The sequence below is a fragment of the Segatella copri genome (genome assembly GCF_024330485.1).
Lineage (GTDB): Bacteria > Bacteroidota > Bacteroidia > Bacteroidales > Bacteroidaceae > Prevotella > Prevotella copri_L.
Window position 1 is genome coordinate 57,672 of the sequence record NZ_JANDWX010000003.1, and the last position, 57,671, is coordinate 115,342.

A 57,671-nucleotide genomic window follows, 5' to 3' on the forward strand; every position below is an offset into this window, starting at 1 on the left:
TAGCATTTCTATAAATTCAGGCTTAAAGTCTTCGGCCTTAAACACTGAGTTCTTTGGATTGTCCTCCGCTTTGGCATTGAGTTTCTCTTCTATCTCCTCATCTGTGTATCCAGACTCCAGTAGGTTATTGATGTCAAGGTCTGGAGCAATAAACACCTTGTCTCGATTGAACATATCAAGCATATTCTGGTTGGCTTGACGGAAATTGCTAAGTGAGACTTGGAACGCATAAAAACTGCTTTCCAGTCGCTTGACAAGACCATTTTTGCGGATGCCTGCCAGACTACGGCTTATAAGCTCTGCATTGTCATACAACCCATTAGATACTTCGGGCTTCAGGTAAGCAATGGCTTGATAGCGAGCATAAGTCAACTCCTTGTCGAGTGTCTGCATGGCACTTTCAAACAAGTCGGCAAGGTGCTCGTTTAGTTCATAACTGCTCGCATTTGGACGTTCAACCTTTGGAAATCCGTTCACGTCCTTGTTGTAACGTGCCACACTTTCGATGTCAGTTCTTGTACGGCGTACGGTTAATGGCTTTATAACACGATCTCGTACATGTTCTGCCAGTTTCTTAAATTGAGTAACGTCAAAATTCGAATCTTTTCTCAACTGCTGAAATTCCTTAATCAATGGAGAGAAAAATGCCGTCAAGTTTGCCACACCATCAATAGTACAACGGCGTGGGTCTTGGAAAAGCTGTATCTCGTTATAAATGTCAGCAGGTGTATTATTCATTGGTGTTGCTGAAATAAGCATCACCTTTTTCTTGTAGCCTGGTATGTTGCCTTGCTCAATGCGTGGCATCTTGCATATTTCCTGCAATTGCTCAAAAGCAGATGTGGTGTGTGAACGAAACTTGTGCGCCTCGTCCACTAATATCAAGTCGTATTCATCTGCATTCCAGTAGTTATAGTTCTCTTCATCAAGCACCTTTGACAAGCTACCGTTGGTAACGAATTTTGCATATTTGTCAATTCCAAAATCTTTAAATGTAGCCTTCCAGTTTTGTTCTACTGCTGGAGGATATACAACGAGTATCTTTGTCTTGTCTCGTCCATTCTCTATCAAGAACTTTTTAGCAATCATTGTCGCAATAACAGTCTTTCCCAAACCCACAACATCGGCAAGGAAGAAACCATCATATCTAATCAACTTTTGATAGCCTTCAGCTACCGCATCCATCTGATAGTCATACTTAGTATAACCCTCAGGCATGTCAAAAGGATTATTGTCGTCAGTTGCTAAAACACGGTCAGAAAAATATTCCATGAGCATCTTGATGTAAAGGTCATACGGCTTTACATCTCCTTTCAAATATGTTCTGTCAACAGAGGTCTTAACATCTTCTGCTGTTATGGCGCATCCTTCAGCTTCTTTCCACAATAGCTCGAATTCATCTTTTGCAAACTTAACATCATCATATCTATCAAGTTTTACATTAAACTCATACTGTTTATCCTCAGATATGCCAAGTCCATTACCAGACAAGTTGCTTGAGCCTGTGATGGCAACTCCCTGCGAATATTGGTTAAATTCGTCAGGATAAAGAATGTACAATTTGGCATGAATCTTTTTAGATGGATGTGCACGAAGTTCAAGTTTGCCATCAATTAAGTCTTGAATCATTTGGAACATTCCATCTTCTACTTCTTTCTTGTAATTGGAAGATTCAATGTCTCTACGGATTTTTCGCAAACACTCTTCTCTTACTTCTTCTTCCGCACCGAAGAAAATTCTTCCTTGGTTTGCTGCTTGCGCAATGTATTTGTCCACATCAATTCCGATGAGGATTCTAACTCGATTTATGTTGTCCAAAAACGGACGCAAAGAGAAATAACCTGATGCTCTCAAAAATCCCACTACCGCATCAAGATTCTTGATATTTTGGTTATGTTGCAATATGCCCTCAAACTCTTTCATAAGGGTATTTCCATTCTTGTTCGTGAAGAAATTAGAATGTATTATTGATGTGTTGCTTTCTGTTGTCATAGTTGAAACATTACTTAATTTGCTGCTTTACGCAACAATTGTTATTCATTGATTTTCGCCACCAATTCCGTTGGTGTTAATACTTCCATCTTGGCAAAGGCAAACCATTTCTTGCCCAAGTCCTTAATGGATGCACCGATATGGTACACAACATCATCAATACACAAGAATCTGTCGTGTGACCTGCGGAACACACTTACATTGATAGGTGGATATTGGCTATTATGCCTGTTGATATCAAGATGTAACTGTTGATTGATTTGTTGAGTATAAATGTCAGCTGTTACGCCACTGACTCTTTTGTCCAGCAAGGTGAGAACAGTTTCATCGACATAATTGTCTATCAGTACTATGCTTCTTTTGGCGCTCTTTACCAAATCTGAAACAAACGTGTAGGCATCATATACTTGCCCATCATAGAATATTCCTTGTTTTGGCTGAACGCTTCTTTCGTCAAGTCTTTGGAATACTTCATCAATGCGCTTGTCTGATTCTTGTTGGTGTTGCATTATTTCAAGCTGATGATATTCGATAGTTGACAATCTTCTGAACACATCTGCATTGTTTATCAAGAAATGGCGCATGGACACAAAAGCATCCATGATACGGATGCTGACACGAATGGCAGTTTCGCTTCTTAGTACAGAGGCTAACATGGCAACTCCTTGTTCCGTAAATGCAAATGGACAGACAGTAGAATGCTTGAGATTTTTGAACCGGTCACAATTTGTGACCAGTTCGTCCATTTCATATTTACTCAACTGAAATCTGAAATGCTCTGGGAAGCGTTCTATATTACGCTTGACACTTTGATTTAAGACCTTTGTTTCCACACCATATAAGTCAGCAAGGTCTCTATCCAAGATTACTTGGACACCACGGATTGTCAATATTCTATTTTCAACAGAAGATAACTGGTCGCAATTTGCGACCAGTTCACCACCACCTGTCATTATGTTCTTTTCCTCTGCCATTATATTTTTACTTCGGGGTTATCTACTATTATAATATCCGAAAGCTCAACCTGTAATAATCGAGATATTTTTATCAAGCTCTCAACATCAGGCTGATTGCAATTGGTACACCACTTTGATATAGTGGTTTGGTCCTTACCAAGTTGTTCGGCAAGCCATTTGCCTGTTTTCTTCTTTTCTACAAGTAATAACTTAAGCCGATTTAAATCTTTGTTTGCCATATTGTCATCTGTATTTTTTCGGTCTATCATCTATTAATCTACAAAAATAGTACTTTTTTGTTAAAAACTTATTGAAAACGTCTAAGATTTAAGGATATTTCGCAATTGTATGATTAAAAATCATATGTCGTCCACCTTCACACGCAGCTGCTTGATGGTTCTGCCTATCGAGAAGCTGAGGCTTATGCCAAGACATATGCAGGTTGGCAGCTCGTTACCTTGGCTTTTACCAAGAAGATGTAAGTTTTCCGTTAAATATTCTATTTTCTGATAGGTATTTCGGAAAAAATGCCTATTTTTGCAATGTGAATTCAAAACGAAGCAATTATGGCATTGAAATTATATCCTGTAGGAATCCAAACATTTGAGCGTATTCGGAAGGAAAACAAGCTCTATATCGACAAGACGGAATATATCTATCGAATGACACATTCTGGTGGATGTTATTTCTTCTTAAGTCGTCCACGCCGTTTCGGTAAGTCACTTTTGGTGTCAACCTTTGAGAGTTATTTCTCTGGAAAGAAAGAACTGTTTGAGGGGCTTGCCATCGAAAAGTTAGAGCAGGAATGGATGGAATATCCTGTGCTGCACTTTGACATGAGTGGAGGTAAGCACATGGAGAAGGAGCAATTGGAGGATTATCTCTCAAATCGTTTGGAGGCAGAAGAGAGAAAATGGGGGATTACCCATACTAAAAGAGGTGCAAATGATCGATTGACGGAATTAATTACCACCGCTTATGAAATTAGTGGCAAGCAGGTGGTCGTGCTCATCGACGAGTATGATGCGCCTATGCTCGATGTTGCTCACGATAAAGAAACTTTGGATGTGCTTCGCAATGTGATGCGCAATTTCTTTAGCCCACTCAAGATGTGTGAGCCTATGCTTCGTTTTGTCTTCCTGACTGGTATCACCAAGTTCTCGCAAGTGAGCATTTTTAGCGAGTTGAATAACATCAAAAATGTTTCGTTAGGTGATGAATATGCTGGAGTTTGCGGAATCACCAAGGAAGAATTGCTTACCCAGATGAGCGAGGATATAGATATGTTGGCAGAGGCACAGGGGATGACAAGAGAGGAAACTATTGCTAAACTCAAGGAGAATTATGATGGCTATCACTTCTCGCCAGCATCCCCTGATGTGTTTAATCCTTATAGTTTGCTCAACTGTTTTGATGATAAGAACTTCGGTGCTTATTGGTTCAGCTCGGGCACACCTACCTATCTTATCAACATGCTTCGCAAGTTTAAGGTCTTGCCAGCCAAGATAGGCAGGTCATTGGCTCGTTCCTCAGCATTCGATGCACCTACGGAGAACTTGAAGACCATCACGCCTTTGCTCTATCAGAGCGGCTACATCACCATCAAGGGCTATGACAAGATGAGCCAACTCTTCACGCTCGACTTGCCTAACAAGGAAATCAAGGTGGGCTTATTTGAGAGCCTTCTGCCTTATTATTTGGAAGGTATGTATGCTGAGGAGGGAGATGTGGCAATTGCTCAGATGTCTGTCTTGATTCGCCAAGGCGACATGGATGGTGCCTTGCGCTTGTTCCAGGAGTTCTTGGGCACGGTGCCTTATTGTAACAATACTAATTACGAGGGGCATTACCAACAGGTGCTTTTCATCATCTTCACCCTCTTGACTCACTTTGTGGTGGATGTGGAGGTTCACACACCGAATGGAAGGGTGGATGTGGTGATGGAGACTGAGGATACTCTCTATCTCATCGAACTGAAACTTAACAAGAGTGCCCAGTCCGCCATGCAGCAAATCAACCTCAAGCAATACGGCCAGCGTTTTGCGAGATGTGGCAAGCCGATTGTAAAAGTTGGTGTAAACTTTGATGCTAAGAAAGGGAATATTGAGGATTGGATCATAGAACCATAAATAAGAGTTCACCTTTAAAAGAACCATAAATAAGAGTCCACTTTTAAAAGTGGCGGCAACCCATAACAAAAAAAAGACCGAGTAACTTTTCTATTGGAAGTTGCTCGGTCTTTTTGGGTTGAAGTAGAATTAAATCTGCTTTATTCTGCCAATCGGATGCTCATAGGGCTTACGGTGATGAGGCGCTTCTTGTAGAGGTCGCCTATGGCACGCTTGTAAACCTTCTTGCTCACGTGGAAACGCTCGTAGATGTCATCGGCCTCGCTCTTGTCGCCAAGGTTACACTCGCCGTCGTTGTCCAAGAGATACTGGTAGAGGGTTTCGGCGAAATCGGCAGTCTGCTGAATACCGGTCTTCTGTAGGGTGACATCTATCTTTCCGTCAGGACGAACTCTTCCGATGTAGCCCTTCATCTTGTCACCGGTATGGATGTACTGGAAAATCTGGTCCTGATAGAGGAGACCCGGATACTGGTTGTCGATGATAACCTTGAAGCCGAGGTCGGTCTTCTGCCAGATGAGGAGATCCACCTCGTCACCATGCTTGTAGTGAGGATGGTCTTCGTTGAGATAACGCTCAATCTTGGCAGAGGCAACGATGCGGTAGCTCTCCTCATCGATGTGGATATGCACGATGTAGGAGTTGCCGAGCACCATACGTTTCTTCTGCTCGCGGAATGGGCAGAAGATGTCCTTCATCAGCCCCCAGCCCAGAAAGGCTCCGTATTCGTTGACCCATTTCACTTCGAGATAGGCGAAATCGCCCACCTTTGCCAAAGGGGTTTCGGTGGTTGCTATGAGGCGCTCTTCCTGGTCGAGATAGATGAAGACATCCAGCTCGTCGCCGATGCCTGCGTCTTCAGGTACGTAGCGGGATGGAAGGAGGATTTCTCCCTCGTCACCACCATCGAGATACAGACCGAAATCAACTTTTTTTACGATGCGAAGGCGATTGTAATCGCCGAGTTTTATCTTTTTTGCCATATCATATTATTTTCGAGAATATAAAATGCTTTTGCCCTTACAGGGCGACAGGTTTTTGCGTCCGTAATTACCCAGGGTGTTGCCCTGGGCTAGGAGCTTCTGCCCTTTCAGGGCGTTTAGATGCAATCTATGGATGAGTCTGGTTCTTCTGCAGAAACTTCTTTATTGTTATCTGCAGTTTCTTCCTGGCTATCAGCAGCTCCTGCTTCCACCGTCTTCTCAATCATTCCATCCTTGAGATGGATGGTGCGGTCGGTGATGGAAGCAAGGCCCTCATCATGAGTTACGATGACGAAAGTCTGACCGAACTTGTCTCTGAGGTCGAAGAAGAGCTGGTGAAGTTCAGCTTTGTTCTTGGTGTCGAGACTTCCTGATGGCTCATCGGCAAGGATGACGGCAGGATTATTGACCAAAGCTCTCGCCACGGCTACACGCTGTTTCTCACCACCGGATAACTCGGCAGGCTTGTGACTGGCTCTATCGCTCAAGCCCATGAATTCCAATAACTCCTCGGCACGCTCCTTGGCTTCTTTTCGGCTCTTGCCTGCAATGAAGGCAGGAATCATGATATTCTCCAGAGCGGTGAACTCTGGTAGAAGCTGATGGAACTGGAAGACGAAACCGAGATGCTGGTTGCGGAAATCGCTCAGTTTCTTGGTGCTGAGGCTGCTTACATCGATGCCATCAACCATGATGCTGCCACTATCAGGCTTGTCGAGGGTACCGATAATCTGGAGGAGTGTAGTCTTGCCGGCACCACTAGGACCGACGATACTTACCACCTCGCCCTTGTCAATATGCAGGTCGATGCCCTTAAGCACCTGCAGGGAGCCGAAGCTCTTGGTTATACCTTTTATATCTATCATTTTCTTACTCAAAATTATTTTGCAGGCAAAATTAAGCAAAATATTTGGAAATGCCTAATTTTAAGAGATAAAAAGAAATAAGGAGGGATATAAAAAAACAAAACGAGCCTTATTCTTGCAAATAAAGCTCGTTTCAGTACTCAATTCTGTATTACTTTCTATAAAATGTATGTGTTATTTCAACCCATCGGCATCACCGGTGGTCTTCAATCCGTTGCTCTTTTCCCTAGGGGTGATGTTCACCTTCTTTGCCACGGTATTCTCAATAAGGTTGGCATCAAAAGCCATCTTCTTGTCGGTACAGTTGATGTTCTCGAAGGTGAAATCTACCAGGCGGTATTTCTCGCTCTTGCCCACATCGAAGAAGTTGTCGCAATCCATCTGGATATTCTTCATCGTGATGTTGTTGCACTGGCTCAGCGGCATGTCCTTGCGATCGCCTAGTTTGAAGAACTGCTTCCATGGGCGGATGACGAGGAAGCTGCCTGTGGTGCCCTGGATGTTATCCACCGTTACGTACTCGTAATGCTGAGGAGTATCAGGGCGCATCTTCAGCCAGAGTACGCGCTGTGCATTGCCCACCTTGATGTTGCGCAATACGATGTTGCGGTCTTTCACGCTCTCGCTGCCGAGGGTTAAGCATCCGTGCACTCTACCATAGGTGCAGTTTTGGATGAGTACGTTATATACAGGACCATTCTCTGGTGCCTGGTCTGCCCAGGTGCCCTTACCGCCCTTGATGGCGATGGCATCATCGTTTACGCTCATGTAGCAGCCATCCACCAGCACATCGTGACAAACGTCAATGTCGATGGCATCGCTGCTTGGTGCCTTCATGCCGGAAGTAGGGGCGAAGATGGTACAACCCAGGAAGCGGACGTGGTGGCAAAGGTAGATGTGGTTGGTCCAGAATGGACTGTTCTGAATATGCACATCCTGTAAGGTTACGTTGCTGGAGTTGCTGATATAAACGAGACGAGGGCGCTGTGCATCCTTGTTGGTGCATTCACGGTTCCAGGTGCGGCGAATCCAGAACTCCTCCCAATAGTGATAACCGTTGCCATCGATGGTACCAGGACCGGCGATGGTAAAGCCGTCACATTTGTCGGCATTGATGAAGGCAGAGAAGTATTTGCAGGTTTCTCCCTCGATGCGGGTCTGCACCACAGGAAAGTTGGCGATGCGGTCACTGCCTTTCAGTTTTCCACCTTCTGAAACATAGAGATGGGTCTTTGGCTTGAAGAAGAGGGCACCGCTCTGATAGGTTCCGGCAGGTACCACAATAACGCCACCGCCATCCTTGGCTGCACGGTCGATGACCGCCTGGATGGCCTGGGTCTGAATCAGGGTACTATCCGTCTTTACGCCATAGTCGGTGAGAACGTATTTCTTGCCCAGGGTATCTACGTTCACCTTCTGGGCGTTGCTGAACCAGGCATCCATCTTTGTGCCATCAGGCCAAAGTTCGGTTTGTGCCTTCTTTGCTTTCTTCTGTTTCTTTGCGGCGTTGGCGCTTAGTGGCGAAAACGCCACCAGGCAAGCCATCAGCCAGATATATTTCTTCATGATTTGTTTTTTTTACTTTTTACCTTTAAAAGCTTGTAATACTCTGCGGCGCCAAGTAGGAGGCAACCTGTGCCGTAGTCCTCGAAGTCAGGAACTGAGGTGAAGGTGGCAGGCTGACCGGCTGCAGGATCCTTTCCGGTGCCTTGGTTATAGCCGATGAAACCATCCTCGTGAACCGATGCGGCAAGAGCCTTCCATGCCTTGTCCATCGCCTTCTGGTAGGTGGCTCTAGGAAGAATGCCCTGCTGAACACCCCATGCCATACCATAGAGGAAGAGACCTGTACCGGTCATCTCAGGCCCACCATAGTTGGCTGGACAAACGAGGCTTACGTTCCAGTAACCATCTTCGCGCTGGCATTTCAGGATAGCCTGACTCATAGAGATGAAATCCTTCTTCAGATACTGATAGTATTTGTCTGTCTTTGGCAAAGTCTCCATTACGCGGACCAGGGCTGCATACACCCAACCATTGCCACGGCTCCAGTAGCAGTTGCTACCATCCTTTTCCTTGTAAGGTGGCACGTAGTCCTTGTCTCTCCACCAGAGACCTTCTTTTTTATTGAAGAGACCGTTAGCCAGGGTATCACGGCTCCATTTATAGGAATTCATCGCATAATCCAGATACTTGCGTTCGCTGGTAATCTTGGCATACTTGGCGTAGGCAGGCATCGCCATCTGGATGGCATCAATCCAAGTCCAGTAGTTTACCCGGTTGGTACCCATCTGATGGTCTAGGTTCTCCTTTACCTTGCTCAAGTCCTTCTTGCCGCCTGTCTGTACGTAGCGGTCCATGTAGGTTTGCTGGCAGCACTGGTTGTCGGCATCGGTATCGTTCACGCTGCCACGGGCAGTCCACTTGTGATAATCCGCCCACTTGTCGGTATAGTTGAGATAGCGCTGCTGAGGGTCAATCTCATAGAGTGCCATCAATCCTTCGTAATACACGGCACGGGTCCAGAGGTTGCTGGTGCGGATTTTCTTCACGAATGTGTTGAGAGTAGGGTCGCTGTACTTCGTCATGAAGTAGTTGTTGGTGCGATGAGCTACCTCCAGAATTTCATTTTGCAATGCGGTCTGGGCAGACATAGAGGTCAAGCCCATGAGCATGCAGAGCGATGACAAGATTAGTTTCTTCATTTGTCTTGTTATTAATGTTAGTTTATCAATTGTTTCTTGTTTTATTTCATCTGCAAAATTACGCTGAATAATTCTAACTTCCAAATTTTTATGTTGTTTTTTCAGCAATCCTGCATTTCGTTGTTACTTCTGATTGACGTTGCAAAGATACAACATTTCCGTTTCCTACCTATGCGATTTGTGCGATTTGCGTGGATTCGGGAAATAAAGTACAGAAAATACCATGAAATCATTCTGAAAATATCTCCGAAGGATAAAAAGATAACTCCGATAGATAAGAAATTATCTCCGATAGATAGCAAAATATCTCCGAAGGATAAGAAAATATCTCCGATAAAGAAGATATGGAAACCGTGTTGGGGTGACGAGGTGAAGGGTGAAGGGTATATTTTAAATCTTTATATTATATTCTTTTTTAGGGCTTTTTCGATTTTTGACCCTAGGGTCTTTTTTTGAATTACCCACTTTTTTCTTTACCCACGCGTACATATATAAATAGAGTTTTCAAACCTTCACCCTTCACCTTTTTATTTAACATTCTGTAAATCAATTTATTACAGGTGAAGGGTGTGAAGGCTGTTTTTCCGCTTTTCTTAAACATATTTTAAGGAATGAAGCTGCCTTTACATTTTTTTTAAGTTGAACTTCTTTTTAAACCATTGCAGGAATGATTCGTAAGCACTGATCTCTTCCTGATGCTGAGGCTCAGCGAAGGTAAGCTGGTCGCCGTAGGAATCACCATGCTGGTCGGGGAAGATAATCATCAGGTTGGTACCTGAGAAGTATTTCGTTATTTCCTCCGGCAGACGCTCCAGTGCTGTCTTGTAAGATACGGTTCCCTTACGGGCGGTTACTACCACGAACAGGTGGTCTGGAGATATCTGCGAAGCCAGCTGCGGCAACTCGTTCCAGTGAATCATCTGGGTATAATCAGCACGCACTTCCGGATGCCGGTTCTTGATATATTCATTGATGAGCGCCAGACTCTCTTCTCTGCCATGAAACTGGATGCGGCAGTCTAGGTTGCCGGCAAGTCGGGCTAGTCGTTCCAGCCAGCGGTAGAAACCCGGCTCAAACTCTGCTCTCGAAGGTACGGCTACCTGTATTCTTCTCAATGTATTCAACGGCTGTCTGATGCGTGCCATGATAATCTGTCGGCTCAATCCGTTGAAGAGACTCTGGTGGAATTCTCCCCAGAACTTCGGCGAAACCTCAGGATGCATGTGCATTCCGATGATAATCTCAGAACATTGGAACTCGTTGAAGGCATGCTTGATGCCGTTGGCGATGTTGGCGGCAATACGAACCTGGGTCTGCGTCATCACATCGGTGGCAGCAGCCAGCTGACTGCAATGTTCCAGAATCCGTCTTCCCTGTTCCTGGTTGTATCGCATGTCCTTGTCTTCATATACCACATTCAGGCAGATGAGTCCCCTGTTCAGCTTCTGGTTTCTCACCAGAAACGCCAGACTCATCAGGTTGTCGGCATATTCAGGATATTTCACCGGAACCAGAATCTTCTCATCGCTCACCTTCTTGTCGTCTTCCGCATCAGGCAGTTCCTTGTCTCTCAGGATAATCTTCTGCGAAGACCGGTCGGTAAGGATGGATGAGATGATGCAGGTAATCAGAATCATCATAACCACACCATTGAGCATATCATCGTTGACGAGGTAAGTGCCCGGTGCTACGAGCAGATGCATACCCACCATCACCATGGCTATACTTCCGGCAGCATGAGCCGAAGTGAGTCCAAACATCATGTGACCCGAAGAAAGTGGCAACCTGAAACCCAGACAGGCGATATAGGCTGCGATGGCTTTGCCCAGGGTTCCGAAGAAGGCGATGCAGAACACCACCCATAGAATATGACTGCCCTGAAACAGCAGATTGATATTGATCAGCATGCCCACACCTATCAGGAAATAAGGAATGAAGAGGGCATTGCCGATAAACTCGAGGCGGTTCATCAGTGGCGAAACATGCGGAATATATCTGTTTAATATCAGACCTGCGAAGAAAGCACCGAAAACACCCTCGATGCCCACTATCTGCGAAAGTGCCGCACTCATAAAGAGCATTGAAAGTACGAAGATAAACTGCATCACCGCATCGCTGTATCTTCGCAAAAACCATCTTGTAAGTCGGGGAATCAGCAAGATCATCACGCCACAATAGGCGGCAAACTTGAGGGTGAAGAATACCCAGAACAGTACACCGTCATGCTTGCTGAACGATGCTACCAGTCCGGCAAGCATTATCAGGGCTATGAGCAGCGAAATCATGCTCGACCCCACACTCAGCGTAACGCTCGGTTTCTGTTGCAGTCCGTATCTCGAAACGATAGGATAGGCAATCAGCGTATTGGATGCCATGATGCAGCTCAGCAGGAAGGAAGCCTTGGCAGAGTAGTGGAGCAGCCAGATACTCATGCCGTATGTGAGGAAGAATGGTATAAAACAGGTGAGCAGGCCATAGATAAGCAGTCGCGACTTGTTCTTTTTCATGCCTTCCATATCCATCTCCAGTGCAGCGAGGAACATGATGTAATAGAGTCCCACCTTTCCGAAGAGCTCAAACGAAGAGTCTCTCTCCAGGATATTCAGTCCGTATTTGCCTATGAGCACACCTGCCAGCACCATACCGATGATGTGCGGGATACGGAGTTTACCCATGATGATAGGGGCAAAGAGGATGATGAGGAGCACTACGAAGAATATCAACGTAGGGTCTGTGATAGGGAAGTATTGAGCGATATGGAACATAGGCTTTCTTCTTTTTTGTTATACTTAAAGAGGGATTTCTGCATCAGCATTCATCCCTCCCTTTCTGTTTTTGACTGCAAAAGTACGAATAAATCTTGAAAGCACAAAGTTTTTCTGCCCTTATCCTACAATCATGGTGATATTTTTGCATGCTCACTATTGTTTCTATCTTTTCAAATCCCTATCCACCATGGCACAGACACAGGAATCAGACCATACATTCTCTGCCGTTTCAATCATGTCGATGATGGTATAGATTGGCAGGATGATGCCCATGATGCCGATAGGAGCATTGATACCGGACATCAGAGATAGGGTAAGAAAATAACATCCCATCGGCACTCCTGCATTACCCACTGCTGAGATAACTGAAATGAAGAGCCAGAGAATCATCGTAGTCCAAGGTAAAGGCATTCCTCCATTCTGCATCAGGAATAAGGAGGTTACGAGGATAAACGCAGCGCAACCATTCATGTTGATGGTAGTACAGATAGGCAATACAAAGCGGGAAACCAGATTGGAAACTCCCAGTCTGTCTTCTGCAGTCTGCATCGTCACCGGCAACGTAGCAGCAGAACTCTTTGTAAACAGAGCCATTAATACTGCCGGCATCATCTTACCCAAAGTGCGCACTGGATTCAAGCCTCTTGCCAAGAGGAAGAGCGGAAGGATGATGAAGAATTGAATGACATTACCTCCCAGTATAACAGCTACGTACTTTCCTAGAGAAGCCATCACGATACCCGCAGAGAACTGGGCTGAGAGTTGTGCTGCAAAGGCGACGATACCCAGAGGCAGAGCCCAAATTAATCCATGAATCAGCATGAAGAGCAGATCCTGTAATCCAAACAATCCCTTCATCACGACTTCTTTCTTATCGCTTGATGGCATCTTGGCTAAAGCAATACCTGCTGCTGCCGCCAAAATCAGGATAGAGAGTACATTTCCTTCGGCAAACGGCTTGATGATATTGTTGGGTATTACCCCAAGAATATGGTCATAATAGCTGGTTTCTCCCAGCTTTTGGGGAACATCTGCCATACCGCTCTGCACCAAGGCTGTAGGTAAATTGCCTGGAGATACGATGTTGTAGAGCACCAGTCCCACTGCTGCAGCTGCTATCGTTGTGAGCAGGGTGTAGGTGATGGCGTGGCGGAATATCTTACCGGTATCTGCCTGGTTGCCCAATGATGCCAGGGTTGTGATAACTGCCAAGGCTATGGTTGGTACTGCTAGAAGCTGGAATAAGCGGGTATAGACCGTGGCTATGAAGTTCATCAGACCATCCAGCCAGCTGATGCCGAATATCCCCAAGACGGCGCCTACTATCAAAGCGCCAATCCATAGTACCAGCTGCCGGGTTTGCTTATTCTTCACTCCTTTTTGCTTACTGCAGCCAGCATTGCTATCCGGCTGTCTATTTCCAATATTATTCATTGTTTCTACCATGATTTTAAACTATTATTTTCAAAAGGCAAAGGTATTATTTTTTTTCCTTGTCAACAATCCCACAAATATGGTATTTTGCAATCTCGTTATTTTTTTCGGGCTATTCTTTTGCTTGTATCATTATTTTTTGTAACTTTGCCGAAAGAAATTAAAAAGGCAGCAATATGAAATATCCTATAGGAATACAAGACTTCGAACAAATCATAGAAGGTGATTATGTTTATCTTGATAAGACGGCATTGGTCTATGACTTAGTGACTAATGGTAAAATATACTTTCTGTGTCGTCCTAGACGATTCGGAAAGTCATTGCTCGTATCTACCTTGAAATGCTATTTTGAGGGAAAAAAGGAGTTGTTCAAGGGGCTTGCCATCGACAAGCTGGAGAAGGAATGGAAGCAATATCCTGTGTTCCATTTAGACTTCAATGGCATTAATTTTACTGATGCAGGAATGTTGGATAAAACCCTGTTAGGTTTTGTTGAACGACAGGAAAAAATATATGGGAGGGATGAGTTTGCTGAAGGATTGGGAAGCCGATTTGTATCTGTCCTCAAAGCTGCCCATGAGAAAACTGGTCTTCGTGCTGTTGTCTTGATTGATGAATACGACAAGCCTTTGCTAGATGTCTTGGACCAAGATTTGAATATTACAATCAATGGTCAGAAGAGAAAGTTGGAGGAATGGAATAGAGAAGTTTTGAAAGGTTTTTATTCAGTTTTCAAGGCAGCCGATGCCGATTTGCAGTTCGTTTTGTTGACTGGCGTTACCAAGTTCTCTCAGGTGAGTGTGTTCAGTGGTTTTAACCAACCTGATGACATCAGTATGGATGAGCATTACGAGGCACTTTGCGGTATTACGGAAGAGGAGTTGTATTCCACATTCGAGGAACAGATTAAAGTGATGGCTGTGAGATATAAGACTACAGAGGAGGGGATGAAATACAAGTTGAAACGTAAGTTCGACGGTTATCATTTTAGCTCAGACATGCTCGATATCTATAATCCGTTTAGTATCTTGAATTCTTTGAGCAAGAAGAGACTAAGTGACTTTTGGTTTCGTACTGGTACACCAACTTATTTGGTTCGCTTGCTTTCCCATTTTAAGGAGAATTTGAATGAATTGACAGGCAAGTATTATCCAACAAGTAGTTTCGTGGATTATCGAGCAGATGTAGAAGCGCCATTGCCTATGATTTATCAGAGTGGCTATCTTACGATAAAGGATTGGAACATGAATATGGATTCCTATCTTTTGGATTTTCCGAATGATGAGGTGAAAAATGGATTCCTTACTTTGGTGGCTACTAGCTATTTGCAGCCAAAAGAATCGACAGATGCTTTTGTTTTACAAGTGGTGAGTGCTATGGACGTGGGCGATTGCCATCAGTTGGAGAATCTGATGACTTCCTTCTTTGCCAGCATTCCTTATAACCAGCGTCGCAAGGACGATGAGCGAGAGAAGGAACGTTACTTCCAATACACCTTCTATCTCGTATTGAGAATGATCAGCTGTTTCACGGTGTTCATCGAAAAGCAGCAAAGCGAAGGTAGGGTAGATTGTGTGGTTGAGACTCCGAACTATATCTACATCTTCGAGTTCAAGCGTGATGGTTCGGCAGAGGAAGCTCTGAAGCAGATAGAGGATATGGGCTATGCCAGGGAATATGCAGCAGATGGCAGAAAGATTTATCAGATAGGCTGCAACTTCTCATCGAAGACGGGAACCATTGATGGGTGGAAAATGAAGTAAGTAATCCGTAAGAATATCCCGAAGATGTAGTGATGCGGCGTTATAAAGAATAAGTTTTCTTTACATTAGCTTGCCTGAGATTCTCGTATTTTCAGATGCTTATAGTTTCTTTGAGAATGTCGCAAATATGAATAGGGATAGGAACTTGTTGATAATCAGGTGTTTGTGATTTCTTGACAAGGTGATGCCGTTGAGGAAAATCTATAGTTGTACGACTATAACCCCTATAGTTGTACAACCATAGCTCTACAGTTGTACAACTATAGCATGTATAGTCGTACAACTGTAACTTTATAGTCGTACAACTATAGGGCTTGTTCTTAATATAGAGCAGAAAACAGAGAATCCCAGCCTCTCAATCCTCTTATTTTTATCGCTAGATTCCAAACTTGTAGGTATATGAATTTTGGTTATAAATATTGACGGGAGGTATTTTTGCAATTGTAATTTGAACTAAAAAAGGAGGAATAAGGCCTTATGGAAAATGGGGAAGATGTTCCCGAATGGCTGAAGAATGGGGATTATGAGTTTGAGTATAATATTATAAGATAAGATCAGTTGTGTGTCTGATTTTGCAAAGAGTGTGTCATAAGTAAATGATTCACCCTTTTTTGTTTGTTGGAATGTTGCTGATATGTTGTTGGAAAACATAGTATAAGTTGTTAGAAAAGATAGTATATGTTTTTGAGTTAGTTAGTATCTCCGGTCGCACAACAGCTGTTGTGCGCTTGCATATCAGCTGATATGCGCTTGCACAACAGGTGATGTGCATGCGTAGGCCAACTGTTATGCGCCAACTGTAATTTAGACTTATGACGCCTCCTCTTTGTCATTTGGTACATATAGAATGGCATTTCATACAAGGTAGGCTTAGATATTTGGCTGATAGAAATAATCTTTTTACTTTTGCACTCGTAATCGGGAAGCGATGGAAAAGAAAGAATCGTGGAACGTGGAAAATGAAGTATAACCCTTTTAATATATAATAAGGTATGAAGAAGATTATGATTTCGTTGATGATGGTAGTAGCTGCCACCACAACCAGTTTTGCAAAGAGTAACAACACCGATGTGGCAAATGCCGTAAAGAGTGTTGCCGAGCAGGTAAAGCAGGCTCCATCCGGTACTGTGTATGGTGTAGTTGAGAACACCAAGCACCATATCATCGTAGCTACTCCTTTCGGAAAGTACACCATTGAGAAGAAGAACGGCGGCGTCAGCTTTATGGGAATATCGGCAAAGCTGGTATCATCGAAGAATGGCGTTTATAAAGTCAAGACATCCCTTGGTAATTTTACGGTGAATGCCAGAAAGGGGATGGTGGTGAAGAGATAATCGTGACAGGTTGTTTACCTTTTCGTAAGGGATGGTATATAGGTATAGGGCATTGAATTGTTGCCATGGAATAGAAATGTGGAAGTATTTTTCTCTCGGCAATGGCAGCGTTCAATGCCTTTTTTGTCCTTCGGGATAAAAAACATCGCAAAAAGTTTGGCGGTATCAAGAATATTGCTTACTTTTGCGGTCAGAGTTGGAGCAGACGGAAAAGAACGGCTGCGATGAAGACTCAAATGAATGAGCGTATTGAACGTTATCCTAGAATAGAAATGTGGAAGTTTCGAAATCTGCTTGGATAGTGAACAGTATTCTCACGCCTTTAGGATTATTGTATCCTTTTCAAAATGGAAAAGGAATGATATACCCTTTTGGCGTGGGCTATTGTCCTATGCTAGCAGATAGGTCCTTCCACAACCTCTATTCTGGCGAAAAGGCAATAGTCCCACGCCAATTCATAAAAACTTTAATAACTAATGCAACTTCTGGGAACAAGTTGACGCAAACAGAAAAGAATGAGGCGGATTCTTATGATAATAATGATGTTGTCTTCTTTGGCGATTCATTCTCAAATATTGAAAGAGAGACGAGTGTATTATCTCGATTGCTCATATTCTATGAAGCAACCTAATGGAATATGGGATGAGGTAAAGGAAAATTTGAAGAATGCGATAGAAAAGGTAACGGATGAAACCACAGAATTAGTGGTTGTTCCATTTGCCTTTGACAAAAATCATCATGCTAGTTTACCAGCTTTTTCTAGTCTTGCAACATCAAAAGGAAAAGATTTTTTAAAGAATAAAATCAATTCTCTTTCTGTCAACAAAAACTCTATGACCTATCATAGTGATCCATTAATGGATTTCTATAAGAATAGAGTAAATTCTTCAAGAGTAACTTATATGTTTTTCATGACGGATGGGCAGAATGAAGAGAAAACTCGTCAATTTCAAATATTGTTGAGGCAATGGGGAGCCAGATATGCGAACAAAAATGTATATGGTTTCTATGTGATGCTAAATAAGGCTGCTTATAATCTGGAAATAGATCGAATAATCGATTCTCAATCTCATCTTTGGAAGGTTAAAACTGCAGATGTCAATATCAATATGATTCGATTGCAGTCTTATGCGATCTTCAATGCTCGTAATGATAAGTATTTAGAATTACCGATTTGGGGAGATGTTAAGGAAAGGCATTTTGTTGTGAGTTTCCCTACTAACTCACCTTATTATGTGAAAGAATCAAAGTTTGTAAATGGAAAGTTAAGGGTATATATATCTTTTAGAGGAAATGTGCATTCGCTGCCATATTCTAAGTGTTTTTCTTTAGCAGTTAAACTAAAGGGAGGTAGAACTTTTGATTTCTTGGTGACAGAGTCTATACCAGTTAAGTGTGAGAGTAAACCAGAACGTTCATTAAAAGTAAGTGTGAAATGAGGCATATCTATCAATTTATATTCTTCTTTGTTCTTGTTCTGTTTTGTTCCTGTTCTGAACAAAGTACAAAGTTTGGTACGGTAACGTACTATCCTAAGTTCTTATGGGTAGATGCAAAAACTGTGCCTGCAGAGAAAGTGTTTGAGTTTGAATTCAGTCAAGATGCAAAGAATGACAAGAAATGCTTTGCTGAATTCTTGTTTGTGGATAATGATGATAAGCCTATTGATACTAATGAGATGCAGGTTTATGCAGATGGTAAGCCTCTTTTTAAAAATAAGTTGAGAGTGAATTCTTCTGTTTGCTCTCAAAAGGTATCTTTTGTCTTTAATCCAGAAGCAAAAGGAGGAAAACATCAAGGGTATCTAAGGTTGATTAATTACAAGTTGGACAGATTAGATTCAGAGACATTGAAACCTGGACAAAAACTGGATGTTTTTCAGTGGACGCTTGATTATGACAAGCAAATGAATCCATTGGCGAAAGTAGTCATCTGGATATTGATAGTTTTTTGTTCTGTGCTTCTTGTATGGTTTGTCATATTGAAACCGTTGAAGTATCCTCGATTCGGGAAATTCACTAAGTCTGTGCTCTTGGAAAAGGATGGAAAGCTGGTCGGACAAATGAATGTTGTCTTTAAAGGGGCAAAACGAGTGGTGTTTTCGGATAAAAAAGTAAAACAATCTTTTTGGAATCGTTTGTTTACAGGCGAAGTTAAAAGTGTAGTTAATCCTTTGTTTGTCTGCAAACTAACATTTATACCTAAAAAGAAAAATGCAATGTGTTTCGGAGAGGGATATACCATAAATCCTAATCCTGTACCAAAAAATGGAATTGCAAATATTGACAACAGGCAACAAAAAATAAAAATAACAATTCGTTGAACTTAATACTTTTAGATTATGGCTATAAAATTGAAGAAAACCCTTTATGTAGGATTGGGTGGAACTGGAGTTTCTGCACTTCTTAAAATTAAGAAATGCTTTGTTGACAGTTATGGAGAAATACCTCCAATGATAGGCTTCATTGCAATTGATACTGATGGTGCTGCTATGAGCAAGTCTGTGACGGGAAATCAAGGTCAACTGATCAGACTTGATTCTTCCGAGTTGTTAGTGTGTACAGTAAAAGAGGCACTGAGTGTCTATCATGCAAATCCCAAATCGTATGACTGGGTTCCACTGAAGAATGTGGATAAACTCTCTTCTATTCAAGGTGGAGGTGCTGGACAAGTGCGATCAAATGGTCGTTTTATAGCTTATTATAATAATCAGAGGATTAAAAATAATATACAGGCAGCAGTGACAAAGGTTCATAAATTGGTTCCGCAAGATTCCCCTTATGTAGTAGATACAAACATGAATGGTATGGAGTATCCTACAAGTATCAATGTCTTTGCGTCAATTGCCGGAGGAACTGGTAGTGGTATGTTGATAGATGTACTGAATATCGTTAGAGATGCTTTGAAGGAGAATGCTCAAGCGTATAACCTTTATCCATGGATTGTTCTTCCTGAGGTCTTTAGGGCGATGAATTCAGGTCCGTCTATGGCTAATGTATTGTATAATTCTTATGGCGCATTGTCTACATTAGATTACATTATGCACCATAATCCGAAAGATCCTGCGATTAATTTTGGTTATGCTAAGATTAGTGAACCATTGTTTGATTATGCTTATGTCGTCAATAATATGAATCAGGCTGGGGTATCTTTTGATAGCTTAGATGATTTAATAGATGTTGTAGCTAAGAGTGCTTTTTTGCCTGCTAATAAGATGGGAGATGATTTAGCTTCTCCATTTGATAATATCAAGGCACAGAAGATGGGAGGCGCATATGATATCTTGAATAAAAAAGCTTGGGCAGCTTCGGCAAGTAGTGCAGAATTGATATATGATAGTCAGGCTGTAGGAAGAGCGATTGCTTATACTACAATTTCTCAATTGTGTGAATCAATGTTACAATCTCCTTCAGATGGCTCTGGTGATGCAAACAAGTTTTTTGATGATCAGAATGTTATGATTCGTGAGAATAATGGTCGTGATGATATTATCAATACTTTGCTTTCTCCAGCACCAGTTTATTCTTTGCAGATAGATGAGAATACCACGGAGTTTGATGTCAATACATATATCGAGAATAATTGTGGTCAAAAACTATTGGAAAAAGACTTGAAGACAGCGTTGAATAATAAACTTGCCAATACAAAACGCTATTTTGAGCTATATATAGCAGAGATTATGTCTCGTAGTCAAGGTAAAGTTGATTCTGCTTCTAAGTTTATTTCTTCCTTGTTGGATATTGTAAATATTTGTAAGTCAGAGATGACTTTGGAAGGATCAGAGTATCACGAAATTAATTCTGAGCCTCAGCAGTGGAATGCCTTGTTGAATGGTGTCAAAAACAAGGGGATAGCTTCTATATTCGGAAAGAAAGTCAATGAGGATGGCGTGGAAATTTTACAAAATAAACTGACAGAGGTTGTTCGTAATCTGCGTGAGGAGATTCGGCGAGAGTGGGCTTTGAAGTTTTATTCTGAATTTGAATCCATTTTAAAAAACAAATTGAAAACTATTGATGAGTTAAAATCGGTTCTGCGTGATGTAGCTAAGGAGCAGTCTCGTAAGTTGCTTAACGAACAGCATAATTCTCAGTCAAAGTCTAAATTTCAGATTTTTTTACACCAAGCCGAGGTAATGAAAGCGTCTGAATTGAAGATTGATGATAGTATAAAAGCTAACTTTGGAGCGTATCTTAATGAGGGTGTTTCTACTTGGTTGGGACAGTCTAAGGATTATGTTGAGAGAAAAATGTGGAGCTTTGCCAAGGAAACGCCAAATGTGAAAGAAGCTGTTAATACTTCTATAGACTCGGTATTGGCATCTATGCCAAAAGTGCAGGGGGAGTCTTATCTCGAACGTCTGAGAGTTTTGGCTTCTCCTTTGTGGACATACAACACTCAAGGCTATAATGAGGCCAATCTCCAACTTGATAGATTTGTTATTGTTGGTGTTGGTAATAGAGATACTAGTTTGCTCAGTAAGGATGAGGAGTATAAGCATTTCTTTGATACCAATGGTAACAAAACATCGTTTGCTTCGACCAATCAAGATGATCGTGTTTATGTATTGGTGGTAGAAGATTTGTTGCCAATCTACGCAGTCAATAATTTTTCAACTTATAAGCATGATACAGAAATCAAGGTTGCACGTGGCAATATGATGGCAAATTACTTGGATGAGAAGTTGAACAATCGTATGAATGCGGAAAACTTCAATGTGATGCCTACGGTTGAAACTGACAATGTTTTGCAATATTGGGTTTGGGGCTTTGTCTTTGGATATATTCATTTTGATGTTGAGCAGAACCGTTATTGGATTCGTTCAAAGAGTCATGGTGATGCCATAGATAAGTATCGTTATAACTTGAGCCATCAGCGTGATGTCGCTTATGACTTGTTTAAGAGTGAAAGACTTTATAAAGAGGTGGAGGCTGCTTTGAATCGAGAGATTGCTCGTTCAGGAAGACAGCCAATTGAGGACAAGATAAATACTATTAAGACTGAAGAGTCTTATATGGAAGGGTATGCGCAGTTGAGTCCTTTGGAGGCAAGTAATATCAATGAGTCTAAATTCAAGGCGGTAAAAGACCTTATTTCACAGGAAATCGGATTGATGACAGAATAAAAAAATGGCTTATGGCTGCATTTATCGTAATAAGTACAGACAATAAATTACATGATTTAGTGGACGACATAGAAAAATGTCGTCCACGGAATCCTCATGTGGAAACTTATATTTCTACAGGTAAGATTATACGCACGGAATCTGGGAAATATACATATAGATATACCATAGCAGGAGAAGTGGAGAAAAATGAGGTAAAAGTAAGTTTAGCTGATTTATTATCCAATCAACTTGCAAGATTTCGTAAGGTTTGTTGTATTTCCAAAGCAGAACCTGTCAATGTGTTTTTGTTGGAAAATCCTTTGAATGAAGGAGAACTTAAACAGGAATTTCATTGGCTTTCCGAGTTCGAGTCTATCTATGAAGAAGGACAGGGCAAGGATACTGGTTTTCGTTTGTTTCGTATCTTGTTCACTTATGATGTGGCTAATCCAACAAATGTTTGTACTCAAATGAGGGCAAGCTTATTGAAAGAAATCTTGGACACCCATCGATCTTCTGTAAATGATGTGAATCAAGGTGTAAAAAAGATGTTCAATCAATTCATCTTCTATATAGACAATCAGAATAGTGATGCTGCTGCTTTGTGTTTGAGCAAGGAAGATCATAATCTTATGTTACCACGTTATTTCGTTGATATTATGATGCTGATATCTAATCCGAATGATTCATATGGCGTGATAAATTCCATAACGAATGCTTCTTGCTCAACTCGTTGCTTTTCCGTTGGCAATGCGGAGTGTATGTACTACTATCCAGATGTAGAACGCTATTTAGTTAATGCTGATCAAAAAGCTCTTTTATATGAGTGCCTTTTTGGTGAGGATGAGGTCTTTGATGAAGGAGGAAAGAAAGTGATGGATGTTGATAAATTTCCATTTGGTCTACTAAAGCGTAAAAAGCGTTTGGAGAAAATTTATGGAGATGTGCCTTTTTCTGAAGACATCAGGAATTATCCTTTGAGTGTTGATAAGGCTATTGATGATAAATTGATTTTGTTGAAAGAATATCTTGAAGCAAAAAGACAAGAAGATCTTGAAGAGTTTGAACTCTCTGATGAAATTGTTGAAAAGGAGAAAGAACTTGCTCTGTATGAAGAACAGCGAGATGCGCTTATAAATGATAAGGCACTAACGGAAGAAGAGTTTAGAAAAAAAAGTAATGAGATCTCTGAGAAAATAAAACAGATTAAGCGCAGTCTAAAAGAGAAGCGTATGGCTTTTCGACAGCAGTGCTGTTTTTGTATCGACCGTAAGCTAATATATCAGAATTTGTGTGTCGTTAATAATGGCTCTAATAATGAAGGTGCCCAAAAAGATTCCGCTGATTATAAGAAAACATTGGATTACGTTTGTTCCAAAGAGTTTTTTGATTATGTTAATAAGTATGAAGTGGATTCTGTAGATGAACAGAACGAGCATAAAGGGGATACATTTGAGTCTGCGGGTAGTATAACAAGTCATAATAGAAAAGGTTGTCTTGGATGGTTGTTCTTTTGGGTAAAAGATAAAGAAAACTTTAGTGAAATCCCTGTAGAGAATGAGAAAGCCAATCAAGAGAATAGACCAAGTCGTATTAACGCTTCTAAGGTGATTGTTGAAATCAAGGAGATGCTAGACTTGAAACGTTGTTTTGCAAAATTTGCAGATGATGTAGCAAGAGTAAATGCTTCATATTCGGATAAAAAGAGAGATTGTGATGAGTTTAAACTGACAACTCACTCTAATAGTGATAGTCCTTTAATAGATTTGGAGAAATTGCAAAAGCTGCAACGGGAAACATATAAGAAGCGGTTTGAAGAGTGTCAAAAAGAATGGAATGAAACCGAAGAGAAGACTTTGGAATCGTTGAAGTCAATAGTGAAAGAGAAATCATTGGCATATGCTAATAGATATTCTTTTATAGATTGGAGTCAACCATTCCCTTTTGTAAAGACACTGTCGGTAATGGAAGACTTGCCTAAGGTTTGTAACAAGTTGCAGGCGAAGGCTGCTCCATTTGTAAACTATAATTTGACATCGGCAGAAAAGGAAAACAAGGTTGTTCTGGCTCTTTATACTGATATGCCAACAATAGATGAGGATTTCAAGAAAATGAAAGGGCTCTTGAATAATGGAACGGCAATAAGTGTGTATCGTTCTTCTCATATAGAGTCAAAATTCTGTATGATGCAGTTTTTGCCAATGGATGATGAAGTATTGGAAAATCTTGTGGATTTACAGGATTCGAATCTTTCAACTCTGGAACTTGATGAGGAAAAAAGTCATCTCTCTCAGTTTGTTGATTCAGAACAATCTGCATTGTCGAAGGCTGATGAAACGGCAGATTCTTTAGATACTATAGATTGGGGAAACCATTAAGCAATGTTGATATGAATTGTTTCTATTGTGGCAGATCGATAATCGGAAGATACTATTATGATTGGGCTGGTCATGCAGTTTGCGAAAAACATTTTGCTAATATTGTGATTTGTGCGAGCTGTGGACAATATTGTGATAGTCATGCAAGGGATATTGGCATGGGAATGAAAGTTTGTTCTCATTGCCAAAAATATAGGATAGAGCAAACGGATTGTGACAAAATCATAAACTTCATAAAACGTATCTATGCTCAGACGGAAATTGGATTAATAACCAATTGGCATCTGATAATGGTGTCTGCAGAAAAAATGTATCAACTCACGCATGACAAGAATACTCGGGGCTTAGCACAAGCTGTGGGTAGCAACTATACGATATTTGTTTATCGGGAGTTGTCACGCGTGGCTTTTGCCCAAGTTTTAGCACATGAGATGCTTCATATCTATCAGTACAATAGAAATTTTTATCCGAAAAAACAACTATGTGAAGGTTTCTGTAATTTAGGAAGTTATGTTGTATTGAAGGCAATTCGTGCTAAAGAGGCTGATGCGGCGATTGAGAATATGAAGAAATGTACAGACCCAATTTACGGGGATGGCTTTCGTCATCTTCTTGCAATTTATAAAAAAGGAGGATGGCATGACGCAATTCAAGAAATTGGTAAATGATTAATTTTAATATATGATTAGCTTATGTCAAAGTTTAAAATTCCTGGAGTATCATTCTCTTTAAATCGGGCACTCGGTATCACGCAGGCTAAACAGAAGTTTGCACGTGAGACGGGGATTCCAACCTCTAAGGCTGGATTAGAAAGAAAAGTGGGTAAGATGGTGTTGAATGCCATTTTCAGAAAGAAGCGATGACTGGGCATCGCTTCATCTGAGGTTATATACAAATGAAATAGTAATCAATAATGAATAAAATTATGGAAAAAGAATGGTTTAATGGTTTTGTAGCCAATGGCTTGCAATTTAGATTGGATGGTTCTATGATAAACGACTTTGGCGTTACATATCATATTGGCGTAAAAAATATCTCTGGGCACCTTGTAGAGATAGAGGATCGTGTATATTTTCGATTTGATTATAAGAAAGTGCGTAAGAGAAATGAGTTCGGTCAATATTATCTCGAAATGGGAAATGTTATTCCTTATGCAGAAGTATGGGATTATGTACATTTGCTAGATATGCAAACCCAGAAACTTGTATTTGGAAGTAAAGCTCAATTGATGCCGGGCGAGGAGTATCTTGTCAAGATTCATTGGAATGGAGCCAAAGAGTTAAAGCAAGATGAATCGTATTTTACCGAATGTGCTAACGATATATTGTCGGCACATGATTTCAAGTATCTACAATTGAGAATTAGCAATTTCGTAAATATGACTATCTGCCCTTCGGATAAGGAGAAAGATTATTCTTGGTATATTTCCAGTAAAGAAGTTTGTGAGAATTATGGGGTGTATGTTCCCGTATCTTCTACTTCTAAATAAGGTGAAGGTTATTGCTCCCAATCCATTTGCGAACGGAACTGCTGTAGAATTTAATAAAACGTTAAAAAGAGGATGATTTTTTTGAAATTAAGTATCACTTTTGTGAAGTCTTTGAGAGCTTTATTCGTTCCCAGTAAATGCCCAAAACGAATTGATCATGAGAAAATTGTCGCTGGTGAAAGCTTGGCGTCCGATTCTACACCTTCCGACATTATCGGATATCTAAAGGCTCAGCAGCCACACTATGATCTCTTGCGTTTTCTGGATGCACAGGAGGTTGCCTATACCCAGGCTTTAAGTGAACTGAAAGGAGGTAGAAAACAAAGCCATTGGATATGGTATATCTTCCCACAACAGAAGGGACTCGGACATAGTTACAATTCAAAATACTATGGCTTGGATGGCGAGGGTGAAGCCAGAGCCTATGTTGAACATGAAATTCTGGGTGATAGACTCCGTGAATGCTGCAAGGCGCTCTTGCTCCACAAGGATAAGGACATCAAATATATCATGGGAAGCGGAATTGACGTGCTGAAACTCAAAACTTCTATGCGTCTCTTCAATAAAGTGAGTCCTAATGATGTGTTTGAGGAAGTATTGGATGTTTTCTAACAAAATTACGCTAAAATCTGCTGAATAGCTTAAAATGAGCGATTTATGAGTGTTTCACCTCAATGGAGGTAATGATTTAGCAACGGTTCTAATTTCTGCAATATGCATACGTTTGCTTGTCAAACAACTCTTGTCGGTTGCAAAAGTACAACAAAAACTTCGGCTCGCAAAAATATAGTTTATCTTTTATGATTTATTTTCAGTTATGATTAGATAATTTCAACTGAGTTTACAAATGTACTTCGCAACTTGCCTGTTAGTTCTTGATGCGCAATTATATGTAGCTAAAATGTTAAAAATGTAGCATAAGATGGCTTTTTATCGCAAATGTTTCTTTTTTATGAAACAATATGAGTATCTTTGTCAACCAAAAAGAATAATATGGCACAAAATATCTTCCGACTTGTCTTGACAGACGAGGCACAGGACTTCATTGAGAGTTTACCCGAAGCGGTATCTTACAAGATATACTACAACATCAAGCGTGTTGCAGGAGGAGAACGCAACAAGGAACTTTTCAAGAAGTTGGAGAATTCGGAGATATGGGAATTTCGTACATTGTACAACAAAACTGCTTATCGCTTGTTTGCTTTCTGGGACAAGGACAAGGAAACTTTGGTGATTGCCACTCATGGCATCATCAAGAAAACTCAAAAGACACCAAGCAAGGAAATAACAAAAGCAGAAGCAATAAGAAAAGAATATTTCAAAAACAAATAATTATGGCACAGATGAATCTTACCCCATTGGACGACGTGCTTGACAAGCACTTTGGAAAAGTTGGTACTCCGAAACGTGACGCTTTTGAGAGTGATGTGGATGAAGCGTTGCATGCTTACCGTTTGGGAGAAGCCATCAAGAAGGCTCGCATAGAGCAGAATTTGACCCAAGAACAACTTGGTGAGCGTATCGGTGTGAAAAGAGCGCAGATTTCCCGATTAGAGAGAGGTTATAGTATAACAATACCTACTATGCGAAGAGTATTTAAGGCTCTTGGTGTGGTAACTGCAACTATCGATTTGGGGATTGCAGGTAAAGTAGCACTATGGTAAAGATTCACAATTAAAGAAATAAGTAATGGCAACGATAGATTTTGAAAACATAGATTCTGATAGCACAGATAACAAGTATTTGGACCTCTGTAAAAAAGGAAGATATATAGAAGCAGTGAAAGTTTATAAAGATGATACTGGTTGCGGATTGGCTGAAGCAAAAACTTATATTGACAATCTTCGTTCTGAGTATGGGATAAAACCTCAATCGTCAGGACAAGGCTGTATGGTTGCAATAAGTATCTTGATTATAGTATCATTTCTAATATTTTTGTAATATGGCACGACGATATAGAGACCCATGGGCTAAAAAATCCAAAAAGGGAATGAAGTCATTGGGAACGATGGCTAAAGTCGGTGGTGCTTTAGGTTATGCTGCATATAACAGCATAAAGAGCACAAACGCCCAAACACGCCACTTAAACCAAGCTACAAAAACCAAAAATATATCTCCAAAAGGTTGTGGCATTATTGCGATTGGTTTTATATTGGGAGCTATAATTGGCATTTGCGCTGGAAGTTTTATGGCTTTTGGAATAATCTTTTTGGGTACGGCTTTCGTAGTATCAATTATGACTATTGTATCATCTGATGATAACACAGAACAAACATCATCTTCAACTGACACAAAAGAAAAAGTCCTAATAAATTCTAATCCAAAATTTAAAGAGACTACAGATGCAATTAAAAAATCCATCATGGCAAAAGTTTGTTACGAACCAATAAATACACAATTAAATGCGTTGCCTGTGAATTTGAGAAAAGAATGCTTCTTGCAAGCATTACTGTCTGCTTTGAATGAATACAATTTGATGTCGGAAATTCCAAATGAAACAGAAAAATATATAGATGCTCTTACTGCAAAAATGAATATTTCAGAAGATATACTTGCAAGCAAGAGCCAATATGTTGATTTTACAAAATCACTTATTGTTCAAGATATTTTGCATGGAATTACTCCACATAGAGCAACTTTGACACGAAACCCTATAAACTTTCAAAAGGATGAGATTTTGATTTGGCCTTTTGTCGGAGTTGTTTTGTATGAAGAAGTCGTTAGACGTCAATCTGTCGGGGCATCAAGAGGCATCAGTGTCCGTGTAGCAAGTGGTATATACTATCGTGTCGGAGCATTTAAAGGAGAGCCTTTAGTTACTTCAAGCCTTCAGCCAAAATATTCTGGCTCACTGATAATTACAAACAAGAATGTTTATTTTTATTCTGTTCAAAAATCAATTCGTTTACCTTATGGGAAAATATTGTCTTTTGTCCCATTTGAAGATGGTATCGGCATACAGCCAGATAGAATGAATGCAAAAACAATCTACATCAAAGGGCTTGATGGTAGATTTGCATTTAATGTTGTGTCAAATATACAAAACATAAACAATTAATAAATCCAATGAAGGGTGTCCTTATTGGCACCCTTCATTGGATTTATAGTCTAACGCCTTTACGTTGTGAAGATAAACGTAACTTTAGGTTATCCCATTGCTCCTTGAACCAGTCACCAATAGGTTGTCTATTGATATACAAAAACAGTTGGTTCGGCTTGGTAGAATCAGAAAACACCTTGATTTCCGCATTCTCCACATTGAACTTTCTTCTGTGCTCCTCGGAATAGAGTGAACCGCTAAAGTTTAACGCCTTACCTGTAAGGAGTACTCCGATTTGCTCGATGGTGAAGCCTATCTTCCTGCACAGGTCTTCCATTTGCAAGCGTGCCTCCAACATCGGAAACCAACGATTGGCTTTGCGGATGAGGTCGTTGAGCATCGTTACCTCCGTGCAGTGCTTGCTCTCTAAATTCGCAACCTCCGATTGGTGCTTCCGCTGCATCTCGTCAAGCTGTTTGCTGTGGCTGTCTTCCATTCGCTGCACCTTCTCATGGAGTTCATCTATGTATTGCTCTCGGTCTGCCACAAGCTCGCACAACTTTCGGTTGTGTTGCTCCACCTCCTTCAATTTTCCACTGCCCAAAAGAGAACCAATCTTCGACACAAAGGCAGCTTTTGCTTCCGTCTTGGCAGCCTGTAGCTTCTCCGTGTTGATTTCACTCTTGGTCTGTTTGAGCAGTCGCTCCGCTTCCTCCACATCGGATTGCAACAGTTTCATGCAGTTTTGAAGTCTCTCCGTCTCTCGCTTGATGTTACGATAATACTGTGCCGTGGTGGTATGCCTCGCATCCGATCCACGGACACCTCGCTTCAAGCCATACTTGTCCATGGCTTCCGCATAGCTGTCGTGATAGCCAACCATTTTGTCACGGTTGAGCACATCATCGGCACACAACCTCACGGCATTGGCTTTCTTGCGGTATGTCCGCTTGCCTTCTTCCGCTGTCTTGTTCTTCGCCTTTCTCCGCTCGCCTGTCACTATCGGAACGATGGAGGCGTGTAGGTGCGGCGTGTGCTCGTCCATGTGGAGAACCACCGAAACGACATTCTCCTTGCCGAATGTGTCCTGCAACCACTTCAAGCTGTCGTTGCACCAATCGTCAAGCTGACCATTGGCTGCGATGTTCATCATGTCCTCGTGCGTTCCAGACAGCACGGTTCTAATCACCCTCACCTGGTCGTTGGTTATCTTGCGCTTGATGCCTGCCGTCTTGATGCGGTGGGCGATGGCTTCGTCACGACCATACACACCGCTCGGCATCTTGACAAGCTCACGGTTGAGGTGAGTTCTTGTTGGGTCGGCATTGTCTGGTATCACCTTGCGCTCTATGTGGTCTGACTCCCTTGCGTCAGAGCTGCCCTTTGCCTTCTTGAAATCCAAACTGAAATGTCCCATAATAAACTTGTTTTTGAGTTGTACAAATCCGCTTGCCGCATTGCGCCCTGCGCATGGCTCACGGGGTTTCAAAAGGGGATACCCCTTTGCTCAATGGGCGTTTTTAGCGGTGGCGTGCCACTGCGTCAAGAAAACGCCCTATTGAGCTATGGCTTTTCCGTTCAGAATAGCCATTGGAGCAGGAACCGCCTACATGCCCAAGGCTGCGCCTTTCCTGCGAGGTGGAACAGTCTGCTTAACAGGCTGTACTTGGTGTACTGACTGTTTGGATTTCACTCCGCACAGATAGTCGTTCAAGTCGTTGTATTCACTGTACAAGTGGGATGCGTCCCTCACACGGTAGCCGAGAGCAGTCTCGATGGCAAGTGTAGCCTTACGCCCTGCGTCATCGTTGTCGAGCAGACAACTGATGCGCTCGTAGCCATGGAGTGCATCAATAGCCTTGTCCACGTTGCTTGTGGAGTTGAGTATCACATAGTCCTGTGCGTCCAATGACGGACAAGCAGGAAACTTCTCCAAGCGTAACGAGAGAAAAGAAAGATAATCCATCATGCCCTCGAAAACATAGCAAGCGTATCTTGGCTCGCCTTGATGTCGGATATGGGTGATATCCTTGGGTGACATGCACCCCTTGAAGAATCGGTTACGCACCTCATAGCCACCCGACTTGTTCTTGAAGCCGATGGCAAAGTAGTTTTTATAGTTATGCGAGAAGTGGAGTTCCACACATTCCTTTCTGGCAATATGCAGGTTAATCTTACGCTCGCTCAGATAGCGCAGGAGTGCAGGATGGTTAAGTTCCCTCACTTCCAATCGCTCAAAACTCGGCTCGGTAGCTTGCTGAGTAAAAGAAAAGTTGGTCGGACGAACATGGGGTGTTTGCTTCTCCATCTTGTCCAAAAGATAAGGCAGGTTGTCGGATGCGTAAAGATAGGACACAAGGGTGATGATGTTGCCGCCCTTGCCCATGCCGAAATCGAACCAACTGTTCATCGTGGTGTTTACCTTGAAAGATGCCTCGCTCTCGTTTCTCAGCGGTGACTTGTACCAAAGGTTTGCGCCCTGCTGCTTGACAGGGCGGTGTCCCAAACTTTGCAGATAGTCTGCAATCTTGATTTGCTTTGCTTCTTGAATGTTCATGTCTTACTGTGGATTAAGTGGTGTATGTATTTCTGATGAATTGTTGAGAATCGTATGTATTGGTATGATAGTCAAATACTTATCTTCTCAACAAACTCTCAACAAATGGTTCTTTTCAACAAAATCACTGGGCAAAAGAGGAAGAAAGGCATGAGCCGTCATGTTTTCTCTTTTCAACAGTCTCTTTCTTTTGTTGAGAGATTTGTTGAGAAAATGTTGAGCCTTAAATACTTGATATTCAATACTTCTTTCATCATATTCAACAATTCAACAAAATTATATGCTATTTAGCTTGTCCCTCGTTACAGTGTAGAACCTGCCCACACGTTTTGTTGGCGAGTAGTGACCGCTGCTATTGTAGTTGTACTCGTATGAGGTGTAGGTGAGGGCGTTCTCTGAAGGTTGCAGCTTCCAACAGTCCTGCACTATCTTTCGCACAAGGTGCTTCTCCGCTTTCACGTGGTTGCATTGCAACAAGGCGATTGCGTCATTGAGGCAGAATTGCAAACTGTCGGTTTGGATGTTCTCCATGACCTCAAGGAACAGCTCCGACATTTCCACCTCAAGTCTGTTACGGTTGCAGCGTATGATTCTCCTCAGAGCATCGGTCGCTATCTGTTCGGGTGCGAACCACATTCGGCTCTTGTGCTCTGTGGATAGCGTTCTGTCTTGCAGATGGAACAGAAAAGCGGGTATCTCCGACTTCAGTTTCTCCAAGAAGTCGGTATCGTCAGATTGCAACGATGAAATCTTCCTCACCCAATATCGGGTCTCGCCCTCGTCAATTATGACAGGGAGTGATTCGTTGTTGGAGCACAGCACGAACTTGGCAAAGAAGGAAATCTCGTTTCTGTCCTTGCCCTTGGCTTCCACCTTGTACGAGAGGGTGGTGCTGAGGTTCTTCAACCGCTCGGAATCCTCCCTGCGACTGAGCAACACCTCGTCCACGACAATCAGCAGCTTGCCAGCCCAATCGGAATTGAACTGACTGCGGAAGTCCTCGTTGGTGTTGAATGTCACGTTGTCTTGGTACAACGCTTTCAGAAAGTTCAAGAACGTGGTCTTGCCTGTGTTCCTCTCCTCTGATACGAGCAGCAGAATGGGCAACTTCTGCACAGGTCTGAGATAGAGCAGTTGCAGGTAGTCCATGCCAAGCTCATATTGCTCACCGAAGATGTGACTAACCAACTTCTTGATATTTGGGAAGTCCCCTTGCATCGGCTTATGTCCTATCGGCTCGTATAGGTTGAGGAAACCGTCTATCACCGTGCGGTGGTTCACATGTTCGGGAACAGTGCAGAAGCCGTCATACTTGTGAACGTACTTTATGAACTCCTTGCCGTAGTCCTGACGCAAGGTCTCCATGTTCCATGGGATGCGCTTTCTTACCTTTCCTCCTGTGATGGTAGGTTGGTCAACCACCTTGTACAAAGTAGTGCCAACACGGATGAACACCTCGTTTGTCGGAGGTGCTGCCTGTGGCTGTTTGCTTCCCACAGCTACAGGTTGTTTGTTGTCGTTTGTCTTGCTCATAATCTAACCTTTGTGAGTTGATGAAATTAAAGTTGCAAAGGTAAGGGCGGAAAATCAAAACGCAAAACACAAACTTGCGCAGAATGGAGAAGTTTGCACCGACAGTGTTAAAAGATTGGAAATCAAAGTGCTTGATGTAGCCAATCGGGATAAGATGAAACAAAAAATCCCGAAGAGAGGTTTCCTTGCGAACCTTTCCTCGGGATGAACAAAAATGTATTCCTGCATGTCATACGTTTTATATGTCATACGATAAACATGTAAAACGTTTGACATCGGCAGCTCTGCATTCTTCACAGAAATGCTTGATACGACAGTGAATCAGTAAGTCAACAAGTCAATACGACAGTGAATGATCGAAGCGTCAAAAATGCGACCATTCTTAGCTGAAGGCATTTGTCCCTCCGTAGATTTGCAGGACAATGGCTGTTTTCTCTTTTGCTCCGTACAACCTCTTGAAGATAGCATCACGAAGTTGCGCTGCACTATTGGAGGTTAGACGGAAGCAAATGGCAACAACCATAGGGAATCCATACAGCGTTTGCCAAACATCTTTGGAAAGTTTTTGCCTCTTTTGGACTTCCGACACCAACAACATACCTTCTTTATATATGGCTCTTATCACGGCTTTGAGCTTCGGGGTTGTGACATAAAGCATATCTACCAACTCATTTTCACTCATCCACAAGTCCTCCAGGTTGGACGGAATGGAAAGCCTTTCATTTCCGTCCACGGTGATTACAGTTCTTTTCATGCCATCCCTCCCATTGCAGGCAAATGCCCCTTGATTCGACTTTCAAAGACAGATATGTCATGGTCAAGCTTGGTGCTTGTCACCTTGGCATATATCTGTGTCGTGGTGATATTCGTGTGACCAAGAATCTTGCTCACGCTCTCTATCGGCATTCCGTACTCCAAGGCTAAAACAGCCCAACTATGACGTGAGACATGAAACGAGACACGCTTCTTGATGCCACACATTGCAGCAACTTTCTTTATGCGCTTGTTGATGCTGTCAAGGTTGCCGATATTGAACAAGTGACTTCCTTTTCTGAAAGCCTTGTATCTCCCAATAATCTGCATGGGAATATCCATCAACTTGATTTGGAACGGAACGCCTGTCTTCTGACGCTTGGAAACAATCCAAGGAGCACCGTTTATCATGCTGATGTTATCTTCCGTCAAGTTCTTGATGTCGATGAAAGATATACCTGTCCAACAACCAAAGATAAAAAGGTCTCTCGCAAATGCCATGTTCGGGTCTTCCAACTTTATCTCTGTCATGGCGGTAAGCTCGTCCAATGTCAAGAACTCACGTTCCTTGTGGTCTGGGTCAACGTGGTACATGGCAAATGGATTTCTCGGTATCTTGCCGTTGTAGTGAGCTGCCGTTACGATATGCTTCAGTGGTATGGAGTAAATCCAAATGGAGGACTGCGCAAGTCCGACGACATTCTTCAGATACAGGCAATAGTCACGGATGAACTCCTCTGTAAGCTCGTTCATGGACATATCGCTGCGCTTGTACTGATACTTGATGAAATCGGCAACATACTTTCTTACCGTCAGATACTTGCGGTAGGTGTTCTTGGCTCTATCCTTGCCCACACGCTTGGCAAAAGCTGCGTTCTCCTTGTCAAAGGCTCTGAGCAATGTCTCGTATTCCGTGCCTATGCCTTGGTAGGCGTTTCTCACCATTTCAGCGGTAACGAACGCCTCACGGTCGGAAAGTCTCTGGTAATGCTTGGTAATTTGAGCCTTGATGTTGTCAAGCGCAAAGTTCACCTCCTTGGCTTCCTTACTCTTGCCTGTGGCTCTGTTGCCCTTGGCATCCCAAATAGCCTTGGTAACGCTCTGCTTGCAACTGAACTGTGCGATAGTTCCGTTGATTGTCACTCGCCCCATGATAGGGACAATTCCGTTTCTCTCCTTGCTTCCATTTACATAGAAGACTGTCTTGAAAGTGCATCTCATAATCCTTACTTTTTTGTTCGGTGCAAAATTAAACTATGAGAGTTGCATGGCAAAACCAAAACTTACGCAGAATGGGGAAATATGAACCGCCACCGTTAAAAATGCTTATTAGGGCGTTTCTGCGAGGTAATGATTTGAAAGCGTTTCTATTTCTCCAATCTGCGTTTTTCGCTTTTCCTCGTATATGCCACTTAAAGCCAACGACTGCCACAACCACTTGAAACTCAAAATAAAAGCATCATTCTGCTATTTCTTGCTTTTTTAGGCGTTATTTTCTTTTAAAAACGTTCAGAAAAGTCTTTATCAGGGAATAATAATGTAAAGTAATATATGCAACTATATTTTCCCCATCGATGATAAGGATTATGGTGGTGGTGAAATGGTAGAAGATAAAAAAATAGCGAGCAAAAGGGAGTAATCCTTCAGCTCGCCAAGTTTTTATAGTTTCCTTTTGAATTGTCTCAATAATGCTTGTTGAGAACGTTTGGTGTACCAAATGTCAGCAATGACGATTTCGTCACGCTCTTTGTCGTAGCGATAAATGAGCTTGAAGTTGTCCATAAGCAGTGCGCTACGATAATCTCTATGAAAATCTTTCAGAATAGGCTCTGGAGAATATGACAAAGGGAACATAATGAGACGAGCGTATATGGCCTCAAGTTCCTTTTTCCATCTCAAAACGCATATCCTTCCAAACTCATCCCTAGCATATTCGATACAATAGCGTATGTCTTCTTGGGTTGGTGGTAATACACGTATCTTTACCATTCGAATTCATTTTTGAAATCGGCCATCATTTCTAGAAAGTCAACGGCGGTGCCTGTTCTAGCATATTCTTCTTCACGAGCTAAGACATGATTCGCCAACTCGTCATTATTGCATGATGTCATAAAAGGATATTCTTCGAATTCGTTATGAGCCTCTGTTGCATAATCGTGACGATAGGCAACCATTGGTTCTTGAACGGTACTGCTATCCTCGAAAAAGTGTTGGGCTTTATCGTTTAGTCGTTCTTTTGAGTTTGACATTATTTTAGTCATATAATAATCCTCCTTAATTTTTGATACTCTAATTTGTTGCAAAATTACGATTAATATTTGAAAGTACCAAAGTTTTTTTCGCTTTTCTTATGAATAATCCTAAAGAACTTGAGTTTCGTACTTCCAGCCCCCTATTTCATACATTTATCCCCTTACTTTCTATGCCGTTTCAAATAAATTCATTACCTTTGTCCCCTGAAAACAACTAAAAGATAAAATGTAATGAAGAAAGGATTGAAATATACTTCGGTTTCCTTAGGCAGCCTGGTCGTTTTGGCTGGTATTGGTCTGGGAATCATGTATGTGGTGTCGCCATATAAGGTGAAGCGATGGTTAGGCATCGCTTCATCTTATTCTGATGTGTTCGTTGATAGATTGAAAGGGCAACCTTATACTCGTGGCGGATATGACGGCATTGATGTATCGAAACACAATGGAGTTATCAAGTGGAAGGAAATAGCGAAGAACAAGCGAATCAAGTTCGTTTATATCAGAGCTACACATGGTAAGGGATATGTGGATCGACATTATCGCCGAAATATCAGACTGGCTCGTAAATATGGGTTGAAGGTGGGATCTTATCATCTGATGTCTGCCGGCTCTTCAGTAACTGCTCAGTTCCGGGATTTCCAAAAGTTGGTGAAGAAGGGCGAGCAGGACTTGATTCCTGTATTGGATGTGGAGGAGAAAGGCATCCAGGGAAGATGGAAGGGACGACAGCTGCAGGATAGCATACAGGTGTTTGCTGACTTGGTGAAGAAACACTATGGCAAGTATCCTGTCATCTATAGCAACGAGAGCTTCTATAATAAGGAGATGGGGGCGAAGTTCAATCGTTATTATCTCTTCATCGCCAATTATAACTCCCGACAACCCTCTATCGACGGCAGAGGAAAGTGCAATATCTGGCAGTATTCTGAAACCGGACATTTGCATGGTATTGGAGAAAGGGTAGATTTAAGCAGATTCATGAATGGTACAACCATCAAGGATTTGATGCTATAGGCATTGATGATTTCATACACATAAGCGAGTATTTGATACAATCCACGTATGGATAGCATCATTACTTGCTTATTTTTTCTACTTTTGCATTATTATGAAGAAGTTATTGATTATATTGGGAATAATGGTTCTGCTTGTCATCGGTATCCTTTTCGTTCCACCTATTTATAATAGGTTCACAAAACTGTTTTTTAAGAATACGGTGGATGCTAAAGAGTGGTATCATAACACTACTGTCCAATAAAAAAGGGCAATTCGATCTTTGAAACAGTTGAATTATAGTCTTTTATGCAGTATTTTGCAATGAAACGGACTTGATTTTGTAACTTTGCAGCCAAAAAGAATTGGCTACTATGTTTCAAGACAAATATGTTTTCGCTCAACTTACTGCATTTCTGAATAGAACTCAGTTCAACAACTACGTACGCAAGTATGATGGCAACCGATACGTGAAACACTTCACTTGCTGGAACCAGCTTCTTGCAATGATGTTTGGGCAACTGAGCAATCGTGAGAGCTTACGTGACTTGATAGTTGCATTGGAAGCTCATCGAGCTAAGCAATATCATCTGGGACTTGGACGTAATACTATCGTAAAAGCAACTCTTGCTTATGCCAATCAGACTCGTGATTACAGGATTTTCGAAGACTTTGCATTCTATATGATGAAGGAAGCTTGCAAAAAGCGAGAAACCAACATTTTGAATATACCAGGAAAGAAGTATGCTTTTGATTCGACAACTATTCCGTTGTGTCTTGCAACTTTTCCATGGGCAAAGTTCAGAAGTAAGAAAGGAGGAGTTAAAGCACATGTCTTATATGACGTAGAAGCACAAGTTCCAGCTTTCTATACTGTGACCACAGCATCAAAGCATGATTCTACAGCAATGTCTTCAATTACGTATGAACCAAACAGTTACTACATTTTCGATAGGGCTTATGATACTTTCAAGGAACTTTATAAGATTCATCTTACAGGTTCCTACTATGTAGTCAGAGCCAAAACGAACTTGAAGTACAAAATGGTAAAATGGAAGCGAAGAATGCCAAAGAATGTACTAACTGATGCTGAAGTAAAACTAACAGGATATCTTTCCGAAAAGAAGTATCCTGAATCATTCAGATTCATTCGATACTACGATGAAGAAGATGATCGTGAGTTTACTTTTCTGACGAATGCAAAGCATCTTTCAGCGTTGGATGTCGCGAATCTATATAAAAAAAGATGGTTGGTTGAGCTATTTTTTTATGACAAGAATATCAATATGTCAAGTTAGACAGATTTGACCTGTGAAAAATTGTTGATTATATGAATTTTACAGCAAAAACTTATCATAAATACTTCTCATAACGTTATATTACAGTATAGGGCATAAGCCCCAAAACTAAATATTATATATTATGCAAGAAGTAAAGATTCAAGTCCTAATGGATCGATGCATCAAGTACTTTGAAGACCATTGTTACACAGAGAATAGAATATCTGTGTATAAATGTCTATGGCGTAAAGGCATCGTCCACTACATGTCGGCTCACGACATTGAGAATTATTCCCCTTCTATTGGTGAAGAGTTCCTGTCAACCTGTCATCATTATGGTGAGATTCGTCACCAGGAGCGTGAAATGATTCGCAGTATTCAAGTCCTTGACGATATGCTTTCGTTAGGGCTTATACGTAAGCGTTGTTTCACTCCTGTTTTCCATACCCTCGATGGGAAGATTGGCATGGAGATGGAAAAACTCATCATCCATCTTACTTCTCTTCGTAGAAGTCAGGTGACTATAAATGACTATCGTTTGTATCTAAGCGAGTTCTTAACTCATCTCAATCTCAGTGGTGTCAACAGTGTGTCCGAGATTGCGGATAAACACATCTTGTCGTTTGTCTCGTCCCATCCGCCCAACAAGGTAAACATAGTTTCTGCCCTGCGTGTCCTCTTTCGTTTCTGGAAAGCGGAGCATATTGTAGATGGAAGGTTTGATGGTCTGTTTGACACATATAAGCTGCGCAAGAAAGAGCGTATTCCTTCGTTTTACACAGCAGCAGAGGTAAATATAGTAGAGAACTCCGTGAATAGAAGCAGCGGCGTTGGCAAGAGAAACTATGCAATGTTATTACTTGCATCACGTTTGGGGTTGCGAGCTTCGGACATAGCCAACCTACAGTTCTCTAATATAGACTGGGACAACAATGTACTAACCCTTGTGATGCATAAGACCGGAAAGGTCATAGAGTTGCCATTGCTTGCGGATGTTGGTAATGCCATCATAGATTACTTGCAGCATGGAAGACCTCAGACAGTTTCACAGAATGTATTTCTTTCTTGCAAGGCACCTTATGTGCCAGCAACCAAAAGTATGGTATGCTCTGCAATAAACAACATCATCTGTAAATCCGGAATAGATGTATCGGCCAAGCATCATGGTCCACATTCTCTACGTCATTCTCTTGCAAGCGTCATGCTTGAGAAAGGCACGACGTTACCTGTCATATCCGAATCGCTAGGGCATCGCAGTACGGAAACAACTCTCACTTATCTTAAGATTGACATAAAGTCTTTGATAGAGTGTGCCATTCCTGTACCGCCAGTTCCAGATGCCTTTTACAAACAGAGAGGAGGTGCGTTCTATGGCTGAGCAATTTAAATATTCCAGCGTGTTAGCCCCATATATGAATCATCTTCTTGACATTAAAATGTCTGCAGGAATCAGTGCGTTGCGTACCAGATGGATATTGAAAGAGATTGACGACTTTGCCAATGCAGAGTGCCTAAAGGATCCTCATATCAAAGAGGTGTTCTTCAAAAAGTGGAGAGCTACACGTGTGGCGGACTGTGACAGAACTTTATATTCCAAATGTTCCGTATGGTGTCAATTGACAAGACTGATGTGCAGGTGTGGCTGTGTATGCTTCATTCCACGAATGCCCAAGCAACCGAAGTCTGATTTTACTCCGTATATATTCACAAAGGAGCAGATTGGCGCAATCTTTTCTGCAGCGGACGAATATAGACTATATGACATACGCATGGGTACAGCTCTCATAGCCATGCCAGCTCTTCTTCGTTTACTATATAGTACAGGAATGCGTATATCTGAGGCTCTTTCCATCCGCAACAAACATGTTCATCTGGATGAAGGTTACATTCGCTTAGATAAAACCAAGAACGGAAGTGAAAGGATCGTACCTTTATGTGAGTCGATGAAGACGGTACTTGCATCTTATATGGAGTATAGAAACAATATGCCCATCAAAGACATAGCTGCAGGAAATGGTTTTTTGTTTGTAAAATCGGACGGGACTAGCATCAAGGCTAATAGTGTATATCAGCATCTGCGCAAATTGCTGGACACATGCGGAATTCCCCATAAGGGGAATCATCATGGACCACGCGTTCACGACCTGCGACATACGAATGCCGTACATGCTCTTGTACAGATGGGGCACAAAGGAATGGACTTGTATGCCAGTTTGCCAATTCTCTCAACATGCCTGGGACATCACTCGCTGAAAGCGACAGAGCAGTATGTTCGCCTCACATGCAACATGTATCCAGAATTGGAAGAGCAATGTTCTGAAATCAATGCTTTTGTCTATCCAAAGATATGTAAAGCCTATGACTACGACGACTGACTTTGCCAAACATTTAAGCCGCTTTCTGGTAGAATACCTGCCTCATGAGCGTAATGTAAGCCCTAACACCATATCCTCCTATAGAGATGCATTTGTACAATTTATTGACTTCATGAAAGATATTAAAGGAATCACAGTTGAAAAATTGCAATTGAAACATCTCACGAGAGTAAGTGTAACCGAGTATCTCGAATGGCTACTTGACAAGCGAAAATGCTCTGCAGCGACACGTAACTATCGGCTTGCTGCCATTCATTCTTTTTGTCATTACTTGCAATATAGCGTCATAGAAATGATAGAAGAATGGCAAAAGATCCTAACTATTAAAGCCATAAAAACATCAGGGACAACACTTAACTACCTGACAATAGAAGGTATCAAGTTGTTGCTGGCTCAGCCTGATACATCAACTTGGAGAGGCCGAAGAAATCTCGCTTTACTCTCACTAATGTATGATACGGGAGCAAGAGTCTCTGAAATAGCAGATCTTACTGTGGATAGTGTGCGCATAACCCATGAGCCATATACCATACGTCTGTTCGGAAAAGGACGCAAAGCACGAATAGTACCGCTTGTAAAGGAACAGGTGTCAATTCTATGTGAATATATGGAAGAGAATCATCTTAACGATTGCAACAAAGCTGCGTCTCCACTTTTCTATAATGGCAGAAATGAAAAGCTGACGCGTGAGGGTATCACATACATTCTTTGTACTTATGCAAACATGGCAAGGAAGGTGTCTCCAGAACTTATTCCGCAAAGGATTAGTTGCCACTCTATACGTCATAGTCGAGCTATGCATCTTCTACAGGCTGGAGTCAACCTTATTTATATTAGAGATTTGCTAGGACATGTCTCTATTCAAACAACGGACATTTATGCTCGTGCAGACTCTAAAGCAAAACGTGAGGCGTTCGAAAAGGCGTATACAGATCTCACACCTAACCGAGAGACTGATAAATCTTGGGAAAACAATAAAAATCTCAGAGATTGGCTCAGAGGTCTGAAGAAATAGTTATCATTATGAGAAGTCGAACGGAGAAGCATTCTCCTAAAGTTCTGATCTTCAATAATACTTTTCCATTCACTTCTCATAATGTTATTCTTGTCATAAAAGTAATTATGTAAAGCTTCTCCTAATTACTTCAAATGGCTAAAGCAGCATCTTAAGATAAAGAGATTCTGGGGCACAACGAAGAATGCTGTACGCATACAGATTAGTGTTGCCATTATCACTTATTGTCTCGTGGCTATTGTGCACCATGATATGCAACTGAAACGCTCGACATATGAAGTTTTGCAGATTCTAAGCATTTCATTGACGGACAAAACCCACCTAAGAGATCTATTTGATAAGACTATTTTCAACGATGTCAAAGAACTCGATTATCCCCTTTTTAAGGGACTATTTGATTAATTAATTAACGTGTCCAATTTTTATTGGACACTAATGGTATCATAAGGTGGATTGTGAGAACCTGACGCAAGTAAGGGATTATTGCGACAGACGAGGATACAGTACGGATTACTATATCCTAGTGGATTTCTCCATTCCATCTGGCAAAAAGAGATTCTTTATCTATGATTTGCAGCGTGGCAAAAGAGTAATGAGCAGCTATTGCATGCATGGAAATGGTAAGGGAAATACAGCAGCCCAACCAAAGTTCAGTAATAACCCTGGAAGTGGATGCACGAGTCTTGGAAGATATGTCATGATAGGAAAAGGTGGAATGAAGTTCAAGAACTGCGTTCGCCTTCGAGGGCTCGACAAGAGCAATTATCTGGCAGAAGCCCGTGGTATCCTGATTCATTCTGCTGGCAAGGTGACAAGATTCTCCGGTGAGAAGGAGTATATTCCGCTGGGAACAGAGTGTCGTGGCTGCTTTACTGTATCAAGGAGCTGCGTGGAGAAAGTGATGCAGATATACAAGGAATCTTCCAAGAGAAGACCTATATTGATTTATGCAAAATACAAATAAAAAGAATATTCTATGAAGAAGTTATTGCTGTTTATAGCTGGAATCTCAATCCTGTTTTTAGCAGGTTGTTACAATGGAAATCAGAGCCATGGCAATGAAATCATGGGAGACAGCCTCCCTGCTGATCCTTCATTGGGTTATGTCATAGAGTTAAAGCCTTTGGAAAATTTCTCACATCAGGAGGCAGAACAGTTGAGAGAAGAACTCGTGAAGCAGTTGGGTTTCATTTTCAATAAGGTACCAAAGGCTTGGTTGGAGGCTTCTGTATTTGTTGGAGACAAGAAAGAAATACCTGCCTCATGTCTCTACAAACCAAGAAACAGGTATTGGGCTGGGGGGATCCTGAAAATGTTGCATGAAGAGCATGGAGGTAATGATGAAATCGTAACGATAGGTTTGACGCATCGAGACATCTCTACTTCTATTCATGGACAATACAACTATGGAATTATGGGATTGAGTTTCCGGCCAGGTGACGCCTGTGTGGTTTCAACCTTCCGATTGAAACGAAAGGATGACTTATGGAAAGTAACAATCCATGAATTCCTGCATTCTCGCGGTTTGCCGCATTGTAAGACGAATGCCCCTAAGTGCCTGATGCAGGATGCCCATGGCAAGAATACCTTCTACATGAAACATGGGTTGTGCGAGGATTGCAAGAACTCTTTGGGGATGATTATGACTCATTAAGAGAGATAATTCAATTTTCCAGCACTCTATCGTGCCTTGAATATAATCCAAGGCACGATTTCCTGATATTTCTTATGAGGATGCTTGCATTCTTCTTTTGAACTGCCAAACGCAATAGCAACTATTTTTCTCCAATTTTCTGCATATTCTTGCAAAAAAGTAAGCAAAAATGATAAATTTGCAGCAAAAAGCAATAATTTTTGGGAATTTATGCTTGATATTGTAGAAAAAGTCTTAACTTTGCAGCGGATTTGAGAAAATAAGCAGTTTCCGGCTATCAGAAAATGAGGAATCATGAAGCTATCAGAAAATGAGGAATCATGAAGATGATAAGGAGGCTGGCTTTCTCTTCCACAGTTTACACTTATAACAACTTTATAAATTAAAAGATTCGATTATGAAAGTAGCAATTGTTGGTGCAAGTGGCGCAGTAGGACAGGAATTCCTGCGTATCCTTGCTGAGAGAAATTTCCCTATGGATGATTTGGTGTTGTTTGGTTCTGAGCGTTCTGCCGGACGAAAATACAACTTCAAGGGAAAGGACTATGAGGTCAAACTTTTGCAGCATAACGATGACTTTAAAGATGTCGATATTGCTTTCACATCTGCTGGTGGCGGCACTTCTGAGGAGTTTGCCGAGACTATCACCAAGTATGGTGCCGTGATGATTGATAACTCTAGCGCATTCCGTATGTGCGACGACGTGCCTCTGGTTGTGCCTGAGGTAAATGCTGAGGATGCCCTGAACCGCCCTCGCAACATCATTGCCAACCCTAACTGTACCACCATCATGATGGTAGTAGTGTTGAAGCCTATCGATGACTTAAGCCATATCAAGAAGATTCATATCTCTTCTTACCAGAGTGCTTCGGGTGCCGGTGCTGCTGCCATGGCTGAACTTGAGCAGCAGTATAAGGATATCATCGAGACCGGTAAGACTGAGCATATCAATAAGTTCCCTCATCAGTTGGCATACAATGTCATTCCACAGATTGACAAGATGACTCCTAACGATTACACCAAGGAGGAGATGAAGATGTATAACGAGACCCGCAAGATTATGCACTCTGATGTTCGCACCAGTGCTACCTGCGTTCGCGTTTCTTCACTCCGTTCTCACTCAGAGAGTGTTTGGTTCGAGACAGAGAAGCCATTGGCAGTAGAGGACATCCGCAAGGCTTTGGAGGCTGCTCCAGGCGTAACCGTAAAGGATGATGCCCAGAACTACGTTTATCCAATGCCATTGGAGAGCGCCGGCAAGGACGATGTATATGTAGGTCGTATCCGTAAGGATCTGGCTGATGACAATGGTAACACATTGTGGTTGACCGGCGACCAGATTCGTAAGGGTGCTGCCCTGAACGCAGTTCAGATTGCTGAGTACTTGATTAAGGTGGGCAACGTAAAGTAAGCCATACCTTATTTATATAAAAGAATATGAGGAAGTTAAGGGATAATGAATTTTATCTCTTAACTTCTTTTTGTCTTTATATGATTCTGAATAGAAAAGTAAGAATATGCTTGAAAGATTCAAACAATTACTCGGTGAGATGAACCGGGGCATTTATGAGAAGGAGACGGAGATATCGCTCTCGCTCCTGGCAGCTCTGGCAGGTGAGAGTATCATCCTGCTGGGACCTCCGGGTGTGGCAAAGAGTATGGTGGCCAGACAGTTGAAGACGGCATTCAGGGAGGCTCAGAGCTTTGAGTATCTGATGTCGCGATTCTCTACACCCGATGAAATCTTCGGTCCGGTGAGCATTCAGAAACTGAAGACTTCGGATACTTACGAGCGTGCGGTGGAGGGTTATCTGCCTACTGCCGATGTGGTTTTCCTTGATGAAATCTGGAAGGCGGGACCTGCTATCCAGAACACGCTCCTTACGGTGATTAACGAGAAAATCTTCCGTAACGGCAATCGGGAAATGCATATTCCTCTGAAGCTTCTCGTGGCTGCAAGCAATGAGTTGCCGGCTAAGGGAGAAGGACTGGAGGCGCTCTGGGACCGATTCGTCATCAGAATAGAAAGCCGACCGATTAAGCTGGAGAAGAATTTCCGGGCGATGCTGCTGGAGGCTCCCACGGATTTCTTAGGTCCCACAGATTTCACAGATTCCACAGATTCTTCTGGTTCTATGGGGAAATCTGATTCCGCAGATTTTTCTGATTTGAAGATTACTGCTGAGGAGTATGCTGAATGGGCGGAGAAAATCTGTAAGATTGGCGTGAAGGAGGAGGTGCTTGATGCAATTTCCGCCATCCGTAAATCTCTGAGAGCCGTGAATGTGGATGAGGCTGCCGAGCGCAGAAACATCTATGTGAGTGACCGAAGATGGAAGAATATCGTCCGCCTGCTTCGCACTTCTGCCTTTATGCAGGATAGGGAAGAGGTGGATATCTGCGATTTGCTTCCTATCTACCATTGTCTGTGGCAGGAGCCGGAAGAGCGGGATGCTATCCGAAACATCGTGATCCGTGCCCTCTTTTCTCCTTTTGCAGATAAACTCGTGGAGATGAAGAATGCGCTTGCTGAGGACATCAAATATCATCGTGTACGCAGGAATCCTGAGGATGGAAGGGATTACGAGGGAGAGATAGAAAACCTTTCGGATGGCTTGAGCTCGCTGGAAAGGCAGTTGGGCGAGAATCTCTTCGCATCTGCTGATGATAAGGCGGAAATATCGGCTTATCTCCGCGATTTCTATAAGGAGCTGGCGTTTACCCGTCAGGATACGATGAAACTTTATGAGGTTTAATCGCCTCCTATTACATTATTATAATATAGAAGACTCAAAACATGATGAACGAACAGAAAATATTGACTCCAGAGTTGGAGGCGCGTGTTCACCAGGCGGTGGATAACTTTATGCAGGGCTATGGCTGTTGCCAGTCAGTGGTGGCTGCCTTTGCTGATTTATATGGTCTTGATGATGAGATGGCGAAGCGCATTGGTGCCGGTTTCGGTGGTGGAGTAGGCAGAATGAGAATGATGTGTGGTGCTGTTTCGGGCATCGTGGTGCTCGTTGGCTTGGATTGCGGACAGACCGAGGGGGATGACCGCGAGGGCAAGTCGGCATGCTATAAGGTAGTGCAGGATTTGCTCGCCAAATCGAAGGAGCAGAACGGCAGTATCATCTGTGCCGAAATCCTCGGCTTGAAGGGCCACGAGAAAGCGCAGTCCAGCTATGTGGCTTCGGCAAGAACGGCAGAATATTACAAGTCTCGCCCTTGCGCAGCCAAAGTAGAGAGTGCTGCAAGAATCTTCGCAGAATATCTGATGGAGAAAAAATAAGGATTTACTCCTATGAAATACCAGAATAACAAGGATTTGGCGGAGGCACAGTATTATCTGAAAATGCTGGATGACTTCTGCAAGTCGGGACAGGTGAAGATTCCTGATCCGACAGGCACCGCCATGCCTTGGAATTTGAAGGAAGACCCGCTGAAGGATTATCTCATTCATCTCTTTACCCTGAAAGTAACCATGGAAGAAACTGGCGAAGAGGTGCAGAAATTCGTGCGACAGGTGGTGAACAGCAAGATTAAGAGCAAGGTGTTCTATGATAGTGTGGGAAAATTCATCGTGGAATGCGTCCATCACATGCGGTTCCAGCGCCAGCGTGCCTGGACCGAGAGTCATCGGGCAGATGATGTGCTCGATTGGGCTCCCTTCAAGCGGATGGATGAACTGGTGTGGCTCCCTTTGCTCGACCAGCTGGAACAGGAACATGCTGAAGATGGGTTCGATAAGCCTTTCTTCCTCAAGCTGATGACAGGAGACGGGGCTTCGAAACCCGAAAACTGGGAAAGGCTGGTAAGAGACTGGAAGGTCTGCATCGAACATCAGGTATTGAACAAGCTGAAGGACTTCATCTCGCTCCGTCAGAACAACTTCGAAACAGGACTGGTGCGTATGATGGACCAGATAACCCGCAACATGAAGACGAAGGGCGTTTCGGAACAGCGCGCCGTACAAGCCTGGGAACTGATGACGAACGGATGGACCGAAACGGAGTTTGAACGCCGTCTGAACCAGGTGAAGATTCAGGACAAATATCCCGAAATCAAGGAGATTGTGGCGAAGATGGGACGAGTAGCCGATGCCAACGGCAAAGACCGGCTCACCATCGCATCGGGCGTAGAGATGAAGATGGAGCATTCAGCGGGTAGCGATATCGAGGGCATTACCGTGGGCGATGATCTCAACTCCCTTCTCCCGCTCGAACTGGCACAGTACAGCGATGAAGATATGGAGGGCCTCTTTATATATAAGTATCGCACGCGAAGACTCCAGACCTTCCGTTATAAGAGCGAAATGTCGAAACCATCCCGCAAATTGGGCTTTACCCATGCCTCCCGCAAGGGTCCGATGATCGTCTGTCTGGACACCTCAGCCAGTATGTATGGCACGCCTGAAAGGATATCCTCAACACTCATCTCTCTGCTGGAAGAGACGGCAGAAGATCTGGAGCGAGACTGCTTCCTGATAGATTTCTCCGTCAGTACCCGTGCCATCGACCTGATGGCGAAGCGCAAGGCAGAGCGCCTGAAGAGAATCGGAATTACTATGATGGAATCAGCCGAAGCAGATGCAGCTCCTTCCGACGGAGACGGGCAGGCGCATACCGGGCGAGGCATCCGGCGGCAACCTACCACAACCCACCTTCCATTTATCGGAGGCGGGACTTCGGCAAAGAAGATGATGACCCAGATGTTTGACCTTCTCGACAACGACGGACTCCATTACGTGAATGCCGATGTGCTTTGGATTACAGACTTCCTGATTCCAGATCCGCCACAGCAGCTGTTGTCGAGATTCCGGGAATACAAGGAGACGGGTACCCGATTCTACGGCATCCGCATCGTGCGTGATGACGACAAGGAGCCGAACGCCTGGAAGGAGTACTTCAATCAGATTTATACCATCCGGTACCGCCCGCTGCGAAGATATTAAAGAAGATGTTAAGGCAGAAAAGGGGTATCAGATGATAACAGAGACATGTATGAAATGTATCAAGAACTTTATCATATGTTACATTTGGCGCAGAATCACGATTTTGCGCCATTTTTTTGAATTAAAAATTCCTTAAAACGCTTGGTGATACAAAATATATTTGTACCTTTGTGCTCGGAACAATGAATAATTGTCAGCCAAACAAATTAGAAAAGAATCAATAAATATAAGCAATTTATACAAAAACTTAAGTAATAAACTAAAATTATGGTAAGCAACAACATTCCACAAGTAAAGCTCGGTATTATTGCCGTTAGCCGTGACTGTTTTCCAATCGCGCTTTCTACTCAGCGCCGTGAGAACATCGTAAAAGAGTACAAGGGTGAAATTTTCAACTGCCAGACTACAGTTGAGAACGAGAAAGATATGCTCAAGGCTTTGGGCGAAGTGAAAGAGCAGGGCTGCAACGCTTTGGTTGTATTCCTCGGTAACTTCGGTCCTGAGACTCCTGAGACTTTGATTGCAAAGAACTTCGATGGTCCTTGCATGTTTGTTGCAGCTGCAGAGGGTGACGGCGACATGATCAATGGTCGTGGCGACGCTTACTGCGGTATGCTCAACTGCTCTTACAACCTCGGCATGCGCCACCTGAAGGGTTACATCCCTGAGTATCCTGTAGGTACAGCAGAGGAAGTAGCTAAGATGATTCAGGACTTCGTTCCTGTAGCTCGCGTTATCCTCGGTTTGAAGGGCTTGAAGATTATCACCTTCGGTCCACGTCCACAGGACTTCTTCGCTTGCAACGCTCCTATCAAGGGCTTGTACGAACTCGGTGTTGAGATAGAGGAGAATTCAGAGCTCGACCTTCTCGTAGCTTACAAGGAGCATGAGAACGACCCACGTATCGATGAGGTTTGCGCTGATATGGCCAAGGAGATGGGCGAAGGCTGCTACTATCCTGACCTCAGCCGCAGAATGGCACAGTTTGAGTTGACATTGCTCGACTGGGCAGAGGCTCACAAGGGTTCTCGCCAGTATGTAGCATTCGCTGACAAGTGCTGGCCTGCATTCCCAAGCCAGTTCGGTTTCGAGCCTTGCTATGTAAACAGCCGTCTCGTTAGCCGCGGCATTCCTGTAGCTTGCGAGGTAGATATCTATGGTGCACTCTCTGAGTACATCGGTATGTGTGCTTCTGACGATACCGTTACATTGCTTGATATCAACAACTCAGTTCCTCAGTATATCTATGATGAGGACATCAAGGGCAAGTACGATTATAAGTTGACTGATACCTTCATGGGCTTCCACTGCGGTAACACTCCACAGTGCAAGATGTGCTCTAGCCGTAAGATTAAGTATCAGCTCATCCAGAACCGTTTGTTGGAGAATGGTGGTAAACCAGACTTCACTCGTGGTACTTTGGAGGGTGATATCGCAGCTTCTGACATCACATTCTACCGTCTGCAGTGCGATTCTGAGGGTAACCTCCGCAGCTACATCGCAGAGGGTGAGGTTCTCGATGTTCCTACCCGTTCATTCGGTGGTATCGGTATCTTCGCCATCAACGAGATGGGCCGCTTCTATCGTCACGTATTGATTCAGAAGGGTTACCCACACCACGGAGCCGTAGCATTCTCTCACGTAGGTAAGACCTTGTTCGAGGTATTCAAGTATCTCGGCATCAAGGATATCGCTTACAACCAGCCAGCTAGTCTGCCTTACCCAACAGAGAATCCTTGGAAGTAAATAGAGTGAAGAGGGAAGAGTGAAGAAACAAAGTTCGGCGGCCGAAGGGTAAGCCAATTCATTTGCTCTTCTTTCTAAACTGAGTTCATAAAAGATAAGGGCGATTGCTTATCCCTTGCGTGGGGAATAGCAATCGCCCTTTTTATGTTTTCCTGGAAGGAGATTACCTGATGATAATCTCCTTTACGAATGGTTTGCTTATTTCGTATTTTCCAACGCTTCCTGTTTCTGCGGAATCATCACCGAAGCCCCGATGCTGACAAGCAGTACGAGGATGATGAATACCAGCGAACTGACTGCATCAATCTCGAAGAAATCGTGGATGAGCATCTTCACACCGATGAACACCAGCAGCACACTCACACCCACCTTCAGATAGCGGAACTTGTCTGCTATCGCTGCCAGCAGGAAGAAGAGGGCACGCAAGCCCAGGATGGCGAAGATATTCGAGAAGAACACCACGAATGGATCGAGCGATACCGAGAATACGGCTGGGATGCTGTCGAAGGCGAAAATCAGGTCGCAGAACTCGATGAATACCACCGTCATCACCAGCGGACCCAGATGCAGGCGCTTCTGCATGAACTTCACTACCGGATGCTCCAAGGCATTGATCTCTTCCTTCTTGTTCCTGTTGAGGAACATCTTGGCACCGCTGTAAACCAGGAATCCTCCGAATACGAGCAATATCCAGGCGAAACGGCTGATGAGCGCAGCACCCGCAAAGATGAAGACGAAGCGCAGTACGATGGCTCCCAGGATACCCCAGTTCAGTACGTGCTGGTAATCTTTCTTGTCCACTCCGAACGAGGTGAAAATCATCATCATCACGAAGAGATTATCTACCGAGAGCGTTTTCTCTATCAGATAACCCGAGATGTAGGAGATGGTCATATAGTGTCGGTATTGCTGCAGACTTCCCTCATAGTCGTTCGGGTCCAGTTTGAGATGCGAAGCATAGCGCGAGGCTATCAGCTTCAGGTCGTCGAAGTTCTCTATGCCGTGTACCATGTCGCCATGAAAATAGATGAATACGGCGAAGGCGAGCGCTAGAATAATCCATACAGCCGTCCATGAACCGGCTTCCTTGATAGACACCACATGTGCCTTTCGGTCGATGACCAGCATGTCTAATACGAGTATGGCGGCGATGAAAATCACGAATCCCACCAAAAACATCGATTCAGTAAAAACATGTTCCATTTTTCTTTATCCTTAATCTATTTAGTATATACCATTGAATCTTAAAATCATTTCATCTGTTAGAAACGTGGGCGCAAAATTAGGAAAAATATCTGGAATAGCGAAGGTTCCGGTGCAAAACTTAATTGATTTTAACTTGAAAGGCAGGAATGTAACAGGTTTGTAATAATGGCGCTGTGAGAACCGGCAAAAAAGGCGTTTTAAAGGTAAAAGGGTAAAAAAGTAAAAAGGTAAAAAGAGCCTAGCGGAATGTTACGCTAGGGTGCTCTTTTTACCCTTTTATCTTTTAAAGGCTCTTTTACCTTTTCTTAGTCAGCACATAGTGCTTAGCCATGGCGCCTTCAGGCTCATTGCCCAGCGAATCGGTCATGATGAGGCTGTTGGCATCCTTTACCTTGTAGTAAGATGTCTCGCCGCTCGATGGACGGGTGATTTCTACCACGTTGTTAGCCAATACCTTGAAGATACCGCTCGCTTCGTCGTGACCATCCTTGCGCTCCAGATAGTCGGCTGAGTACTGGTAGGTGCTGTCGGCGTTGAGCGTCAAAACGGTCTTGATGCCCGGACAGTCGGCAGCAGGGAGAGTTCCCTCGTAGGTGCCGGCGATGGAATCGAGAATGACATCGTTGGAATTGAGCGAATCATTTTCAGCATAACTGAGGCTATCCTGGTCAGCCCCCTGGCTATTTGTCTTCTTGCCATTGCAGGAGACAACTGACAATGCAGCGATGACGGCTGCTGTCAAAACTAATTTCTTTTTCATACTATACTGCTTTTTAATTGTTACTTATTTACGGAATCTCTTCTCTTAGAGAGCACTTCCCCGAGAAGGATTTCTCTTCGCAAAAATAGTGTTTTATTCTGATATCCGCAAGTTTTACACAGAAAATTATAGAATATTATACTATTTTCTTAATTGATGATGACTGGCACAATCTCTTCTTCGCTAGGCCAATGAGGCAGATAGAAGAGCGGGCGAGGGGTGCCGCCCAAGCCCGTCCAGTCTATCTGTTTCACAAAGTCGAAATCGGGAGGACCGAAGTCGAAACTTCTGCCGTAGAGCACGATGGCGCCTCTGCCTTCATCTATCTTCCACAAACCGCCCCCGTAGGTGCATTGCTCGCCGGGTGACAGCATGTCACGGTGCAGGTAGACACGCCCGAACTTCAGTACTCCGTCTCTGTTGATAATGAATTTCTGAAACATCTCTATTTCTGGTTTATTCAATGAAATCTGTATTCCGATTGATTCAATGTAATGAGAGAATTATTTCTTCTTCCAAAACAGTTTGTCTATGAAATCATAGCGCTTCTCCATCTGGGCATCAGTTTTTACGACGGTATTCACGTCTATCTGAAGCACAGGGGCTACTGCCTTGCCGTTGGTGGATGGCCACTCAGGCAGACCCAGACCATTCGGATTGCCGGTCTTTACGAAATTGACGTAATACTGGTTGAAGATGTCGCTGATCATATAATCCTCCGGCTGCCAGTTGAACACGCGGTTGGTTGGCAATGTACCCATTGCATACTCGATGTCGGCAGAATGAACGGCTCCCTTGTCTTGTGGCGCAGGAGCCGCATCTTCCTTGGCATCTACCACGCCGCCAGCCAATGCAGCCACCTTGCCCTTGATGGCCATTGCAGGACGAGGATGGCAATAGCGGTAGCGGTAAACAGGCTGTCCGCCGGTCAGCTTGTGCATGTAGCCCCACTTCCATGTTGAATAATCGAGGAAGATATCCGAAGCTAGATTCACGCCCGGCTGCTCCAATACATCTTTATCGCTGTTGATGCCGTAGAGGCGGAAGAGTTCATCGATGTTCTCTTCTCCGAAAGTAGCCTTGGCGCCAGCTTTCAGATTCTCAACGGTTGGCTGCTTGCCCATCAATACCGCCCATGGAGTCATCTCCTGGTTGTTGCCGCCGATAAGCAGAGGCACCTTGGTCTGCTCGCCTTTGGCAAAGACCTCTGCAGGCTGTTCTTTCATAAAATATCCGTCGATATTATAGACAGGAACCGCTCTTACTTCCGCCAGCTTCATCAGTTCCTCGGCAGGAAGGGCACGAAGGTCGTTGAGATTCTTCATTCCGACCTTCTTTCCCACCTTCTTGCCGTTTTTCTTACCCATCTTCTCGGCTATTTTCTGGGCAAGCTGCACGCCTTCCTCCTCGGCCTCCTTCAGCGTAGCCACCTTCTTGAATCCCATCACCGAACCACTGGAACCCATTGCCTGCGCAAAGAGTCCCTGACAGAGAGGGGAAGCCATCAGAGCGCTGACCGACATGGAACCTGCCGATTCGCCTACGATGGTGATGCGGTTAGGGTCGCCGCCGAAAGCCTCGATGTTATCCTTTACCCACTGGATGGCAGCCACCTGGTCCATGAATCCATAGTTGCCGGAACCCTTGTAGGATGTTTCCTTAGAGAGCTGTGGGTGGGCGAAGAATCCGAAGATGCCCTCACGATAGTTGGCTGTGATGGAGATGATGCCCTTGCGTGCCATCGCATCGCCCGCATATCGAGGTTCGCTTCCGCTACCCGCCATCAGTCCTCCGCCGTTGAAATAAATGAGTACCGGCAGATGCTCCTTCATGGTCTTTGCCGGTGTCCATATATTAAGGTAGAGGCAATCCTCGCTGTTGGTCTTCGTACCGAAGTTCATATCGCCGAAGAGAGACTCCTGCATCGGGTTCGGTCCGAACTCCTTTGCCTCGCGAACGCCCTGCCATTTCTGTACAGGCTGCGGAGCCTTCCAGCGGAGATTTCCTACCGGAGGGGCAGCGAACGGAATACCCTTGAATACTGTGATGCCTGAGAGATCTTTTCCTTCGAGGATACCTTCGGCAGTCGTTACCTGAGTCTGCGCCATCATTCCCATACCAGGGAGCAGAAAGGCGATGGATAAGAGTAGTTTTTTCATATCGTAAATCTGTTAGTTTTGCAATAATACTGCAAATATAATCAAAATATCATTACCTTGTCTTATTCAGTCCCATTTTTTAAATCTTTTTGTAAAAAGGCAATGCTTTCACTCTTCTTTCATTTCTTTGTAACATGAAAGTAACATCCTTTAAATACCTTTGCAGCGGTATAAAGTATTACAGCATTATCCGCAAAACTCCTTTCGGCAATTCGCTGACGATTGATTTGGCAAAGGCGGCGAGCAGTTGGGTGCAGATGAACTATATGGCAGCCGCGGAGACTCTGGTGTGCTCTTGGAATGACATAGTTGTAGAAGTTTTGGATAGATATCAATATTTAATTGACAGACAACAAAATAGATTAGCCATTTAATCGTTATATTATATAATAAGGTATAGTTTTATTTTGAGAGTAATATGAAAAAATGGCATTTATGGTTGGCGGCTTCCATCGGACTGGTGGTCATCGTTGGAATGATGATTCGGGAGTTTGATGTGGAAGTTCTGAGCAGGATAGATTTGTCTCCCAGGTTCTTTCTGGGGGTAGTAATGGGCGTGTTGCTCTTTGCGGTCCAGAATCTGATGCTCACCCTCCGTTTCCGTCATCTCTGCCAGCGTAAGTTATCCGTAGCCGAGGCGTTCCGCATCAATGTGCTCTGCGAGTTTACTTCTGCCGTCACTCCTTCGGCGGTGGGGGGAAGTGGATTGGCTTTTGTCTATCTCAATCGCGAGGGAGTTTCTATGGGCAGAAGTATCTTCACCATGTTTGCAGCCCTGCTGGCTGATGAGGCTTTTCTTGCCATCAGTTGCGTGTTGCTCTATTTCTTTGTTCCATCGCATCTCTTGTTCAGCTTGGCTGATGGAGTGGGGATTTCTGTGGATGCTACGAACGAATGGATTAAGGGCGGAGTGCAGGTTATCTTCATCGTCAGCACCTTTATCGTTGCTGTCTGGACGGCCATCCTCTACTTCTTGTTGTTGCATCGTCCTCAGATTCTGGGCTGGGTATTGAAGGGATGCTGCAAGATTCCTTTCCTTCGCAGATTCCTGCCCAAGGTAGAGAAGTTTTCCGAGGAGATGACGATGGCTTCGGAGGAGGCAAAGCTGGAGGGCGGAAGATTCTGGCTGCAGCTGATGGGTTATACTTCCCTGGCGTGGCTGTCGAGATTCGCCATCGTGGTAGCTATTCTCATTGCCTTCCATTGTCAGGGCAACATGCTGGTGGCTTGGTGCCGCCAATGGGTGATGTGGATGATTTCCATTCTGTGTCCTACGCCTGGCGGAAGTGGCGTGGCGGAGTTGATGTTCCGCCTTTATTATGCCGATTTCCTGCCCGATGCCTCAGTAGCCATCCTTGCCGCCATGCTCTGGCGCGCCATCTTCTATTACCCTTTCCTGGTGATGGGCACCCTGGTCTTGCCGAAATGGATTGCTAGAAACTGACATAGAGTCGGGCACTGAGCGCCGTGAAATCTCCATTGTCGTTTTTGATGTATTGGAACGATGGCTGAAGGGAAATGGATTCCGTCAGCTGTCTTTTCCATGTTACTTCCAGCGAATATTCCGAACCCTGTTGGAAGCGGGCGTACTGACCTGACAGACCGCACTCGTTCTTCTCGTCCTGATAGGCACCGCCCAGTTCGGCGTATCGGTAGCAGGCATTCTGATGACTGGTGTTTTCGGAATATTGCACCATGCACGAAATGTTCTTGTCGCCAGCCTTCCATACACTCTGCTCTCCGTAAATCCACCAGCCACAGGTTGTTTTGCCCTTGGATTCATCGGCAGAAACCATTTCGCCATTCTCGTTGATCGGATATTGACGGGTATGGACGGCAGCACCCGCAAAATATTTTCCACCTTTATGTTCATACTCCAACTGCGACATGTTGAAGATTCCATCCTTCTTCGGGCGAACCAGGAAGGGATTGTCGTGGGCTTTCCAGCCATTATATCCCGCACCATTATACAGACTGTTTCTGAAAGTCCATCCCCCCTTGGTTACATCAAAGTAAAGGGTCAAGCCTGAATACGGATAGTTGGCTATCGGATAGCTGGATGCAACGGTAGGGAAGATTCCCTCAGAACTGTTCTGGAAAAGTGCCGTAACATCAGAGGTAAAGAAATCCTCGTTTACATTCCTCACACCCACAAACAGATGGCCCGAATTCCACTCGTGCATGTAGCCCAGCACGGCAAGCATGGCGAAGTTATTGTCTGCATCTATGTTCGAAAATCCCTGCCAGTCATCAATAATGCCATCGTTGGTCTTTGCCACATGCAGCGTAGCCGCCTCGAACGAATCCTTTCCTTTTCCTATCGGAACACTCAGTTCCAATCTCAGCTGGTTAGTCAGATTGGTATTCTTGTTCATGTCCCATTGCCATTCAGAAATATATTGTCCGTTAAAGCTCTGTGCATAAGCAAGGCAAATATTGATGCAGCCTAAAATAATAAAAATAATTCTCTTCATTTCTTTATGTTTTTGTATAATCTTTATGTTTTGTATAATTTCTTGTTCGCTTGCCCGCCGCCTGCGAGCATTTCTCTAATTCATGCTGCAAAGGTAATGGATATTTCAAGATCCTGCAATACTTAATAGTTGGTATTTTTATTTATTCTAAATAGATAAGTACTCTTTGTTATCCTCATTTCTAGGTATTGTGGTTCTCTTATATGGATGGAAGGTTCTGTTCAGTCCTTATTTTTAGGTATTAAATGGCTACCAACAATAATATTTTTTAAAAACTTTGTCTTATCAGATATATATTCGTACCTTTGCATCGTTTTAAAAAAAGTTAGAAAATGAAGAAGATATTAAATCCATATTTGAACAAGGAGGGTTACAACTGCGTTTGCTGTGCCCCAAACAATCCTGTAGGATTGCATCTTGAGTTTTGGGAAGAGGGTGAGGATGTGCTTACCATCTGGAATCCCGGCGAGAATTACCAGGGCTGGATCAATACCCTGCATGGCGGAATCATCAGTATGCTGATGGATGAAGTGGCAGGCTGGGTCATCAACCGCAAACTGCAGACCACGGGTGTGACGATGCAGCTCAACGTGAAGTACAAGAAGCCTGTGATGACCACCGATTCGCAGATTACGGTGCGTGGTCACATCGCCAGTCAGCGCCGCAACATCGTCACCATCCACCTGACTCTGGAGAATTCCAAAGGCGAGGTTTGTGATGAGGGCGAAGCCATCTATTTTACCTTTGGTCCTGATAAAGCCAAGGAGATGGGATTCGACAGCTGCAAGGTAGAGGGGGAGGAATAACTCTCCCCACTTGTTTGTAATGCTGGAGTCTTTCTTGAAGTTTTGAAAGTTCTTAAAGTTGATCATGCTCAGTCTGCGTTTAAGAGTTCCTTGAATCACAATTCCCCAGAAAGCCGTTTCCCGCCCATTTTGTGGTCTTCATTGATGACCGGCGCCTGCCATCTATTAAGACCAGCCTCGGTCTTCATAGATGACCGATTTTGGGCACAA

49 protein-coding genes and 2 pseudogenes (1 of these 51 only partly in view) are annotated in these 57,671 nt (G+C 43.2%); 30 read left to right on the forward strand and 21 right to left on the reverse strand.

Annotated features, from left to right (window positions below):
• From NNC77_RS03480 to NNC77_RS03490, 3 genes are all read right to left on the reverse strand, one after another.
• Positions 1-1,923, reverse strand: the 5' portion of a protein-coding gene (locus NNC77_RS03480; RefSeq protein WP_254969939.1) for a helicase-related protein. It extends 1,338 nt beyond the left edge of the window; 1,923 of the gene's 3,261 nt are visible here — the first part of the coding sequence; its start codon is at positions 1,921-1,923; its stop codon lies beyond the left edge, outside the window.
• 110 nt (positions 1,924-2,033) lie between these two features.
• Positions 2,034-2,966, reverse strand: a complete 933-nt coding sequence (locus NNC77_RS03485; protein WP_254969938.1) for an ORF6N domain-containing protein — start codon at positions 2,964-2,966, stop codon at positions 2,034-2,036.
• Positions 2,966-3,187: a helix-turn-helix transcriptional regulator gene (locus NNC77_RS03490; RefSeq protein ID WP_118064070.1), complete on the reverse strand. Its 222-nt coding sequence runs from the start codon at positions 3,185-3,187 to the stop codon at positions 2,966-2,968. The genes NNC77_RS03485 and NNC77_RS03490 overlap by 1 nt, the downstream gene beginning before the upstream one ends.
• 327 nt (positions 3,188-3,514) lie before the next feature.
• On the opposite strand from NNC77_RS03490, the gene NNC77_RS03495 reads away from it, so the two are divergent.
• On the forward strand, positions 3,515-5,077 hold the full coding sequence (locus NNC77_RS03495) for an ATP-binding protein (protein ID WP_254969936.1): 1,563 nt from the start codon (positions 3,515-3,517) through the stop codon (positions 5,075-5,077).
• Between the two features lie 140 nt (positions 5,078-5,217).
• Here the strand turns inward: NNC77_RS03495 and NNC77_RS03500 are convergent, their stop codons facing one another.
• The 6 genes from NNC77_RS03500 to NNC77_RS03525 form a co-directional block, all read right to left on the reverse strand.
• On the reverse strand, positions 5,218-6,060 hold the full coding sequence (locus NNC77_RS03500) for a CvfB family protein (protein WP_118081334.1): 843 nt from the start codon (positions 6,058-6,060) through the stop codon (positions 5,218-5,220).
• Positions 6,061-6,176: 116 nt separating this feature from the next.
• Positions 6,177-6,926 carry an ABC transporter ATP-binding protein gene (locus NNC77_RS03505; protein ID WP_118081331.1) on the reverse strand — a complete coding sequence of 250 codons (750 nt, stop codon included), beginning with the start codon at positions 6,924-6,926 and terminating at the stop codon, positions 6,177-6,179.
• A 174-nt stretch (positions 6,927-7,100) separates the two neighbouring features.
• Positions 7,101-8,492: a rhamnogalacturonidase gene (locus NNC77_RS03510; protein WP_254969935.1), complete on the reverse strand. Its 1,392-nt coding sequence runs from the start codon at positions 8,490-8,492 to the stop codon at positions 7,101-7,103.
• Positions 8,489-9,631 carry a glycoside hydrolase family 88/105 protein gene (locus tag NNC77_RS03515; RefSeq protein WP_254969934.1) on the reverse strand — a complete coding sequence of 381 codons (1,143 nt, stop codon included), beginning with the start codon at positions 9,629-9,631 and terminating at the stop codon, positions 8,489-8,491. Before NNC77_RS03515 ends, NNC77_RS03510 begins: the two co-directional genes overlap by 4 nt.
• Before the next feature lie 623 nt (positions 9,632-10,254).
• Positions 10,255-12,396 (reverse strand): cation:proton antiporter domain-containing protein, encoded by a 2,142-nt coding sequence (locus NNC77_RS03520; RefSeq protein ID WP_254949480.1) that lies wholly within the window; start codon positions 12,394-12,396, stop codon positions 10,255-10,257.
• 165 nt (positions 12,397-12,561) lie between these two features.
• Entirely contained in the window at positions 12,562-13,773 is a 1,212-nt protein-coding gene (locus NNC77_RS03525; RefSeq protein ID WP_254969933.1) for a dicarboxylate/amino acid:cation symporter, read from the reverse strand.
• A 236-nt stretch (positions 13,774-14,009) separates the two neighbouring features.
• Here NNC77_RS03525 and NNC77_RS03530 point away from each other — a divergent pair, with 236 nt between their 5' ends.
• The 14 genes from NNC77_RS03530 to NNC77_RS03595 all read left to right on the forward strand — a co-directional run bounded on the left by NNC77_RS03530 (position 14,010) and on the right by NNC77_RS03595 (position 28,962).
• Positions 14,010-15,596 (forward strand): ATP-binding protein, encoded by a 1,587-nt coding sequence (locus tag NNC77_RS03530; protein ID WP_234564771.1) that lies wholly within the window; start codon positions 14,010-14,012, stop codon positions 15,594-15,596.
• Between the two features lie 992 nt (positions 15,597-16,588).
• Positions 16,589-16,930, forward strand: coding sequence for a hypothetical protein (locus tag NNC77_RS03535; protein WP_234564772.1), 342 nt, complete (start codon positions 16,589-16,591; stop codon positions 16,928-16,930).
• 530 nt (positions 16,931-17,460) lie between these two features.
• Positions 17,461-18,369, forward strand: coding sequence for a vWA domain-containing protein (locus NNC77_RS03540; protein ID WP_234564773.1), 909 nt, complete (start codon positions 17,461-17,463; stop codon positions 18,367-18,369).
• Positions 18,366-19,253, forward strand: a complete 888-nt coding sequence (locus NNC77_RS03545; RefSeq protein ID WP_234564774.1) for a hypothetical protein — start codon at positions 18,366-18,368, stop codon at positions 19,251-19,253. Before NNC77_RS03540 ends, NNC77_RS03545 begins: the two co-directional genes overlap by 4 nt.
• Positions 19,254-19,271: 18 nt before the next feature.
• Complete coding sequence (locus NNC77_RS03550; RefSeq protein ID WP_254969932.1) at positions 19,272-22,055, forward strand: tubulin-like doman-containing protein; 2,784 nt, start codon at positions 19,272-19,274, stop codon at positions 22,053-22,055.
• 11 nt (positions 22,056-22,066) lie between these two features.
• Positions 22,067-24,415, forward strand: coding sequence for a hypothetical protein (locus tag NNC77_RS03555; protein WP_254969931.1), 2,349 nt, complete (start codon positions 22,067-22,069; stop codon positions 24,413-24,415).
• Positions 24,416-24,426: 11 nt separating this feature from the next.
• Complete coding sequence (locus NNC77_RS03560) at positions 24,427-25,083, forward strand: hypothetical protein (RefSeq protein WP_234564777.1); 657 nt, start codon at positions 24,427-24,429, stop codon at positions 25,081-25,083.
• 24 nt (positions 25,084-25,107) lie between these two features.
• On the forward strand, positions 25,108-25,278 hold the full coding sequence (locus NNC77_RS03565) for a hypothetical protein (protein ID WP_186292341.1): 171 nt from the start codon (positions 25,108-25,110) through the stop codon (positions 25,276-25,278).
• 62 nt (positions 25,279-25,340) lie between these two features.
• On the forward strand, positions 25,341-25,904 hold the full coding sequence (locus tag NNC77_RS03570; protein ID WP_254969930.1) for a hypothetical protein: 564 nt from the start codon (positions 25,341-25,343) through the stop codon (positions 25,902-25,904).
• A 183-nt stretch (positions 25,905-26,087) separates the two neighbouring features.
• Positions 26,088-26,516, forward strand: coding sequence for a DUF1810 domain-containing protein (locus tag NNC77_RS03575; RefSeq protein WP_254969929.1), 429 nt, complete (start codon positions 26,088-26,090; stop codon positions 26,514-26,516).
• A 381-nt stretch (positions 26,517-26,897) separates the two neighbouring features.
• Entirely contained in the window at positions 26,898-27,236 is a 339-nt protein-coding gene (locus tag NNC77_RS03580; protein ID WP_254969928.1) for a type II toxin-antitoxin system RelE/ParE family toxin, read from the forward strand.
• A 2-nt stretch (positions 27,237-27,238) separates the two neighbouring features.
• Positions 27,239-27,568 carry a helix-turn-helix transcriptional regulator gene (locus NNC77_RS03585; RefSeq protein WP_009018157.1) on the forward strand — a complete coding sequence of 110 codons (330 nt, stop codon included), beginning with the start codon at positions 27,239-27,241 and terminating at the stop codon, positions 27,566-27,568.
• Positions 27,569-27,593: 25 nt separating this feature from the next.
• Positions 27,594-27,845: a hypothetical protein gene (locus NNC77_RS03590; protein ID WP_254969927.1), complete on the forward strand. Its 252-nt coding sequence runs from the start codon at positions 27,594-27,596 to the stop codon at positions 27,843-27,845.
• A 49-nt stretch (positions 27,846-27,894) separates the two neighbouring features.
• A complete protein-coding gene (locus NNC77_RS03595) occupies positions 27,895-28,962 on the forward strand; it encodes a hypothetical protein (RefSeq protein ID WP_254969926.1) in 1,068 nt (355 codons plus the stop codon).
• A 43-nt stretch (positions 28,963-29,005) separates the two neighbouring features.
• Here the strand turns inward: NNC77_RS03595 and mobV are convergent, their stop codons facing one another.
• The 7 genes from mobV to NNC77_RS03630 form a co-directional block, all read right to left on the reverse strand.
• Complete coding sequence (gene mobV, locus NNC77_RS03600) at positions 29,006-30,361, reverse strand: MobV family relaxase (protein ID WP_254969925.1); 1,356 nt, start codon at positions 30,359-30,361, stop codon at positions 29,006-29,008.
• Between the two features lie 189 nt (positions 30,362-30,550).
• Positions 30,551-31,501, reverse strand: coding sequence for a toprim domain-containing protein (locus tag NNC77_RS03605; RefSeq protein WP_254969924.1), 951 nt, complete (start codon positions 31,499-31,501; stop codon positions 30,551-30,553).
• A 276-nt stretch (positions 31,502-31,777) separates the two neighbouring features.
• The gene (locus tag NNC77_RS03610; protein WP_254969923.1) at positions 31,778-33,034 is read right to left on the reverse strand and encodes a primase-helicase family protein; all 1,257 of its coding nucleotides are present in this window, start codon (positions 33,032-33,034) and stop codon (positions 31,778-31,780) included.
• Between the two features lie 382 nt (positions 33,035-33,416).
• Positions 33,417-33,788 (reverse strand): hypothetical protein, encoded by a 372-nt coding sequence (locus tag NNC77_RS03615; protein WP_254969922.1) that lies wholly within the window; start codon positions 33,786-33,788, stop codon positions 33,417-33,419.
• The gene (locus tag NNC77_RS03620; RefSeq protein ID WP_117727908.1) at positions 33,785-35,008 is read right to left on the reverse strand and encodes a site-specific integrase; all 1,224 of its coding nucleotides are present in this window, start codon (positions 35,006-35,008) and stop codon (positions 33,785-33,787) included. Before NNC77_RS03620 ends, NNC77_RS03615 begins: the two co-directional genes overlap by 4 nt.
• 438 nt (positions 35,009-35,446) lie before the next feature.
• Positions 35,447-35,776 (reverse strand): type II toxin-antitoxin system RelE/ParE family toxin, encoded by a 330-nt coding sequence (locus tag NNC77_RS03625; RefSeq protein ID WP_234563436.1) that lies wholly within the window; start codon positions 35,774-35,776, stop codon positions 35,447-35,449.
• On the reverse strand, positions 35,770-36,048 hold the full coding sequence (locus tag NNC77_RS03630) for a hypothetical protein (protein ID WP_234563437.1): 279 nt from the start codon (positions 36,046-36,048) through the stop codon (positions 35,770-35,772). Before NNC77_RS03630 ends, NNC77_RS03625 begins: the two co-directional genes overlap by 7 nt.
• Positions 36,049-36,270: 222 nt before the next feature.
• Between NNC77_RS03630 and NNC77_RS03635 the strand changes: the two genes are divergently transcribed.
• The 13 genes and pseudogenes from NNC77_RS03635 (at position 36,271) to NNC77_RS03695 (ending at position 50,056) form a co-directional block, all read left to right on the forward strand.
• Positions 36,271-37,053: a glycoside hydrolase family 25 protein gene (locus tag NNC77_RS03635; protein WP_234563439.1), complete on the forward strand. Its 783-nt coding sequence runs from the start codon at positions 36,271-36,273 to the stop codon at positions 37,051-37,053.
• A 353-nt stretch (positions 37,054-37,406) separates the two neighbouring features.
• Positions 37,407-38,330: an IS4 family transposase gene (locus NNC77_RS03640; RefSeq protein ID WP_234563440.1), complete on the forward strand. Its 924-nt coding sequence runs from the start codon at positions 37,407-37,409 to the stop codon at positions 38,328-38,330.
• 151 nt (positions 38,331-38,481) lie between these two features.
• Positions 38,482-39,690 (forward strand): site-specific integrase, encoded by a 1,209-nt coding sequence (locus NNC77_RS03645; protein ID WP_254969921.1) that lies wholly within the window; start codon positions 38,482-38,484, stop codon positions 39,688-39,690.
• Positions 39,683-40,687, forward strand: coding sequence for a tyrosine-type recombinase/integrase (locus tag NNC77_RS03650; RefSeq protein WP_234563443.1), 1,005 nt, complete (start codon positions 39,683-39,685; stop codon positions 40,685-40,687). The genes NNC77_RS03645 and NNC77_RS03650 overlap by 8 nt, the downstream gene beginning before the upstream one ends.
• Positions 40,671-41,702, forward strand: a complete 1,032-nt coding sequence (locus NNC77_RS03655; protein ID WP_234563445.1) for a site-specific integrase — start codon at positions 40,671-40,673, stop codon at positions 41,700-41,702. Before NNC77_RS03650 ends, NNC77_RS03655 begins: the two co-directional genes overlap by 17 nt.
• Before the next feature lie 126 nt (positions 41,703-41,828).
• A pseudogene (locus NNC77_RS03660) lies at positions 41,829-42,104 on the forward strand (IS4 family transposase); the annotation flags it as partial.
• A gap of 46 nt (positions 42,105-42,150) precedes the next feature.
• Positions 42,151-42,666 (forward strand): murein L,D-transpeptidase catalytic domain-containing protein, encoded by a 516-nt coding sequence (locus tag NNC77_RS03665; RefSeq protein ID WP_234563447.1) that lies wholly within the window; start codon positions 42,151-42,153, stop codon positions 42,664-42,666.
• Between the two features lie 12 nt (positions 42,667-42,678).
• Positions 42,679-43,356, forward strand: coding sequence for a hypothetical protein (locus NNC77_RS03670; RefSeq protein ID WP_234563448.1), 678 nt, complete (start codon positions 42,679-42,681; stop codon positions 43,354-43,356).
• A gap of 397 nt (positions 43,357-43,753) precedes the next feature.
• On the forward strand, positions 43,754-44,767 hold the full coding sequence (locus tag NNC77_RS03675) for an aspartate-semialdehyde dehydrogenase (protein WP_117662130.1): 1,014 nt from the start codon (positions 43,754-43,756) through the stop codon (positions 44,765-44,767).
• Positions 44,768-44,873: 106 nt separating this feature from the next.
• A pseudogene (locus NNC77_RS03680) lies at positions 44,874-45,935 on the forward strand (AAA family ATPase); the annotation flags it as partial.
• Positions 45,936-46,153: 218 nt separating this feature from the next.
• Positions 46,154-46,648, forward strand: coding sequence for a C-GCAxxG-C-C family protein (locus tag NNC77_RS03685; RefSeq protein WP_006848278.1), 495 nt, complete (start codon positions 46,154-46,156; stop codon positions 46,646-46,648).
• A 12-nt stretch (positions 46,649-46,660) separates the two neighbouring features.
• On the forward strand, positions 46,661-48,310 hold the full coding sequence (locus tag NNC77_RS03690) for a vWA domain-containing protein (protein WP_254969919.1): 1,650 nt from the start codon (positions 46,661-46,663) through the stop codon (positions 48,308-48,310).
• A 267-nt stretch (positions 48,311-48,577) separates the two neighbouring features.
• Positions 48,578-50,056, forward strand: a complete 1,479-nt coding sequence (locus NNC77_RS03695) for an L-fucose/L-arabinose isomerase family protein (protein ID WP_254969918.1) — start codon at positions 48,578-48,580, stop codon at positions 50,054-50,056.
• A gap of 198 nt (positions 50,057-50,254) precedes the next feature.
• Here NNC77_RS03695 and NNC77_RS03700 read toward each other — a convergent pair whose 3' ends face one another.
• The 4 genes from NNC77_RS03700 to NNC77_RS03715 all read right to left on the reverse strand — a co-directional run bounded on the left by NNC77_RS03700 (position 50,255) and on the right by NNC77_RS03715 (position 54,181).
• Positions 50,255-51,259: a TerC family protein gene (locus NNC77_RS03700; protein WP_254969917.1), complete on the reverse strand. Its 1,005-nt coding sequence runs from the start codon at positions 51,257-51,259 to the stop codon at positions 50,255-50,257.
• Between the two features lie 298 nt (positions 51,260-51,557).
• Positions 51,558-52,022 (reverse strand): copper resistance protein NlpE, encoded by a 465-nt coding sequence (locus NNC77_RS03705; protein WP_006848274.1) that lies wholly within the window; start codon positions 52,020-52,022, stop codon positions 51,558-51,560.
• 149 nt (positions 52,023-52,171) lie between these two features.
• Positions 52,172-52,465 (reverse strand): hypothetical protein, encoded by a 294-nt coding sequence (locus NNC77_RS03710; protein ID WP_117587460.1) that lies wholly within the window; start codon positions 52,463-52,465, stop codon positions 52,172-52,174.
• Between the two features lie 60 nt (positions 52,466-52,525).
• Positions 52,526-54,181 (reverse strand): carboxylesterase/lipase family protein, encoded by a 1,656-nt coding sequence (locus NNC77_RS03715; protein WP_254969916.1) that lies wholly within the window; start codon positions 54,179-54,181, stop codon positions 52,526-52,528.
• A gap of 418 nt (positions 54,182-54,599) precedes the next feature.
• Here NNC77_RS03715 and NNC77_RS03720 point away from each other — a divergent pair, with 418 nt between their 5' ends.
• Positions 54,600-55,625, forward strand: a complete 1,026-nt coding sequence (locus tag NNC77_RS03720) for a lysylphosphatidylglycerol synthase transmembrane domain-containing protein (RefSeq protein ID WP_254969915.1) — start codon at positions 54,600-54,602, stop codon at positions 55,623-55,625.
• Here the strand turns inward: NNC77_RS03720 and NNC77_RS03725 are convergent.
• The gene (locus NNC77_RS03725; RefSeq protein WP_254969914.1) at positions 55,615-56,655 is read right to left on the reverse strand and encodes a carbohydrate porin; all 1,041 of its coding nucleotides are present in this window, start codon (positions 56,653-56,655) and stop codon (positions 55,615-55,617) included. The two genes, NNC77_RS03720 and NNC77_RS03725, sit on opposite strands and share 11 nt — an antisense overlap.
• A 332-nt stretch (positions 56,656-56,987) precedes the next feature.
• Between NNC77_RS03725 and NNC77_RS03730 the strand changes: the two genes are divergently transcribed.
• Entirely contained in the window at positions 56,988-57,461 is a 474-nt protein-coding gene (locus NNC77_RS03730; protein ID WP_022121659.1) for a PaaI family thioesterase, read from the forward strand.
• Positions 57,462-57,671: the final 210 nt, after the last annotated feature.

What these genes read in the sequence shown, in the direction of transcription:
- NNC77_RS03485 (WP_254969938.1), bottom strand. Translation starts at nt 2,966, where the DNA reads ATGGCAGAGGAAAAGAACATAATGACAGGTGGTGGTGAACTGGTCGCA.
- NNC77_RS03490 (WP_118064070.1), bottom strand. Translation starts at nt 3,187, where the DNA reads ATGGCAAACAAAGATTTAAATCGGCTTAAGTTATTACTTGTAGAAAAG.
- NNC77_RS03495 (WP_254969936.1), top strand. Translation starts at nt 3,515, where the DNA reads ATGGCATTGAAATTATATCCTGTAGGAATCCAAACATTTGAGCGTATT.
- NNC77_RS03500 (WP_118081334.1), bottom strand. Translation starts at nt 6,060, where the DNA reads ATGGCAAAAAAGATAAAACTCGGCGATTACAATCGCCTTCGCATCGTA.
- NNC77_RS03505 (WP_118081331.1), bottom strand. Translation starts at nt 6,926, where the DNA reads ATGATAGATATAAAAGGTATAACCAAGAGCTTCGGCTCCCTGCAGGTG.
- NNC77_RS03510 (WP_254969935.1), bottom strand. Translation starts at nt 8,492, where the DNA reads ATGAAGAAATATATCTGGCTGATGGCTTGCCTGGTGGCGTTTTCGCCA.
- NNC77_RS03515 (WP_254969934.1), bottom strand. Translation starts at nt 9,631, where the DNA reads ATGAAGAAACTAATCTTGTCATCGCTCTGCATGCTCATGGGCTTGACC.
- NNC77_RS03520 (WP_254949480.1), bottom strand. Translation starts at nt 12,396, where the DNA reads ATGTTCCATATCGCTCAATACTTCCCTATCACAGACCCTACGTTGATA.
- NNC77_RS03530 (WP_234564771.1), top strand. Translation starts at nt 14,010, where the DNA reads ATGAAATATCCTATAGGAATACAAGACTTCGAACAAATCATAGAAGGT.
- NNC77_RS03535 (WP_234564772.1), top strand. Translation starts at nt 16,589, where the DNA reads ATGAAGAAGATTATGATTTCGTTGATGATGGTAGTAGCTGCCACCACA.
- NNC77_RS03540 (WP_234564773.1), top strand. Translation starts at nt 17,461, where the DNA reads ATGATAATAATGATGTTGTCTTCTTTGGCGATTCATTCTCAAATATTG.
- NNC77_RS03545 (WP_234564774.1), top strand. Translation starts at nt 18,366, where the DNA reads ATGAGGCATATCTATCAATTTATATTCTTCTTTGTTCTTGTTCTGTTT.
- NNC77_RS03550 (WP_254969932.1), top strand. Translation starts at nt 19,272, where the DNA reads ATGGCTATAAAATTGAAGAAAACCCTTTATGTAGGATTGGGTGGAACT.
- NNC77_RS03555 (WP_254969931.1), top strand. Translation starts at nt 22,067, where the DNA reads ATGGCTGCATTTATCGTAATAAGTACAGACAATAAATTACATGATTTA.
- NNC77_RS03560 (WP_234564777.1), top strand. Translation starts at nt 24,427, where the DNA reads ATGAATTGTTTCTATTGTGGCAGATCGATAATCGGAAGATACTATTAT.
- NNC77_RS03565 (WP_186292341.1), top strand. Translation starts at nt 25,108, where the DNA reads ATGTCAAAGTTTAAAATTCCTGGAGTATCATTCTCTTTAAATCGGGCA.
- NNC77_RS03570 (WP_254969930.1), top strand. Translation starts at nt 25,341, where the DNA reads ATGGAAAAAGAATGGTTTAATGGTTTTGTAGCCAATGGCTTGCAATTT.
- NNC77_RS03580 (WP_254969928.1), top strand. Translation starts at nt 26,898, where the DNA reads ATGGCACAAAATATCTTCCGACTTGTCTTGACAGACGAGGCACAGGAC.
- NNC77_RS03585 (WP_009018157.1), top strand. Translation starts at nt 27,239, where the DNA reads ATGGCACAGATGAATCTTACCCCATTGGACGACGTGCTTGACAAGCAC.
- NNC77_RS03590 (WP_254969927.1), top strand. Translation starts at nt 27,594, where the DNA reads ATGGCAACGATAGATTTTGAAAACATAGATTCTGATAGCACAGATAAC.
- NNC77_RS03595 (WP_254969926.1), top strand. Translation starts at nt 27,895, where the DNA reads ATGAAGTCATTGGGAACGATGGCTAAAGTCGGTGGTGCTTTAGGTTAT.
- mobV (WP_254969925.1), bottom strand. Translation starts at nt 30,361, where the DNA reads ATGGGACATTTCAGTTTGGATTTCAAGAAGGCAAAGGGCAGCTCTGAC.
- NNC77_RS03605 (WP_254969924.1), bottom strand. Translation starts at nt 31,501, where the DNA reads ATGAACATTCAAGAAGCAAAGCAAATCAAGATTGCAGACTATCTGCAA.
- NNC77_RS03610 (WP_254969923.1), bottom strand. Translation starts at nt 33,034, where the DNA reads ATGAGCAAGACAAACGACAACAAACAACCTGTAGCTGTGGGAAGCAAA.
- NNC77_RS03615 (WP_254969922.1), bottom strand. Translation starts at nt 33,788, where the DNA reads ATGAAAAGAACTGTAATCACCGTGGACGGAAATGAAAGGCTTTCCATT.
- NNC77_RS03620 (WP_117727908.1), bottom strand. Translation starts at nt 35,008, where the DNA reads ATGAGATGCACTTTCAAGACAGTCTTCTATGTAAATGGAAGCAAGGAG.
- NNC77_RS03625 (WP_234563436.1), bottom strand. Translation starts at nt 35,776, where the DNA reads ATGGTAAAGATACGTGTATTACCACCAACCCAAGAAGACATACGCTAT.
- NNC77_RS03630 (WP_234563437.1), bottom strand. Translation starts at nt 36,048, where the DNA reads ATGACTAAAATAATGTCAAACTCAAAAGAACGACTAAACGATAAAGCC.
- NNC77_RS03635 (WP_234563439.1), top strand. Translation starts at nt 36,271, where the DNA reads ATGAAGAAAGGATTGAAATATACTTCGGTTTCCTTAGGCAGCCTGGTC.
- NNC77_RS03640 (WP_234563440.1), top strand. Translation starts at nt 37,407, where the DNA reads ATGTTTCAAGACAAATATGTTTTCGCTCAACTTACTGCATTTCTGAAT.
- NNC77_RS03645 (WP_254969921.1), top strand. Translation starts at nt 38,482, where the DNA reads ATGGATCGATGCATCAAGTACTTTGAAGACCATTGTTACACAGAGAAT.
- NNC77_RS03650 (WP_234563443.1), top strand. Translation starts at nt 39,683, where the DNA reads ATGGCTGAGCAATTTAAATATTCCAGCGTGTTAGCCCCATATATGAAT.
- NNC77_RS03655 (WP_234563445.1), top strand. Translation starts at nt 40,671, where the DNA reads ATGACTACGACGACTGACTTTGCCAAACATTTAAGCCGCTTTCTGGTA.
- NNC77_RS03670 (WP_234563448.1), top strand. Translation starts at nt 42,679, where the DNA reads ATGAAGAAGTTATTGCTGTTTATAGCTGGAATCTCAATCCTGTTTTTA.
- NNC77_RS03675 (WP_117662130.1), top strand. Translation starts at nt 43,754, where the DNA reads ATGAAAGTAGCAATTGTTGGTGCAAGTGGCGCAGTAGGACAGGAATTC.
- NNC77_RS03685 (WP_006848278.1), top strand. Translation starts at nt 46,154, where the DNA reads ATGATGAACGAACAGAAAATATTGACTCCAGAGTTGGAGGCGCGTGTT.
- NNC77_RS03690 (WP_254969919.1), top strand. Translation starts at nt 46,661, where the DNA reads ATGAAATACCAGAATAACAAGGATTTGGCGGAGGCACAGTATTATCTG.
- NNC77_RS03695 (WP_254969918.1), top strand. Translation starts at nt 48,578, where the DNA reads ATGGTAAGCAACAACATTCCACAAGTAAAGCTCGGTATTATTGCCGTT.
- NNC77_RS03700 (WP_254969917.1), bottom strand. Translation starts at nt 51,259, where the DNA reads ATGGAACATGTTTTTACTGAATCGATGTTTTTGGTGGGATTCGTGATT.
- NNC77_RS03705 (WP_006848274.1), bottom strand. Translation starts at nt 52,022, where the DNA reads ATGAAAAAGAAATTAGTTTTGACAGCAGCCGTCATCGCTGCATTGTCA.
- NNC77_RS03710 (WP_117587460.1), bottom strand. Translation starts at nt 52,465, where the DNA reads ATGTTTCAGAAATTCATTATCAACAGAGACGGAGTACTGAAGTTCGGG.
- NNC77_RS03715 (WP_254969916.1), bottom strand. Translation starts at nt 54,181, where the DNA reads ATGAAAAAACTACTCTTATCCATCGCCTTTCTGCTCCCTGGTATGGGA.
- NNC77_RS03720 (WP_254969915.1), top strand. Translation starts at nt 54,600, where the DNA reads ATGAAAAAATGGCATTTATGGTTGGCGGCTTCCATCGGACTGGTGGTC.
- NNC77_RS03725 (WP_254969914.1), bottom strand. Translation starts at nt 56,655, where the DNA reads ATGAAGAGAATTATTTTTATTATTTTAGGCTGCATCAATATTTGCCTT.
- NNC77_RS03730 (WP_022121659.1), top strand. Translation starts at nt 56,988, where the DNA reads ATGAAGAAGATATTAAATCCATATTTGAACAAGGAGGGTTACAACTGC.